The following is a 55,526-nucleotide window of genomic DNA, read 5'->3' as shown; positions in this document are numbered from 1 at the left end:
GAGATGAGGTCGCCGCACGTGGCGGGCCAGCAGCCCGTCCACCGGCCCCGCGATGAGAGAGATCACCCAGAGCGCCGCCGCGGCCAGCACGATGGCCGGGCCGCTCGGCAGGTCGGCATGGTAGGAGGCGAGCAGGCCGGCGAGCGTCGCCACCAGGGCCAGGCCCACGGCGGCCATCACCAGCCCGCCGACCTCGCGCGCCCAATGCCGCGCCGCGATGGCCGGCAGCATCATGAGCCCCACCGCCATCAGGCTCCCCACCGCCTGGAAGGCCGCGACGAGGTTGATCACCACCAGCGCCAGCAGTCCCAGATGCCACACGCTGCCGCGCACGCCGACGGCCTGGGCGAAGGAGGGGTCGAAGCATTCCAGGATCAGCGGGCGCCAGGCGAAGGCGAGGAAGAGCAGCGTCGCGGTGGCCGCCCCGCCCATCAGCAGCAGTGCTGCGTCATCCACCCCGAGCACCGAGCCAAAGAGCAGCTGGGTCAGCTCCACCGCCGAGCCGCGCCAGGAAATGAGCGCCACGCCGGCTGCCAGGGCCGTGAGGTAGAGCCCGGCCAGCGCCGCGTCCTCCCGCCCGCCGGTGGCCCGGGCCAGCGCGCCGGAGCCGAGCGCGACGACGAGCCCGGCGACCAGCCCGCCGAGGGCCAGAGCCGGCATCCACAGCCCGGCCAGGACGAAGCCCAGCGCCACGCCCGGAAGAATGCCATGGGCCAGCACGTCGCCGGTCAGGCTCATGCGGCGCAGCATCAGGAAGACGCCGAGCGGCGGCGCGGAGACGCTGAGCACCAGGCAGCCCACCAAAGCGCGGCGCAGGAAGCCGAATTCCGCGAAGGGCGCGAGGAAGGTGTCCCAGATCATGGCGTGCTGGCGGGGCGGCTCAGGCCGCGCAGGCCTCGGCGCCTTCCGTCCAGGCTTCCGACATCATCCGCGCGCGCAGCCGGTTCTCGGCCGAGAGGGCGATCTCGGTCGGCCCGCAGGCGATGCCCTCGCGCGCTAGGACCAGCGTCTCGGGGAATTCGCGGCGCACGAGGTCGAGGTCGTGCAGCACTGCCAGGATGCTGCGCCCCTCGCCATGCCAGCGCCGCATCACGGCCAGCAGGTCGCTCGCCGTGCGGGCATCCAGCGCGTTGAAGGGCTCGTCGAGCAGGATGATCGGCGCGTCCTGCAGCAGCAGCCGCGCGAAGAGCAGCCGCTGGAACTGACCGGAGGAGAGGCTGCCCACGGGGCGCCGGGCGAAGCCGCCCAGGCCGACGGCCTCCAGCGCGGTCTCGACCCGCTCGGGCCTCGGCGTCGCGCGGAAGCTGCCGCTCTCGCCCCAGAGGCCGAAAAGCACGGCATCCCGGCAGGTCAGCGGAAAGCTGCGGTCCAGGGCGGCCTGCTGCGGCAGCAGGGCGATCTGGCCCGGCGTCACGCCCTCGATCCGGCCGGATGACGGCGCCTGCAGCCCCGCGATCGCGCGCAGCAGCGAGGATTTGCCCGCCCCGTTCGGCCCGACCACCGCCATCATCGCCCCCGGCTTCAGCGCGAAGGAGAGGTGGTGCACGGCCGGGCGACGCCCATGTGTGACCGTGAGATCGCGGATCCGCAGCTCGGCCGGGGCCTGAGACAAAGGGGCCAGATGGAGAGAATTTTGGAGGGAATTCATGCCGTCAGCGCCCAGGCAATCGCCGACCACACCGCCGCCAGCAAGGCGGCAGCCAGAGCGACCCGCGACAAGCTGCTGCTCGCCAGGTCGAGAGGATGGGTCCAGGACGACATGATGTTATCCCATAACATGGGCGCCCACGGGTCGCCAAGCAAGGCGAGCCCGCGATAGAATGGGCCCCATGCCTTCTCCCGACGACGCGCTCCGGTCGGCCTTGGCGCGCCACCGCGCCATCGCGACCTTCCTGTTGGTGGTTATGGCCGGGCTTACGATCCTGGCCTATCGCCTGCCCCCCAACTTCTGGACCGACCTGCTGGCCGCCTCCGCCAAGGCCGGCGTGGTGGGCGGCCTGGCCGACTGGTTCGCGGTGACGGCGCTGTTCCGCCGCCCGCTCGGCCTGCCGATCCCCCACACCGCCATCATCCCGCGCCAGAAGGAGCGGCTGGGCCAGGGGCTCGGGCGCTTCGTCGCCAATCAGGTCTTCACCGAGGCCGAGCTGCGCCGGGTGATCGCGCGGCTCGACATCGCCGGGATCCTGGCGGGCTTCCTCGCCGATCCCAAGGCCTCGCGCCCCGCCGCCCAGGCTCTGGCCGCCGCGGTGCCGCGGTTGCTGCGCACGCTGGAGGATGGCCGCGCGCTGCGCCTCTCGGCCCGGCTGCTGCCGCGGCTCGCGGGCGGCCCCGGCGCCGCGCAGGTGGTGGCGCGCATGCTGCGGGCGCTGATGGCGGGCGGGCAGCACCAGGCGGTCTTCGACATCGCGCTGGCCCAGCTCAAGGTCGTGCTGGCGGGCAAGCAGGAGGAGCTGCGCGAGGCCATCAAGCGCCGCGTGCGCGAGCAGGGCGGCAAGCTCATGGGCTGGGCGGCCGGCGCTTATGTCGCGGACAAGGTGCTCGCCGTGCTCAACGCCGAGCTGGAGAAGGTCGAGCCTGGCGAATCCGATCTGCGACTCGCCTTCGAGACCTGGATCGAGACCGAGATCGCGCGGCTGGAGAACGAGCCCGAACGCGCCGCCGCGATGGGCGGCGCCATCCGCAAGGCCCTCGCCCACCCCGCCGTCGCCGAATGGCTGCACGACGTCTGGGCCCGGCTGTGCAACGTCATCCTGATGGACGCCGCGGATCCCCAGGGCCGCACCATCGCCTTCCTCCAGACGGCGCTGGTCAATACCGGCACCTTCCTCGCCGAGGACGAGGCCGCGCGCGCCCGGCTGAACGGCACCATCGAGGCCGCCTTCGCGACGCTGCTGCCCTCCGCCCAGACGCGCCTCGCCGCCTTCATCGCAGACGTCGTGAAGAGCTGGGACACGGCCGAGGTCACGGAGAAGATCGAGCTGCGGGTCGGCAAGGACCTGCAATATGTGCGTATCAACGGAACCCTGGTGGGGTTCCTGGCCGGCGGCGGACTCTACCTGCTGATCTTCTGGCTGGCCGATGGAAGAGTGATCCACTGATGCTGACGCCGCTGAATTCCTTCGACGAACTGACCCTCGGCCAGGACTTCGCCTTCGGCTCTTTCGCGCTGAGCCAGGAAGAGATCATCGACTACGCCAGCAAATACGATCCGCAATACTTCCACATGGATCCCGAGGCGGCGAAGTCCGCGCCGCTCTTCGGCGGGCTGGTGGCGAGCGGGCTGCACACCATGGGCGCCTGCTTCGGGCTGATCATGGGCAGTGGGCTCTGGCGCGCCATCAGCCTCGGCGGCAGCCAGATCGACACCAAATGGCCCGCGCCGCTGCGCCCGGACGAGACGGTGGCCGTGACGGGGGTGGTGGAAACGCTGACGCCGTCGCGATCCAAGCCGCAGCTCGGCGTGGTGACGATGCGCTACGCCGGCACGCGCATCGCCGACCAGAAGCCCGTCATCGAGATGCTGGCGACGCATTTCCTCCGGCGCTGACGCGCCGCCGGTCAGTCCATCGACAGGTTGAGCGCCCGCACGAGCGGCACCCAGCGGGCCCGGTCCCGATCCATATAGCCGTCGACGGCCGCCCCATCCCTCGGCGAGAGAATGAGGAGGCCGGTCGGCTCGAAGCGGGCGCGCAGCTCGCCTTGGGCGAGGATCCGGTTCGTCGCCTCCCGCAGCCTTTCGACGACAGGGGCCGGCGTCGCCCGCGGCAGGGCCAGCCCATACCAGCCCAGCGCCTGAAAGCCGGGAAAGCCGCTTTCCGCCACCGTCGGGACGTCCGGCAGCACGGAGACGCGCGCCTCCGAGGTGACGGCCAAGGGGACGACGCGGCCGGCCTGGATATTGGGCACGGCGCCGGAAATGACCTCGGACATCATCTGCACGTCGCCGCCGATGACCGAGAGCATGGCCGCCGCGCTGCCCGGATAGGGCACGTGCACCAGCTGGATGCCCGCGGCCTTGGCGAACATCTCGCCGGCCAGGTGCAGGGAGGTGGCGATGCCGGAGGAGGAGAAGTTCACCCGGCCCGGATGGCTGCGGGCATAGCCCACCAGCTCCGCCAGGCTGCGCGCGGGGAACTGCGTGTTCACGACGAAGACGACCGGCACCTCCGCCATGATGGAGACCATGGTGAAGTCCCGCACCGGATCGTAGGGCAGGTTCCGCTGGAGGCTCGGATTCAGGACGAAGGTCGTCCCGGTGCCGAGCAGCATCGTGTGGCCGTCGGGCCGGGCCGTGGCGACGGCCTGCGCCCCGATCGCGGTGCCGGCGCCGCCGCGATTCTCCACGATGACCGGCTGCCCGAACTCCCGGGAAAGCTGTTCCGCGAAGGCGCGACCGAGGAGGTCGTTCGTCGCGCCCGGCGGATAGGGCACCACCAGGCGCAGCGGGCGATCCGGATATTGCGCGGAGGCCTGGAAGGGCAGGACGAGCGCGCAGGCGGCGGCGAGCGCGTGGACGAGGGAATGTAGGCGCATGAAGGCGTCTCTCTCCGAGATCGGTTCTTGGTCTTGGAATGCCGGGCAGGCCTGGATCAGGCGGCGGCGGCCTGGTCCAGCTCGGCCGCGCCGGCCTTCAGCATGGGGATCAGCTCGCGGCCGAACTCGGTGGTATCGGCCACCGGATCGAAGCCGCGGATCAGGAAGGAGCCGACGCCCAGCTCGTAGTATTTGAGCATCGCATCCGCCACCTGCCGGGGCGTTCCCACGAGGCAGGAGGTGTTGCCCTTGGCGCCGGTCGCCTTGGCGATGGGGAGCCAGAGACGTTCGTCATGCACGTCGCCGCGCGCGGCGATGGCGAGCATCCGCTCCGCCGATTTGTCCTGGGCATGCCGCGGCAGGCCGGCATTCTCGAGGTCCTGCAGCATCTTGCGGGCCTTGTCCCAGGCCTGCCCCTCGGTCGGCGCGATGATCGGGCGGAAGGAGATGTTGAAGCCCGGGGCGCGGCCGAATTTTGCCGCGCGCTTACGGAAATCCGCCATGCGCTCGGCGGTCTCCTTCAGCGGCTCGCCGTAGAGGGCATAGGAGTCGCAATGCTCGGCGCCCATCTCGATGGCCGCCTCGGAGGAGCCGCCGAAGAACAGCTTGGGATAGGGCTGCTGCAGCGGCTTCACCGCGCTCCACGCGCCGTTGAACCTGTAATAGCGGCCCGCATGGTCGAAGGGCGTGCCCGACGTCCAGAGCTTGCGCATGACGCCCAGATACTCGGCGGCCCGCGCGTAGCGGTCGTCCTTCGACAGGAAATCGCCTTCGCTTTCCTGCTCCTTATCGGTCACGCCGGCGATGATGTGCATCGACAGGCGGCCATTGGAGAGATGGTCGAAGGTCGCCGCCGCGCGCGCGGCCAGGGTCGGCGAGACGATGCCGGGGCGGTGGGCGATGAGATAGGACAGCGTCTTCGTATGGGCCGCGGCATAGGAGGCGACGTTGAAGCCCTCGGCCGAGGACGAGTAATACCCGACCAGGACCTGATCGAACCCCGCCTTCTCGTGGGTCTGGGCGAATTCCGCCAGGAAGGAAGGCGATACGCCGCCGGCAATGACGTGCAGGGTCGTTCCCTTCGGGGGCTCGACCCCGATCATTCCGATAACTCTGACCGACATGCGGGCGCTTCCTCTTTATTTTTATGCGCCGGAGCAGATCCGGCGATTTCGCCCCTTGGACCGGGCGCATGGCTTTCTGGACGGCGCATCCTTGTCCGAACAATCACCTCGGACAAACGAATATTTTAGATGGGTTTCAGATCGAATTTTTCGATACGATGACCAGCCCAGCGAGGTCTCCGGTCATCCGATGAACATCAAGCAGCTTGAAGCCTTCATCGCGATCGCCCGGCACGGCAGCTTCGTGGAGGCCGCCGAACGGCTCAACCTGACGCAGTCGACCGTTTCCGCCCGGATCAAGGAGCTCGAGCAGGACCTCGCCGTCGCCCTCTTCGACCGGAGCCGGCGCCAGATCCAACTGACGCCGAAGGGCCGCGAACTGCTGGACTATGCGGATCGGGTCATCGCGCTGCAGCGGGAGATCAAGCGCCGCATCGGCTCCCCGGAGGCGCTGGCCGGCGTGGTGCGCATCGGCGTGGCGGAATTGATCGCCGTCACCTGGCTGCCGCGCTTCACCGCGATGGTGCGCGAGCGCTATCCCGCCGTCATCCTGCAATTCGAGGTGGCGATGAACCCCTCCATGGTCAACGGCGTGCGCTCCGGCGACCTCGACATCGCCCTCATCATCGCGCCGGAGCGGCAGCCCGAGCTGCAGATGCGCGACCTGGGAGCCGTCGCCTTCGCCTGGATGGCCGGCGCCAGCTTCGAACTGCCGGAGCGCGCGATCACGGTCGAGGACCTGCGGCGCTGGCCGATCATCTACCAGAGCGCCGATTCCTTCATGAACCAGCTGATGAACTCGATCCTCTACCCCGGGGGCAAAAGCCGCCGGAGCGGAACCTCCTGCAACAGCCTGGCGGCGCGCATCTCCCTCACCACCGCCGGCCTCGGCGTCAGCCTCATGCCCCGGATGACCCTTGAACGGGACATCGCGGAAGGGCGCCTTCGCGTCCTGCCCATGGAGCCGCGCCACGTGGAGGTGCGCTACAGCGCGGTCTGCGCGGTGTCGGACAGCGCGCCGGGCTTCAACCTGCTCATGGACCTGGCGGTGGCGGCCAGTTCCTTTCAGGGCGCGGCGGGGGCTTTCGCGGAAGCACCCGACGGCCGCGCATAAAAAAAGGCGGGCCCGGTTGCCCGGGCCCGCCCTTCACGGCGCGTCGGCGATCAGCCGGCGGCCTTCATGATCTCGTCGGCCACGTTGCGCGGCACGGGATCGTAGTGGCGGAACTGCATGGAGAAGGACGCACGGCCCTTCGTCATGCCGCGCAGGTTGGAGATGTAGCCGAACATCTCCTTCAGCGGCACGTGGGCGCGGACGATGACCGAGGTGCCGGCCATGTCCTGGTTCTGGATCACGCCGCGGCGGCGGTTGAGATCGCCCACCACGTCGCCGACGTGGTCCTGCGGGGTGGTCACTTCCACGTCCATGATCGGCTCGAGGATGACCGGGCCGGCCTTCTTCATGCCTTCACGGAAGCAGGCCTTGCCGGCGATTTCGAAGGCCAGGGCCGACGAGTCGACGTCATGGTACTTGCCGTCCACCAGCGAGAACTTGAAGTCCACCGTGGGGAAGCCGGCGAGCACGCCCGTATCGGCCTGCACCTTGATGCCCTTGTCGACGGCCGGGATGTATTCCTTCGGCACCGAACCACCGACGACCGCGTTCACGAACTCGATGCCCGCATTCCGCTCGCGCGGCTCGAAGACGATCTTCACCTCGGCGTACTGGCCCGAACCGCCCGACTGCTTCTTGTGGGTATAGGTCTCGGTGTGGCTCTTCGTGATCGTCTCACGATAGGCCACCTGCGGCGCGCCGATGTTGCAATCCACGCCGTATTCGCGGCGCAGACGGTCCACGATGATCTCGAGGTGCAGCTCGCCCATGCCCGACAGAATGACCTGGCCGGTCTCCTGGTCGGTCTTCACGCGCAGCGAGGGATCCTCGCCGGCGAGCTTGCCGAGGCCGATCGTCATCTTCTCGACGGCCTCCTTGGTCTTGGGCTCAACGGCGATGTCGATGACGGGCACCGGGAAGGCCATGCGCTCGAGCACCACCGGGTCTTCCTGGCTGGCCAGCGTGTCACCCGTGCCGGTGTCCTTCAGGCCCACGAAGGCGGCGATGTCGCCGGCGATGACCTCCTTGATCTCCTCACGCTTGTCGGCGTGCATCTGGAACATGCGGCCGATGCGCTCCTTGTGGCCCTTGGTCGTGTTCATGACCATGTCGCCCTGGCGGAGAATGCCCGAGTAGACGCGCACGAAGGTGAGGTTGCCGTACTTGTCGTTGATGATCTTGAACGCCAGGCCGGCGAAGGGGCCGTCCGGACGGACGGGGATGATGCGGCGCTCGGCCGACTCGTCCTGGCCCTCATCGGGGGCGACCTTGATGCCTTCGACGTCCATGGGGCTCGGCAGGTAGTCGACCACCGCGTCGAGCAGGGGCTGCACGCCCTTGTTCTTGAAGGACGAGCCGCAGAGGACCGGGCGGAACTCGCCGGTCAGCGTGCCCTTCTTGATGGCGCGCTTCAGCAGCTCGACCGAGACGTCGCCGTCCTCGAGGTAGCGCTCCATCGCCTCGTCGTCGGCGGAGACGACGGTGTCGAGCAGCTTCTCGCGGTATTCGGCGGCCTTGTCGGCGAGGTCAGCGGGGATATCGACGACGTTGTACTTCGCGCCGAGCTCGTCGCCTTCCCAGATCAGGGCCTTCATCTCGACCAGGTCGACGATGCCCTTGAGGTTGTCCTCGATCCCGACCGGAATCTGCAGGGCCACCCACTTGATGCCGAGCTTCTCCGTCAGCGTGTCGCAGGCCTTGTAGAAATCGGCGCCCGTGCGGTCCAGCTTGTTGACGTAGATGATGCGCGGCACGTTGTAGCGGTCGGCCAGGCGCCAGTTGGTCTCGGACTGCGGCTGAACGCCGGCGACGCCCTCGATCACGAAGATCGCGCCGTCGAGCACGCGCAGCGAGCGGTTCACCTCGATGTTGAAATCGATATGGCCGGGGGTGTCGATGACGTTGATGCGGTGGTCTTTCCACTCCGCCGTCACGGCCGCCGAAGTGATCGTGATGCCGCGCTCACGCTCCTGCGCCATATAGTCGGTCGTGGTGTTGCCGTCGTGGACCTCGCCGATCCGGTGGCTCTTGCCGGTGTAGTAGAGGATGCGCTCGGTCGTGGTCGTCTTGCCCGCGTCAATATGCGCGGTGATGCCGATGTTGCGAATCTTCTCGAGCGGTGTGTGAGCCACGTTAGGCCTCCATGCGGCAAGGCAGGAACAGCACCCCACGGCGCTGCCTGCCCTATCTCTTACGGTCAGGATATGTCCAGTGGGCGGGGAGATGCCCTCTCCGGGCGGAATATGCAAGCCGGTAGAGAAGGAAGCGCCCCGCGTCAGGCGCGGGGCGGGTGTTCCATATGCCAGTCCACCCCGGCCTCGCCCGTCACGACGAAGCCCATCCGCTCCCAGAAGGCGCGGGCCGGCGCCCCCTTCAGGGCCTCCAGCCGCGCCGGCAGCTCCGGCGCCCGGGCCAGGAGCGCGGCGACGACGGCCCGGCCAAGTCCGAGGCCCTGGGCCGTGGGCTCCAGATAAAGGCTCGTGATTTCAAGATGATCGGGATGGCGCAGCAGCTGGGCGCAGCCTCGGGTCTCGCTGCCCTGGCGAATGAGGCAGAGACCGCCCTTGTCGAAGGTGGCCCGCAGCCGGCGCTCGCGCCGCGCCGGGTCGAACCGTCCGACCCGTTCCAGATCCGCGCGCAGCACGCGAATCGAAAGATCGAGCAAATAAGGGAGATCGGCCTCCGTCGCGGGGACGAAGGCCGGCTCCATGGTCTTACTTCAGGCCCGCGCAGAACTTCTGGATGCGCGTGCAGGCTTCCACCAGCAGCTCGTCGCTCGTGGCGTAGCTGATGCGGAAGTGGCCGGGGAACATGAAGGCCGAGCCGTGCACGGCGGCCACGCCCTCTTCGTCGAGCAGCGCGATGACGAAATCCTCGTCCGTCTCGATCTTCTTGCCGCCGGCGCTGGTCTTGCCGAGGCAGCCGGCCACCGAGGGGAAGACGTAGAAGGCGCCCTCGGGGTTGAGGCAATGGAGCCCGTCAGCCTTGTTCAGCAGGCCGACCACGAGGTCGCGGCGGCGCTCATAGACCACGCGCATCGCCTCGACGCTGTCCTGCGGGCCGTTCAGCGCGGCCACGGCGGCGGCCTGGCTGATCGAGCTGGTGGCGCTGGTGGACTGGCTCTGCAGCTTGTCCATCGCCTTGGCCAGGACCAGCGGGGCGCCGGCGAAGCCGATGCGCCAGCCGGTCATCGCGAAGGCCTTGGAGCAGCCGTTCATGGTCACCGTGCGGTCGTAGAGCTTGGGCTCCACGGCGGCGATGGTCGAGCTCTGGAAGCCGCCATAGACCAGCTTCTCATAGATGTCGTCGGTGAAGATCCAGACGTTGGGGTGGCGCAGCAGCACCTCGGCCAGGGCCTTCAGCTCGGCCTTGGAATAGGCGGCGCCCGTGGGGTTCGAGGGGTTGTTGAGGATCAGCCACTTGGTCTTGGGCGTGATCGCGGCCTCGAGCTGCTCGGGCGTCAGCTTGAAGCCCTGGTTCTGCCCGGCGGCCACGATGACCGGCTTGCCGCCGGCCAGGGCCACGATGTCCGGATAGGAGACCCAGCAGGGGGCGGGGATGATCGCCTCGTCGCCGTCGTTCAGGGTGGCGAGCATGGCGTTGAAGATCACCTGCTTGCCGCCCGTGGAGACGATGATCTGCTCGGGCTTGTAGTCGAGGCCGTGCTCGCGCTTGAAGTAGCCGGCGGCGGCCTTGCGCAGCGCGGGCGTGCCCGAGACGTCGGTGTAGCGCGTGTCGCCCGCCTGGATGGCGGCGATGGCCGCGTCCTTGATGTGCTGCGGCGTCTCGAAGTCGGGCTCGCCGGCCGAGAGGCCGATCACGTCTTTGCCCGCCGCCTTCAGCTCGCGCGCCTTCGTGGAAATGGCGATGGTCTGGGAGGCGGAGATGCGGTTGAGACGTTCGGCGATCAGGTTCATGACGGTTCCTACGGACGACGCGGGAATTTCGCGGCGGCGGACCGTAATCCCGGCGACCCCGGCGTTCAACCCGCTGGGCGGCGCAACACCCATGCAATCGTGCTGATTCCCCCCGCCACGGCCAGGAAGACCACCGCCAGGGCATTGGCCTCGGGCGTCATTCCCAGGCGCAGCTGGGAGAAGAGATAGACCGGCAGGGTGGTGGCCCCGGGCCCCGAGACGAAGCTCGCCAGCACCACGTCGTCCAGCGACAGGGTGAAGGCCAGCAGCCAGCCGGCGCCGAGGCTTGGGAGAATCAGCGGCAAAGTGACCGTGCGGAAGACGGCCCAGGGCGTCGCGCCGAGGTCGGCGGCGGCCTCCTCCAGGACGGGGTCCAGCGCCGCCAGCCGGGCCTGCGCCAGCACCGCCACATAGGCCATGCCCAGCGAGGAATGGGCCAGCCAGACCGTGACCGCCCCGCGCTGCTCCGGCCATCCCGTCAGCGCCTGGAGGCCGACGAAGAACAGCAGCAGGGCCAGGCCCGTCACCACCTCCGGCAGGACCAGCGGCGCGCCGGCCAGGACGCCGAAGATCGAGCGTCCGGCGAAGGGGCCGTGGCGGGCCAGCACCCAGCCCAAGGCGAGGCCCAGCAGCGTCGCCAGGCTGGCCGAGGCGGCGGCGATGCGCAGCGAGAGCCAGGCGGCCTCCACCATGCGCTCGTTCCGCGCCAAGGCGGCGAACCAGCGCAGGGAGAAGCCGCCCCATTCGAAGGGCACGCGGCTGTCGGAGAAGGCATAGCCCGCCAGGAGCAGGACCGGCGCCCAGAGGAAGCCCAGGCCGAGGACGAGGACGATGCGCTTCACTTCAGCACCGAAAGCCGCTGGTAGAGCGCGACCGGGACCACCAGCAGCGCCAGCAGCGCCGTGGACAGCGCGGCGGCCGCGGGCCAGTCGCGCGTCTGGAAGAACTCGCCCCAGATGGCGCGGCCCATGAGCATGGCGTCCGGCGCGCCGAGCATCTCGGGGATCACCACCTCGCCCGCCGCCGGGATGAAGACCAGCAGGAAGGCCGCCGCCGCCGCCGGCGCCGCGAGAGGCAGCGTCACCGTCCGGAAGACGGTCATGGACCGCGCGCCCAGATTGGCGGCCGCCGCCTCGAGGGCGAGGTCGCGCCGGGCCAGCGTCGCCACCAGGGGCAGCACGGCGAAGGGCAGGTAGGAATGCACCATGCCGAGCAGCAGCGCGCCATCGCTGTAGAGCAGCGGCAGGGGCTCGGCGATCAGGCCGAGGCGCAGCAGCACGCCGTTGATCCAGCCGCCGTCGCGCAGCAGCCCGACCCAGGCGGTCAGGCGCAGCACGAAGCCGGTCCAGAAGGGCAGCAGGACGAGGGCCAGCAGCAGCGCCTGTCGCTCCGGCCGCGCGCTGGCGATGCCCATCGCCATGGCAAAGCCCAGCACGAGGCAGAGCGAGGCCGTCATTGCCGCCAGGCGCAGCGAGCGCAGCAGCGTGTCGAGATAGAAGCCGTCGGCGAAGAGGAGTCCCCAGGCCTCGAGGCTGCCCTGCCAGCCCTCGCGGCCGAGCGGCGGGATCACGGGCGGCACGCCGGCATCGGGCGTGCCGAAGCCCATCCCGAAGACGATCAGCAGGGGCGCGGCGACGAGCAGCAGCAAAGCGAGCCAGGCGAGCGCGCGCGTCATGCGGCGAGCGGCGCGAGGGCGGCGGCATCCCAGGCGAGGACGATCGTCGCGCCCGCCTCGGGCAGGGCCTCGCCGGCCGGCAGCACGACGCGCAGCAGCGGGCCGCCCGCGACCTGGGCGAGGATCAGCGCATCGCCGCCCCGGAAAGCTACGTCGGTGACGGTGGCGCGCGCGCCATTCGCCTCGGGCAGCGCGGCGGCGAGGCGGATGCGCTCGGGCCGCAGCGCATAGGCGGGCGCGGGGATCTCGGCGCGCAGCGGCAGCGCGCCGGCCTCCAGCACATTCGCCGCCCCCAGGAAGCGCGCGACGGAGCGCGTCGCCGGCCGCTCGTAGAGCTCGCGCGGGGCCGCGACCTGGGCGATGCGCCCCTGCTCCAGAACGGCGACGCGATCGGCCAGAGCGAGAGCCTCCGCCTGGTCATGCGTCACCATCACGAAGCTCGCGCCCAGGCGCCGTTGGAGCGCGCGCAGCTCCAGGCCCGTGCGCTCGCGCAGGCCGGAATCCAGCGCCGCCAGCGGTTCGTCGAGCAGGATCAGCGGCGGGCGGCGGGCCAGGGCGCGGGCCAGGGCCACGCGCTGCTGCTGGCCGCCGGAGAGCTGGCGCGGCCGGCGCGCCTCCAGCCCTTCGAGGCCGAGCAGCGCCACCAGCTCCGCCACGCGGGCGGCGATGGCGGCCCTCCCCTCGCCCGCCCGGCGCAGGCCATAGGCGATGTTGTCGGCCACGCTGAGATGAGGAAACAGCGCGTAGGACTGGAACATCATCGCGACCGCGCGGGCCGGCGGCGGGTCGCGCGTGATGTCGGCGCCGCGCAGCATCACGCGGCCGGCATCGGGCGTCTCGAAGCCGGCGACGATGCGCAGCAGCGTGGATTTTCCCGAGCCCGAGCCGCCGAGCAGGGCGAAGAACTCGCCCGCCCCGATCTCCAGCGAGAGCGCGTCCAGGGCCGTCACGGCCCCGAAACGCCGGGTCACGCCTTCCAGCGCGAGGAGCGTCACCGCCCGGCCTTGAAGCGAGCCCAGAGCCTGGCCCTGGCGCGCTCGCCCGCCTGGGCCGGCGTGCCGGCGACGAAGCCGCGCGAGAGCGCGCCGGCATCGGGGAAGATGCTCGCATCGTTCCGGATCTCGGGCGGCAACAGCGCGCGCGAGGCCGGCACCGCGTTGGGGTAGCGCGTCTGGCGCGTGACGCCGGCCATCACTTCGGGTTGGAGCATGAAGTTGATGAAGGCATGCGCGGCGTCCGGATTGGGCGCGTCCGCGGGGATCGCCAGCATGTCGAAGGAGAGCTGCGCGCCCTCGGCCGGCATCACATAGGTCACCTCATGGCCCCGCCGCGCCTCGCGCGCCCGGGCGGCCGCCTGGATCACGTCGCCCGAATAGGAGAAGGCCAGGCAGATCTCGCCCTGGGCCAGCGCGTCGATGATCGCCGGCGGCGAGGGGATGGAGCGCAGGAAGGGACGGATCGCCAGCAGGGCCGCCTGCGCCCGGTCGAGATCGGCCTGGGCCGTGCTGTCGGGGTCCGCGCCGACATGCCGCAGCACGGAGGGCAGCACGTCGATCGCACTGTCCATGACCGCGATGCCGCAGCGCGCGACGCGGCGCGCATGCTCGGGGTTGAGCAGCAGCTGCAGGCTGTCCAGCGGCGCGTCGGGCGCGACCTCGCGGATGCGCGCGGCGTTCATCCCCAGGCCGGTGGTGCCCCAGAGATAGATGACGCCGTGGCGATTGCCGGGATCCACCCCCGCCACGCGCGCCATCATCGCGGCGTCGAGGTTCGACGCATTCGGAATCCGCGCCATGTCGAGCGGCCGGAGCGCGCCCGCCCGCACCAGGCGGTTGAAGGCGGGCTCGCTGGTCGGCACCACGATGTCGTAGCCCGAACGGCCGGCGGAGAGCTTGCCCTCCAGCGTCTCCAGCGTGTCGTAGACGTCGTAGCGGATGCGGATGCCCGTCTCGCGCTGGAAGCGCTCGATCGCATAGGGATCGATGTAGTCCGCCCAGTTGTAGATGTTCAGCACCGGCTGTTGCGCCGAGGCCAAGGGAGGGATGGCGAGCAGCAGCGCGAGGCTCAGCAGCAGGCGGCGCATGGGCGATCTCCAGAAGCGCGGGCCTCCGGCTATGCGGCAGGACGCGCCGTTTCACAATATCGCTTTCGCCTCCTGCAATTTTCTTGACGTTCTCTTTTTGTTCACATAGAACGACGAGGCCAAGGGGCGAATTGCGTCCAATCCTTCCCCCTTCAGGCCCCCATCCCCGATCAGTCCCTTCCCCGTTCCGCCCGCATCCCGCGCGGCCCAGGAGACGCACGCCCATGTCCTTCATCGCGACGGATCTCATGCCGCTGATCCAGACCGCCCGCTTCAACCTCTGGCACTATCGCAGCGCGGACCTCAAGGCGGCGATCGTGACCCCCGGCTATTTCGCCCCTGCCGCCGGCCGCCTCCAGGCCGGCGACGTGATGATCGTGCAGTCCTCCGATTCCATGGCCATCCTGCCGGTGCGCAGCAATGTCGGCATCGGCCCGGGCGTCACGCTCGACGGCGCGGTCACGCCCATCGCCCTCACCCGCACCGTCGCCCAGACCCTGCGCATGGTGCAGGCCGCGGGCGCGGTGGTCGCGACCATCATCCTCGCGCCGCTGGTGGCCGGCATCATCATGGGCTCGGCCATCCCCGTCCACGCGCAGGTGGTCGGCCCGATCGCCTCGGTGGTCGTCACGCTGCGCAATGCGCAGAACCAGGTGATCCCGCCCGCCCGGACCGTGCCGGTCGACCAGGGCTACGTGACCACGACGCTGCCGACGCCGGCCGTGGGCAATGGATGGCGCATCCAGGTCGAGGACAACGAGGACCGCGGCATCGTCGTGACCTCGCGCAGCTTCAACATCCTGCCCGACCTGCATCTCATGCTGGCCGAGGACGGGCCGAAGCTGCTGCAGGAGGACGGCGCCGCCATCGCGCAGGACTGATCGCTCCGCCGCCCGCCGCCCTCGACACCCTACCCCAACGGACGGAGCCCATGCCCGATCTGAAGATCAGCGAACTGCCCGCCGCGACCGCGGTGGCAGACAGCGACCTCACGCCCTTCGTGCAGGTCTCCCCCTCCCCCGCCACCAAGCGCGTCAGCCTCTCGCAGCTCCGTCGCGCGGTGCTCGCCGACCGGGGCGTGGAAGTGCGGGACTTCGGCGCCCTCGGCGACGGCACCACCAATGACGCGCCGGCCATCCAGGCGGCGATCGCCGCGCTCGGCGCGGCGGGCGGCACGGTCCATTTCGGCGCCCGAAACTACCGGCTGAACTCGGCCATCACGATCAGCGGCAACGCCGTCCGGCTCCGGGGCGCGGGCTTCGCGGAAGGCGGCAATCCCGGCGACGGCACCTGGTTCACGGTGAACTCGACCGCCTTCACCCCCATCACCTTCACCGGCACCGCCTCGCGCGGCTCGGGCGTCCACGACATCGCCATCCGCCAGAATCACACCGCCGCGCAGAACGCCGCCTGGGCGCCGACGGCCTATGATTATTTCTTCAAGGTCGTCGACTGCTACGGCGGCGTGGATTTCGACAACATCCTGCTCTCGGGCATCAACAAGGGCATCTATTCGCGCAACTCCGGCCGCACGGACCTGCGGCGGATCCGCGGCCAGGTCTTCACCACCGGCGTCGAGATCGACGAGTGCTACGATACCTGCCGGCTGATGAACGTCCATTTCTGGCCCTATTGGTCCGCCAACGACCATGTGATGCGTTGGCAGCAGGCCAATGGCGACGCCCTGGTCTTTCGCAGGGTGGACGGCGTCTTCGTCGATCAGTCCTTCGCGCTCGGCTACCGCTCGATGTTCCGCTTCACTTCCTCGGCGGCCGGCTTCACGCGGAAATTCTCCATCGGCCAGGCCTATGCGGATTTCGTGAAACACGGCGTGTGGATCGATGCCAACGGCACCGACGGCCAGATCGACGCGCTGACGACGCAGGGCGAGATCTTCAACGCCGCCGGCGCGCCGCTCGCGGGCAGCATCGGCCTCTATGTGAACGCGCAATCCACCCGCGTGCAGATCGGCACGCTTCGCGTCGACGACGTCGAGGACAATGCGATCCGCGTCGAGCAGTCCGGCAACCGCCTCGATATTGGCGCGCTGCGCTGCGTGAACTTCAACCAGCGCAACAACGGTGCAGCGGCCATCCACCTGGCTCATGCCGCCACGGGCGTGGCCAATCGCGTGAACCTCGCCGGCGCGCCGCTGCTGGAGACCGCCACGCCCGGCCTGCTTTCCAACGCCGGCAGCAACGGCTCGACCGGGATCCAGGCTCCGGCCGGCGAGGCCGCGCGGCCGGGGCTTTCGGTGGGCGAGGCGGCGACCGGCCTGTTCCGGCCGGCGGCCGCGACGCTCTCCGCCGCCGCCAACGGCGTCGAGCTCCTGCGCGCCGCCAGCGGCACGATCAGCCTCGGCGCCGCGCCGAGCGCCCATGGCCTCGAGGTGACGACGCCCGCCAATGCGGTGAACCGCATCGAGATCCGCGGCGCCGCGACGGGCAGCCCCTCCCTGGTCGGGTGGATCGCCACGGGGGCGGATGCGAATATCGCCGCCGTCGTCGGCCAGCCGAAGGGAACCGGCCCTCTCCAGGCCCAGTTCGCCGACGCCACCCCGGCCGGAGGCAATGCCCGCGGCGTCAACGCCACGGATTGGCAAACCGCCCGGACAGCGGCCACGCAGGTCGCCAGCGGCGCCACCTCGACCGTCGGCGGCGGCGGCGGGAACCTCGCTTCCGGGACGGAAAGCACCATAGCCGGCGGCGTCAGCGGCACCGCGACGGGCACGCGGAGCACGATCGGAGGGGGTGTCGCCAATACCGCGGGGGGCGCCAACGCGACCGTGTCCGGCGGCTCCACGAACTCGGCCGACGGCCTCAATTGCTGGATCCCCGGGGGGCAGCGGTCCGTATCGCGAGGGCTGCTGGGCCGAGGCTGCTGGGCCAATGGCCAGTTCTCCACCCTGGGCGACGCCCAGTCCGGCGAGTTCATCCTGCGCAATCTCACGACGGACGCCACGGCCACGCGGCTGACGGCGGATCAGGCGGCGGCAGGCACGACGAACACGCTCAATCTTCCGAACTCGGGCAGCTACCAGCTTCGCCTGCTCGTGGTGGCCCGGCAGGCCTCGGGGAGCGCCGGCACGGCGGGCGACAGCGCCGGCTGGGAGCTGACCGCGCTGATCCGGCGCGGCGCCAATGCCGCGGCCACGATCCTGGTCGGCTCCTCCGGCTCCGCCGTCGCGCCCATCCATGCCGACAGCGCGGCGGCCGGCTGGCGACTGGGCCTGGCCGCCGACACGACGAATGGCGGCCTGGCCGTCACCGCCACGGGCGAGGCCAGCAAGTCCATCCGGTGGGTGGCCCGCGTGCTCTCCATCGAAACCACCGCCTGATCGCCCCGAAGGAGCAAGACATGGCCTTCCTGAAAGCCGTCGAGATCAACGAGACCGGCATCACCGCCGATTACTGGCGGCTGACGCATATCCAGTTCGACCGCGTGGCCGGCGTCGTGGAGGCGCAGCTGCACGGCTATCGCGACGAGGCCGCGCGGCGCGCCGGCAAGGCGCCGCTCCAGCGCATGGGCTTCCGCTTCGAGCAGACCGCCCTGGACGATCCGCGCCGCCTCGAGATCGACGACCTCTATCGGGCGATCCGCGCCCAGCCCGCCGGCATCGGCGCCGATGGCGAGGCGCTTCCCGCGCTCTTCGCCGCCGCCGCCGACATCTGACCCCCGCAGAAGGAAATCACCGATGAGCTCCATCACCGATTACGCCAAGAACGTCCTCGCGCGCGCCGTCTGCGGCCGCACGCCCGTGCTGCCGAGCGCAGTCTATCTCGCGCTCGGCACCGGCGGCAGCAACCCGACCGGCATCTCCGGCGAGCCCGTGGGCAGCGGCTATGCGCGCCAGCGCGTGACCTTCACCGGAACGGGCGTGCAGCAGAATGCCGAGGCGGTGCGCTTCACCTTCACGGCCGCGATGGGCACCTATTCGCATGTGGGCCTGTTCGACGCGGCCTCCAGCGGCAATGCCCTCACCTGGTCCGCCCTGAGCGCGCCGGTCGCGATCTCGGGCCCCGGCACGGTCACGATCAGCCCGGGCGGCATGACCATGACCGGCGACTGAGCCGGCCCGGGATTCTTTTCGTTGCCTCGGGGGGACGCCGGCCGGACCGTCAGCGGCGGTTCGCGCCAGCGCCCCATTTGATCAGCGAGATGGCCGGGAAAACCCAGAAAAATCCAGCAATGAAATAATATACAACTTGGATTGCCCAATGTTGATTCACAAAGAAGTCACCAATCTTGACGACAATGGCGATATAAATAAAAAATCCGACGATGCCGATCAGCATCGCGCTCTTGCCGCGTGACATGGGAGTGAAAGAACCTTCTCGGATTTCTTCGCCGTTTCGGCGGGAGGCAAGCTTGCGGGATACTGATCGGCAAGGCTAGTTTCGGCCCGCGATCCACGCGTCGGCGCCTCCGCGCCGCTCGCTCCATGCGAAGAAAGCCGTGACCGAGCAAGAACTCAAGTCCCACATCCGTGGCATCCCCGATTTCCCCAAGCCGGGGATCCTGTTTTACGACATCTCGACGCTGCTGCGGCACGGTCCGGCCTGGAAGGCCGCGATGGCCGCGATGGCCGCGCGCGTCACGCCCCACAAGCCCGACCTGCTGGCCGGCATCGAGAGCCGCGGCTTCCTGCTGGCGGCGCCACTGGCGCTGGAGCTCGGCCTCGGCTTCATCATGCTGCGCAAGCCGCGCAAGCTGCCCGGCCCCACCGTGGGCTACGACTACGCGCTCGAATACGGCACCGACCGGATCGAGATGCAGGCGGATGCGGTGCAGCCAGGCCAGCGCGTCGTGCTGCTGGACGACCTGCTCGCCACCGGCGGGACGATGGCGGCCGGCCTCGCTTTGCTGCAGCAGGCGGGCGCCGTCGTGCCGGCGGTGGCCGCGCTGATCGAGCTGACCTTCCTCGAAGGCCGCAAGAAGCTGAGCGTCCCGGTCGAGACGCTGCTCGCCTACGACGACTGATCGCCGCGTTGCGGGAGTGGCGCGGCGCGCCACTCCGCGCACCGGTTGACCGGCTAAAGCGTCTTCAGCTCCGCCGCGATCGCCTCCAGCTCCGCAAGCACCTGAGCCAACGCATTTTCTTCCGGCGGATCGCCCGGCGCCGGCTCCGGCTCGCCCTCGCTCAACAGGCGCTGCACGCCCTTGATCGTGTAGCCCTGCGTATAGAGAAGATCGGAAATGCGCTTGAGCAGAGCGAGGTCTTCGGGCCGGTAGTACCTGCGCCCGCCGCCGCGCTTAAGTGGCTTGAGTTGCGGGAACTTCGTCTCCCAGAAGCGCAGAACGTGCTGCGGCACGTTCAACTGGTCCGCCGCCTCGCTGATGGTCCGGAAGGCCTGCGCGGATTTGCGTGGCCGGGACCGATCCTCTAGATCGGGCAGCCCACTCACGCGCCGTCGGCCTTCAGGTCCTCGGCACTCACGGTCTCGCCGTTGATCCGGGCCTTGAGCACCTGGCTGGGCCGAAAGGTCAGCACGCGCCGCGGAAGGATAGGAACTTCCACGCCGGTCTTGGGATTGCGGCCGATCCGCTGTCCCTTCTGGCGAATCAGAAAGGTACCGAAGCCCGAGATCTTCACGGACTCGCCCGTTTCCAGCACGCCGGACACACGCTCCAGCACCGCCTCGAGCAAGGCGGCGGACTCGTTCCGGGACAATCCGACAGCCGCATAGATGGCCTCGGCAAGTCCCGAGCGCGTCAAGGTCTCCATGGCGTTGGTCTACCCTGCAAGTGCTTGAAGAGGCAGGAAAGCCGGGAAGAGCCCCTCACGTCAACCATGTTTTTCGATCCTGGCGGCGCGCTCAGCGCCCCAGCGGGGTCCGCCCAGAGGGGTCCGCTCGGGGGAGATTGCCCCCTTCATCGAAAATTCACCCGGGGAGTGCCAGCAAGCGGCAGGCCCCAGGAAGGAGTCACGACCACCATGCGCCCGCTCCACCGGACCCTCGCGGCCCTCAGTCTCTCCCTGGCCGCCATCCTGATCGCCCCTCCGGCCCGCGCCGCCGCCCCCGCCTGCCCCGATATCCTGCTCGGCGACAGCCTGGCCGTCGGCATGGGCCCCTATGCCCAGGCGCTCGGCTTCGAGGTGATCGCCCAGGGCGGCGCGGGCATCAGCTGGCTGCGCACCCAGGCGCCGCGCTGCGCCCGCCGGCTGGTCCTGGTCTTCGGCACCAACGACCTGCGCGGCATGAGCGCCGCCGAGGCCGAGGCCTACCCTTCCCGCATCGCCGAGGTCATGGCGAAATGGGACGCCGAGCAGGTGATCTGGGCCACGCCCGGCTGCTTCTCGCAGGACCATGCGATGGAGCGCAGCAGCGTCGCGCTGGACCGCGTGCTCGCCCAGGTCCGGCACCAAGCCTCGGACCTGTTGCGCGATCTTCCGGCGATCAATTCCGGCCGCCAGTCGCGCTGCAGCTTCCCCTCGCGCGACGGCATCCACCCCGCCACCGGCATGGCCTATCAGGCCTGGTGGACCAAGCTGGCCGAATTCCTCGGCCGCCATCCCCTCGCCGGCGCCTGATTCACCGCCCGGTAGCGAGCCTCTGGCGGATCGCATCCAGGGCCTGCGGGATGCCGAGGGCCGAAAGCGCATCGTTCCACGCATCCGCGACGGCGATGAGCGTCTCGGTCCCCGGCGCGACCGGCAGGCCGTAGGCCGCATCCACGATCGCGGCCGAGCGCCCCGCCAGCAGGATCAGCCAGACGATCGCGACCACGACCAGTGCCCCGCGCCAGGGGAGGGTCGCGGTTGCAGGCGAGAAGTCGTCCGGAACGCCGCGGCGGGGCGCGGTGCCGGGAGGGTTCAGCCAGGGTTGCTGCATCCGCGCCTCCTCAGAACTGGAAATAGATGAAGGGCGCCACGCCCTCGGGCCCGGCCAGCAGGATCGCCAGCAGGGCAAGGCCCAGGGCAAGGCCGAGCGCGGCCGGCGGCAGCGCGCGCAGCCGCGCCTCGATGCGCTCGCGCAGGTCGGGCGGCAGGAAGTGGATGGCGAGTCCCAGGGCGGCCAGCGCCGCGAGACGCCAGGTGACGGCCTCGCTGGGCAGTCCCTCGCCCAGCCCGGCGACCAGCGCCGCCACGGTTCCCAGATCCGGCGCGCGGAACAGCACGAAGGCCAGCATCACCACATGGAAGGTGATGAGCCAGCGCAGCAGGATCGCGCCCTTCGTGACCGGGCGCGCGCGGCCGCCCAAAGCGCGCTCAACCGCCAGCGCCACGCCGTGGATCGCGCCCCAGATCAGGAAGGTCCAGTTGGCGCCGTGCCAGATGCCGCCGAGCACCATGGTCGCCATCAGGTTGAAGCGCGTGCGCGCCTCGCTCCCCCGGCTGCCGCCCAGCGCGCGGATATAGAGATAGTCGCGCAGCCAGGTGGAGAGGGAGATGTGCCAGCGCCGCCAGAACTCGGAGAGCGAGACGGCCCGGAAGGGCTGGTCGAAATTCTTCGGGAAATGGAAGCCGAGCAGCGCCGCGAAGCCGATCGCCATGTCGGAATAGGCGGAGAAATCGCAGAAGATCTGGATGGTGTAGCCGTAGCAGGCCAGGACGATGTCCCAGGCGCCGTAGGCCGTCGGATCGCGGAAGACCGGATCGACGATGCCGGTCGCCAGCTCGTTGGCGACGACCATCTTCTTGAACAGCCCGCCCAGGATGAGGATCGCGGCCATCGCCACCGGGATGCGGGTGCGGTCCGGCAGGCTGCGCAGCTGCGGCAGGAAATGCGCGGCGCGCACGATGGGACCCGCCGCCAGATGCGGGAAGAAGGTCAGATAGACCAGCACGTTCAATGGGTTGGCCTCGACCTCGGCTTCACCCGAATGGACGTCGACCATGTAGGAGATGGCCTGGAAGCAGTAGAAGGAGATGCCGACGGGCAGCACCACCGCGAGGACGGGCGCGTCGAAACCAAGCTTCGCCACGATCTCCTGCAGGAAGAAATTCGCGTATTTGAAGTAGAACAGCCAGGCGAGCGTACCGGCCACGCCGATCCAGAGCGCGGGGCGCGATCGTCGCCGCGCCGCCGTCAGCCCCACCCCCCAGGTCCAGAGCCCGACGGCGATCAGCGCCGCGCAGAACTCCACGCTCCAGAAGGCGTAGAAGACGAGGTTGGCCGCCAGCAGGAACCAGCGGTCGAGCGCGGGCCGGACGCGCAGCAGCGTCCAATGCCCCAGGAAGACGGCCGCGAAGAAGAGCGCGAAGACGCCGGTCGGGAAAAGCACCGGTCAGGCGTTGCTGCGGCGCGGGCCCAGGCCCGTGCCACGCAGGATATGGGTGTGCAGCTTCTCGGCCGTGAGGCGGTAACCGTCGGGCGTGAAATGCACAAAGTCGGCGCGCATCAGCGGCGCATCGCCGCCGGCCAGGGCCTGAAGGCGGCAGGGGCTCTGCGTGACCTCGGCGCTCCAGTCGAAGAAGGCGATGTTCTCGCTCTGCGCCACCGCGCGCTGGGCGGCCCGCACGCGCGAGAGGGCGACCAGCGGCGTGGCGGCGGCGCAGCCCGTCGGCTGGCGCTGCGCGACCATGTGGCGGCCGCGACGGATCGGCGGCAGCCGCACCGGGCGGCCCGCATCGGGCACGCCCATCAGCAGGATACCGCTGCGCGGGAGGATCTGGCGCAGGCGCTGGATGTGGCGCGTGAGGGCCGCGGCATAGCCGGCCTCGTCGAATTCGGGATCGGTCGCCTCGTTGGTGCCGAATTCCAGGATGAGCAGCGCCGGCGGCCGCGCCGTCAGCTCGCGCCGCAGGATCTCGGGGTCGCGGTTGTCCAGGGTGGAGAGCGTGGCGCCGTTAATCCCGAAGGCCTCCACCAGCACGCCGCGGCCGCGCCGGTCCAGGCCCCAGCCGAGCAGCTCCACCTGGCCGTCGCCGACCAACTCGATCGCGATCTCGCGGCTGCCCGAGGGCACGTCGAGGAACATCGGGCGGAATTCGGGGCGGGCGGATTTCAGCGTCGCCGGGCCGATCCAGTTGCCATCCACCCGCAGGCGGAAGCTGCCGGCCTCAGGGCCCGCCATCAGCGAGAGATGGACCCGGTCGAAGCCCTCGAGTTCGTCGGAGCGCAGGGTGATGGTATCGCCCGCGCCCGAGCCGCTCAGCCGATAGCCGGTGAGACCGAAGGGGCCAGGCGAGGTGGAGCGCAGCGCGTTGCGCGCGGTCCATTCTCCGCTCTGGCCGATGGTGACGGCCGAGGGGTTGAAGTAGCGCTGCGACTTGCCCGGCGAGAGCCGCCCCACCCCCACCGCGCCGAAGCGCGACTGGAAGAGGCCGCGCAGGTGCTCGACCATCACCGGGCCGGCCGCGTGGCTGTCGCCGATCATCATCACGAGGGCGCGGGCATCGCGGTCGCCGCGCTGGATACCGCGCAGGGCGGCCCCGAGAGGCGCGAAGGGATCCCCGCCCCGGCTGACCGGCAGCAGGTCATTGAAGACGGGATCGGGCGCGGCCTGCGCGACGAAGATGGGATCCTGCCACGGCGGAAGATCCTCCGCGCCGCGCGGTGCGGAAGCGCCGCCCTGGCAGCCGGCGAGGCCGGCGCTGAGGAGCGAGATAAAACCTCGACGATTCAGCATTTCATAAGGCTCGGGACTTCATCACAGCCATGCCCGTGATATAGCTGGCTCCAGTTCATCTGTCCCCTCTCGGAGTGTACGGCGTGGCCGTCGGTTTCGATGACTTCCTGATGATTCGCCGACGTTTGGTCCTCAGCGCCATGACTTTGGGCAGCCTCGCCTTGCTCCCCCCGGCCGGAGTCGCCCGCGCGCAGCCCGCGCCCCCCGGGCCGGTGAAAATCCTCTTCTGCGGCGATTCCCTGGCGCAGGGCATGTTCCTCTCGCTGAACGGCGTGCTGCGCCGGCGCGCCGGGCTGCGCGCCGTCAACGGCACGCTGCACGCGACCGGCGTCACCCGCAGCGACGAGCACGACTGGCCGACCGCGGCGCGCGACCTGGTGGCGCGCAACCATCCCGACCTCGTGATCTTCTGGATCGGCGCGAACGACTTCCGCCCCCTCGTCGTGCGCGAGCAGCGCATCCGATTCGCCTTCGGCACCCAGGGTTTCGCCGAGGGCTATGCCCGCCGCGTGACCGAGATGGTGACGCCGGCCTTGGCCTCGGGCGCCAAGGTGGTCTGGTTCGGCCTGCCCAATATGCGCGGCGCGCAGATCGCCGAGGCGGCGCGGCAGCTCAACGAGATCCAGCAGAACGCCGTGGTCTCGGCCGGCGGCGTCTTCATCCCCACCTGGGACGCGACGAGCGACGCGGAGGGCCGCTTCCTGCCCAGCGTCCCGCTGGATCGCGGCGCTCGCGTCTTCCGCGCCGAGGACGGCGTGCACTTCACCGACTGGGGCTACCGGCGCATCGCCGCGCTCTTCTTCGACGACGTGGATCACTACTTCCCGGAGATGGCCCAGAGCCTGGGTCGCCTCGGCGACGGCTGATCCCTCAGCCGAAGGTGCGCAGCAGGTCGTCGATCTGGTCGTCCGTCAGCCGCCGGGCCGCCTGGCCGCGCAGCATCAGGTCCAGTTTAGCCGCCTCCTCCAGCTCCTCCGCGGCATAGACCGCATCGAGCAGCGTCCTGCCGCTGACCACCGGCCCGTGATTGGCCAGCAGCATCGCGCGGGCCTCCTTCGCCGCCTGGTGGATGTCGTTCTCCATGGCCGCATCGCCGGGGCGATAATAGCGGATGACCGGCAGGGTCCGCCCGACGCGCATGACGAAATAGGGCGTGAGCGAAGCGATCGGCATCGCCTCGCCCGGCGCGGCCAGGCAGCCGATGGCCGTCGCGCAGGTGGAATGCAGATGCACTACAGCACCGGCCTCGGGCCGCGCGGTCAGCACGGCGCGATGCAGGAAGACCTCCTTGGAGGGCTTGTCGCCGCCGATATGGTTCCAGTCCGCATCCAGCCGGCTGATGCGCGCCGCCTGCAACCGGCCCAGGCTGGAATTGGTGGGGGTGATCAGATAGCCGTCGCCCAGCCGGACGCTGATATTGCCGGCGCTGCCGACCGAGTAGCCCCGGGCGAAAAGGCTGGCGCCGAGCTCCACGAGCTGCGCGCGCAATTCGGTCTCGGTCATGATGTCGCTCCTCGCAAAAAAATGGGGGCGCCATGACGGCGCCCCCCGTATCGGGTCTTTGGAAGGTCAGCCGAAGATGGCGTTGGCGATCAGCAGGGTGACGAGGCAGGTCGCCCAGGCGATCGTGGTCGGAATAGACCAGACCAGCATCTGATGCTTGGCGCTCTTCACGCCGAGGATGCGGTTGATGACCCAGAAGTAGCTGTCGTTGAAATAGCCGAAGACCATCGAACCGATGGCCGCCGCCTGAGCGGCGAAGACCATGTTCACGCCCGGGATCTGCGCCAGGATGGGGGCGGAGATCGAGGCGGCGGTGATCATGGCGACCGTGCCGCTGCCCTGGATGAGCCGCACCAGCGTCGCGATGACGAAGGGGATCAGCACGGCCGGCAGCGGAAGCGTCGAGACCCACTGGCCGATATAGGTGCCGGTGCCGCTGTCGCGCAGCACGGCGCCCAGCGCGCCGCCGGCGCCGGTGACCAGCATGATGATGCCGGCCGCCTCGACGCCCTTCTCCATCTCGGCGATGCTGCCCTCGCGGCTCAGCTTACCGGCCAGGCCATAGACGGCGATGATCACGCCGATCCCGACCGCGATCACCGGATTGCCGATGAAGGCGCTGACCTGCACCAGCGGGTGGGCCGCCATGCCCCGGTCGCCGCTGGCGGTAACGATGCCGGCGACGACGGTGTTGATGAAGATCAGCACGATCGGCACGAGGATCGGCATCATGGACAGCCACAGCGGCGGCAGGTCCTTTTCGCGCGCGGCGGCCTCTTCCTTGAACTGGGCGAAGGCTTCCTTGTTGGTGAAGGTCTCGCCGGTGTCGCGTTCGATCATCGCCTCGATGCGCGGGCCCATGACACGGGCATAGAGCACGACGGCGAAGGTTGCCGGGATGGTCAGCACCACGCCCCAGAAGATCATCAGGCCGATATCGACGTTGAAGATGCCGGCCGCGCCCCAGCGGGCCGGGGGTCGGCGGCACCGCGTGATGGGTCAGCATCAGGCCGCCGGCCAGGGCGATGCCCAGGGTGAGCACCGAGCGCCCCGTCTTGCGCGACAACGCACGCACCAGCGGGTTGAGGATGACGAAGGCGCTGTCGCAGAAGATCGGGATGGAGACGATGTAGCCGGTGGCCATCATCGCCCATTCCTCCTTCTTCTCGCCCAGCCAGCGGACCAGGGTGACGGCGAGGCGCTCGGCCGCGCCCGAGATCTCGAGGATGCGCCCCATCATCACGCCGAAGCCGATGACCAGGCCGATGGTGGAAAGAGTGGAGCCAAAGCCCGTGGTGATCGACTTCACCACGCCATCGGGCGCCATGCCGGCGGAAAGCCCGGCGATGGACGCGGCGATGACCAGCGCCACGATGGCGTGGATCTTGGTGCGCAGCACGAGGAAAATGAGCAAGGCGATTCCGAAGGCCAGGCCCACAATGGCCCCCGGCCCAACCGCGGTGGCGGCAGCGTTCATCAAACTATCCAATCTTGTCGTGGCAAATCATCGCCGGCTGCGGTGCCCGGCGGGTCAGTTGTCAGTGGGTGAATTCGTCCTTGTACTGGCGCACCGCGGCGTCGAAGTCGGCATCGCGGACGAAGCCCATCGCCAGCGGCCTGGACACGTCGAAATCGCCCGGCCAGGAGCAGACGATGTCGATCACGCGCTGCTCCGGCAGCTCGGTCACCAGGGCGCGCGGGCCAGCGCCGCCGATGCGCTCCAGGCTCGCCAGCATCTCCGCCACGGTGACGCAGAGGCCGGGCAGGTTCATCGTGCGCCAGACGCCGATGGCCGCGCCGTCGACCGCGATGGCGTGCACGAGATTGGCCACCGCCGCATCGGGCGAGGACAGCCACATCCGGGTCGAAAGCGGCACCGGGCAGGTCGCGGCAATACCGTTCAGCGGCTCGCGGATGATGCCCCGAGGCGAAGGACGAGGCAGCGGAATTGGGCTTGCCCGGGCGCACCGAGATGGTCGGCAGGCGGCAGACGCGCCCGTCCACGAAGCCCTTGCGCGAATAGTCATTGACCAGGAACTCGCCGATCGCCTTCTGCGCGCCATAGGTCGAGGCCGGCTGCAGGCCGAGGCTCTCGGGCACCACATCGGGCATCGGCCCGCCATAGACGGCAAGCGAGCTGGTGAAGATGAAGCGCGGGCAGCTGCCGGCGGCGCGGGCTGCCTCCAGCAAAGCGCGGGTGCCGTCGACATTGACCCTCATGGCCAGGTCGAAATCCTGCTCCGAACCGCCGCTGAGCACCGCCGCCAGATGATAGACGCCCACCGTGTCGGGACCGATGATCGACTTCGCGAAAGCCGCATCCGCGATGTCGCCGACGATGGAGGCGACGCGCGGATCCTGCACGGGGCATTCGCCCAGATCGACCGAGACGATGCCCTCGAAGGCCGGCACCCCGTCCTTGCCGCCGCCATGGGCGAGCAGCGCGCGGATGACGCGGCTGCCGAGGAATCCGGCGCCGCCGGTGACGATGATCTTCATGCCGTGATGCTTCCCATATTCTTCGCGTTGACGGTTCCGGCCTCGGCGGGGACGAGGTGCAGCGCGATGCCACGCTCCTCGATCGCCAGGCGCACGCCATCCGGCAGGCCGGAATCGGTGATGATGGCGGAAAGGCTTTCCATCGGGATCGCGTTGAAGGTGCCGATCAGCCCGTATTTGCTGCTGTCGGTCACCAGCACGCTGCGCGCCGCGCTCTGCGCGATGGCCCGCTTGACCGCGACCTTGTTCGCCGCCGGGGTGGAGACGCCGCGCAGGCCAAAGGAGGAGGTGGAGACGAAGGCGATGTCGAAGTTGAAGCGGCGGATCGCCTCGGCCGCGGCGTCGCCGACGCAGGACTGGTTCTCGCGCTCCACCTCGCCGCCGGTGTGATGGAGCCGGCAGCGGGAGTCGCGCGTGAGGAAGGCGGCGATGACGAAGTCGTTGGTGACGACGGCGATATCGCTGCGCCCGGCCAAGGCGCGGGCGATCTCCAGCGTGGTGGTGCCGGCGTCGAGATAGACGACGGCATTGGGCGGCACCATCTCCGCCGCGCGGCGCCCGATCGCGACCTTCTGCGCATGCGCCATCACCGATTTGGTGACGTGCGAGGGCTCGAAGGAGATCCGTTCGGGCAGGCTGATGCCGCCGGCCACCGTGGTCACCCGCCCCTCGCGCTCGAGCTGCTGGATGTCGCGGCGCACGGTCATGTGCGACACGGCCAGCAGCTCGGTCAGCTCGGCGATGCTGAGCACGCCGCGATCCGCGAGGGCGCGCGACGATCAGGGTCTGACGCTCGGCGGGGATCATGGCCGGCTCAGCGCGCCTTGTAGGGGGCGAACCAGCCCAGCCCGGCCGTCGTCTCGCCGCGCGGGTTGTATTCGCAGCCGATCCAGCCCTCGTAGCCGGCGGCGTCCAGCACGGCGAAGAGATGCGGGTAGTTCAGCTCACCCTCGTCGGGCTCGTGCCGCTCGGGGACCGAGGCGATCTGAACATGGGCGAACCTGCCGCCCATCTTGCCGATCAGCTTGGTGAGGTCGCCGTCCATGATCTGCGCGTGGTAGAGGTCCAGCTGCACCGAGACATTCGGCCGGCCCACGCGCTCGACCAGGGCCACGGCCTCCAGCTGATGGGCGATGAAATAGCCGGGCATGTTGCGGCTGTTGATCGGCTCGACCAGCAGGGTGATGCCGTGCGGCGCCAGGGCATCGGCGGCGAAGCGGAAGTTCTCGACGAAGGTCGCCTCGCAGGCCGCGCGGTCCATCCCGGCGGTGAGGCCGGACATGGCGTGCAGCGTCCTGCAGCCCAGCGCCCTGGCATAGGTGATGGCGATGGCGACGTTGTCGCGGAATTCCTGCTCTCGGCCGGGGATGGCGGCCATGCCGCGCTCGCCCGCATTCCAGTCGCCCGGGCGGCATGTTGAACAGCGCCTGGGACGAGGCCGGCCTCGCGCAGCTTGCCGGCGACGACCTCGGGCGGGTGCTCATAGGGGAAGAGGAATTCGACGGCGCCGAAGCCCGCCTTCGCGGCCGCGGCGAAGCGGTCCAGGAAGGGCAGCTCGGTGAACATCATCGACAGGTTGGCGGCGAATTTGGGCATGTTGATTCTCCTCAGGCCGCGAGATTCTGCGCGTCGAAGAAGAAGCGCTCCTGGCCGAAATTGCCGGATTTGAGCGCCAGCGACAGCGGCTTGCCGACCGCCCGCACCCAGGGCACGCCCGGCGCGATCTGCGGCCCGATGTGGAAGCCGCCGATGCCCAGCGACTGCGTCACGATGCCAGAGGTCTCGCCGCCGGCCACGATGAACTGATCGAAGCCCTCCGCCTGAAGCAGCTGCGCGAGCCGGCCGAAGGTGGCTTCCACCGCCGCGCTGGCGGCCACGCCTCCGAATGCCTGCTGCATCTCCTTGAGACCCTCGGGCGTGGTGGTCGCATAGACCATGGGCGCGAGGCCCTCCGCGGACTGCGCGCGAACCCAGCCGGCGAGCTCGGCGGCATAGCCGGCATCGGCGATGCAGCGCTCGACCGAGATCACCGACGAGGGCGCGGCCTCGCGATAGGCCGCGACCTGCGCATTGGTCATCTGCGAGCAGGAGCCCGAGAGCACCACCGCGCGGCCCCTGGCCGGCTTGCCCTCGCGCGCGGCGGCGGCGGCATCGCCGTCCCTGCCCCAGGCGCGCGCCATGCCGTCGGCCAGGCCCGAGCCGCCGGTCACCAGCGTCATGCCGGCGACCGCCTGGCCCATCACCACCAGATGCGCGTCGTTCAGCGCGTCCAGCACGGCGTAGCGCAAGCCCTGGGCCTTCAGCGCCTCGAGCGCCGCGCGCACGGCATCGGGGCCCTGGTCCATGACCGAGCTGGGAACATTGCCGGTCCTGCCCCTGGGACTGGGCGTCCATCAGGCGCATCAGATTGGCGTCGGTCATCGGCGTGACCGGGGTGGTGGCGCATGCCGGATTCATCCAGCGGCACGCCATTCACGAAGAGATAGCCGTTGTAGATCGTGCGGCCATTCACCGGCAGCACGGGGCAGATGACCGTGAAGTCCTCGTCCAGCGCGGCCAGCAGCGCGTCGGTCACGGGGCCGATATTGCCCTGGGGCGTGCTGTCGAAGGTCGAGCAGTATTTGAAGAAGAATTGCGGGCAGTCGCGCGCACGCAGCCAGTCCAGGGCGGCGAGGCTCTGCGACACGGCCTCGTCCACCGCGCAGGACCGGGTCTTGAGGCTGATCACCACGGCATCGACGTCGATGGCCAGATCGGCCGGCGGCACGCCGTTGAGCTGCACGGTGCGCAGGCCGTTGGCGACCAGGAAGCCGGCGATGTCGGTGGCGCCCGTGAAGTCGTCGGCGATGACGCCCAGGCGGAGGGAGTTCGGACCGAGGCTCGCGCTCACTTCTTCACGCCCGGAAGCTCGATGCCCGCGAAGGTCTTGATGACCGCGGCATCGTCCCTCGCGGCCGAAGCCGGCATTGCTGGCATTGGCGAACATCGTATAGGCCGTGCTGGCGAGCGGCAGCGGGAAGCCGAGCGACAGCGCGGTCTCGGCCACCAGGCGCAGGTCCTTCACGAAGATGTCGACGGCCGAATGCGGCGTGTAGTCGCCATCGACCACATGCTTCATGCGGTTCTCGAACATCCAGCTGTTGCCGGCGGCGTTGGTCACCACCTCGTACATGGTGTCGAGGGGAATGCCGGCGCGGGCCGCCAGCGCCATCGCCTCGGCCCCGGCCGCGATATGCACGCCGGCCAGGAGCTGGTGGACGATCTTCACCGTGGCGCCCAGGCCGATCTCCTCGCCGATGCGATAGACCTTGCCGGCGACGGCATCGAGAACGGGCGACAGCCGGTCGAAGGCCGCAGGAGCGCCCGAGGCCATGACGGTCATCTGCCCTGCCGCCGCCTTCACCGCGCCGCCCGAGACGGGCGCGTCCAGCACCAGCAGCCCGAAGGGCTCCAGCCCGGCGGCGATGGATTTCGCATCGGCGGCCGAGATGGTGGCCGAGACCATGACGCCCGTGCCGGGGCGCAGCTTCGCCGCGAGACCGTTCTCGCCGAAGAGCACCGCCTTGCACTGGGCCGCATTGACCACCAGCAGCAGCACGGCGTCGAGCTCACCGGCGAAGGCCGCGGCGTCCGGACCGCAGGCGGCGGCGGCCGGCATCCTTGAGCGACTGGCAGGCCGAGGGGGTGAGATCGGTACCGTAGGTTGTGAGCCCGGCGGCGATGCAGGACCGCGCGGCCCCCATCCCCATGGAGCCCAGACCCACCACGCAGACGCTGTAGTCGTTCTTTGTCATGATGCTCTTGATGTGAAGATTTGATCGGATAACCCGGCTTACCCGTGCTTAGGCCGTCTTTTTCGCAATGAAAAGGCAGACGATGCACATAATTTCACATAAATGCATCATGAAGCATAAATAGACCGCCACGCATTGCGCGGCGGCGAGGGCAAGCTTGCGGAGATCGGGGGGAGCGCGTCGAACGGCAGGCGCGATGGCGTATCAGGGCCCTCGGCCCCGGATTTCTGGAATTCGAGTCAGTCCTGCGCCGGCGGGGCGCTCCAGAAGGGGCCCCAGGCCCCTCGCCTCAGAAGCGGACCAGCGCCGCGCCCCAGGTCAGCCCGCCGCCGATCGCCTCGAGCAGCACGAGGTCGCCCGGGCGGATCCGCCCGTCGCCCACGGCTTCCGCCAGGGCCAGCGGCACCGAGGCCGCCGAGGTATTGGCGTGCCGGTCCACCGTCTTCACCACGCGGTCCGGCGCCAGCCCCAGCTTGCGGCCCATCGCGTCGATGATGCGGATATTCGCCTGGTGCGGCACCAGCCAGTTCACCTCGGCCTTGTCTATGCCGTTCGCGGTCAGCGCCTCGTCCACCGCGGCGGAAAGCTTGTTCACGGCCTGGCGGAAGACGAGGTTGCCCGCCATCTTCAGCGGCCCGGTCGTGCCCTCGACATAGAGGATGCCCGACTGGCGGCCATCCGCATGCAGATGCGTGGACAGCACGCCGCGATCGCCCGGCCCGTCCTCGGCCCGCAGAACCACCGCGCCCCGCGCCGTCGCCGAAGAGCACGCAGGTGGAGCGGTCGGTCCAGTCGAGGATGCGCGAATAGACCTCGCTGCCCGACGACCAGCATGCAGCGGGCCTGGCCCGCGCGGATCATCGCATCGGCGATCGAGAGCGCGTAGATGAAGCCCGTGCAGGCCGCCGAGACGTCGAAGGCGAAGCCCCGCGTCATGCCGATGGCGGCCTGGATATGCGCGCCCGTCGAGGGGAAGGCGTTTGTCCGGCGTGGAAGTCGCGCAGACGATGCCGTCCACCTCGGAGGCGTCGATGCCCGCCTGGGCCAGCGCGCGGCGCGAGGCCCTCCGCGCCCAGCGAGGTCGCGCTGTCATCCGGGCCGGCGAGATGGCGCTGGCGGATGCCGCTGCGCTCGCGGATCCATTCGTCGCTGGTGTCCAGCCCGTACTTCGCCGCCAGCGCATCGTTGTCGAGCACGTTGGAAGGCAGATAACCGCCGCAGCCGGCGATCACGGAACGAAGGGCCAAGGCGGGTCAGTCCTGCTGGGCGGCGATCGAGGGCGCTGCATCGGGAAGGACGACGGGCGCGGGGGGTCGCTGCGAGGCGAGAGAGGCTCTCGCGGATGGTGGCGGTGAAGCCGTGGGTCACCATGTCCATGGCGACGTCGACCGCGTGGGCGAAGCCGGTGGCGTCGGTGCCGCCATGCGACTTCACGACGACGCCGTTGAGCCCGAGCAGGATGGCGCCGTTGTAGCGGCGGGGGGTCCATCCATTCGCGCAGCCGCTCCATCGCCGGGCGGGCGAGCAGATAGCCCATCCGCGCGGGGATCGAGGAGGTGAAGGCCTGCTTGAGCAGCGTGCTCATCAGCTTGTAGACGCCCTCGCCGGTCTTGAGCGCGACATTGCCGGTGAAGCCGTCCGTCACGACGACGTCGACCGTGCCGGTCGAGATGTCGTGGCCTTCGACGAAGCCGTGGAAATTCAGTCCGGCATGGCTCGAGCGCAGCGTCTCGGCGGCCTCGCGGACGCGGTCGTCGCCCTTCAGCTCCTCGGAGCCGACATTGAGCAGACCGATGGTGGGACTCGGCAGGCCGAGCACGGCGCGTGCGAAGGCATCGCCCATGATGGCGAATTCGATCAGGTTGCGCGCATCGCATTGCACATTGGCGCCGAGGTCGAGCATGACCACGTCGCCGCGCAGCGAGGGCGCGATGGCGGCAAGCGCGGGCCGGCTGATCTCCGGCATGGTCTTGATGACGATCTTGGCCAGCGCCATCAGCGCGCCGGTATTGCCGGCCGAGACGACGCCCGCGGCCTCGCCCTGCGCCACGGCGTCGATCGCCAGGCGCATGGAAGACTTCCGGCCCTGGCGCAGCGCCTGGGTCGGTTTCATATCGCCGGGAATGGCGTCGGGCGCATGGCGGATGACGCAGGCCTTCGCGGCGCGCGGCCGGCTGGCCAGCGCCGCGCGCAGACGCGCCTCGTCCCCCACGAGCAGGAACTGCGCCTGGGGGTGCCGCTCGGCAGCAAGCTCCAGCCCGTCGAGCACGCAATCCGGCGCGTGATCCCCACCCATCGCGTCGATGGCCAGGGAAAAGCGCCGAAGGCCCCCTTCGGCGGGCGCCGCGATATTCACCGACGGTTGCTCACCACTTCGGGCGCCCCGCTGCGTGTCGCTCAGAGGCGAACCACGCCCTTCAGCGCGTCGGCAGCCGCAACCTCACGACCATCGTAATGGCCGCAGGCGGAGCAGACGTGATGCGGGCGCTTGAGCTCACCGCAGTTGGAGCACTCCAGATGTGCTTCCTTGGCGACCGCGTCGTGGCTGCGGCGCATGCCCATACGGGAGGGCGAGACTTTTTTCTTAGGGACGGCCATTGAGCCAGCCTTTCAACACGGTCAGAGGGGCGATTGCCCAAGCGGGAGCCACCGCGGCGGTCATGCAGCGGCAGGGAGGCGGCGATTAGCACCCAACCTCCCCAGGGCGCAACAGTCAGGGGCGCTTGAGCTTCAACAGGGCTGCAAAGGGGCCATGCGCTTCCTGTTCGCCGACGAGCTGCGAGAGCTCGGCGCCGGGGGCGCGGGGATATGGATCGATGGCCAGCGAGAGCTGCTGGGCCAAGGCCTCGCCGAGATCGGCCGCGCCCTGCTCGGATTCGATGTCGTCGGGATCGTCCTCGCCGTCGGAGGGCTCCATGCCCGTGGGCAGCAGGCGCCAGGCGACCGCCTCGCTCACCGACTGGCGCACGGGCGCCAGGGTGACCCCGCACTCCTGCTCCAGCTCCGCCGTCAGCTGTCCGGTGACGAGGATCGCGCGCTCCACGTCGGGCACAAGGCGCAGCTCGGCGGAGAAGGCATGGAGGGCCAGGAGGCCCAGCCGGCGGGCCAGGGCCTCGCGCTCGGCCGGGTTCGCCGCCAGGCGAAGGCCCTGCCCGCCGGAGGGCACCTGGGCGAGGATCACGCTGTGGCTGAATTCGGGGGTCATGCGAAATGCACCTTTCCGGCGAGCATGGCGGCGACCGGCTGGCCGGCCAGGACGGCATCGGCCTGCATCACGTGGCGGGCCAGGGTCGCGGGCGCCCCTTCGGGCGCGGCTTCCTTCACCCAGACGTTGCGCTCCAGCGCGGCGGCGAGGTTTTCGACATCACCGGCGGCCAGGGCCTCGGCATAGGCCTGCGCCCGGCCATGGAAGCCTTCCCAGAGCATCTTCACCCGCTTGCCGACGGTCATGTCGCCAATGCCCATCTCGCGCAGGTTCACGTCCATATCGGCGAACATGGCGTCGAAGACGGCCTGGGCGAGCTGGTCGGCGGTCTTGTCGCCCTCGGCGCGCAGGCGGCGGATGAGCAGGGCGGCGTGGAGCGAGACCAGCTCGAATCGGCCCGCCGAGGTGTCGGGCACGCCGATCCGGGCGTAGAAATGGGGCTCGCGGGCCGCCGCCACGGCCGCGCCGTAAAGGACGAAGCCGGTCCTCTCATGGCGAGGGCGGCGTAGGAGGCCGAAAAGGCCCATGATGGGAAGCTTCCTGCTAGGGCGGCCGAAGCGCGCATTGACCGCAACGGCCGGGTGTCGTTAATCCCGGCACATGGCCCGACAAATCGCCTTGGTCAACATCCGAAATCCCCTGCTGGCCGCGCTGCTCCTGGCCGCGCCGGCGCTGGCCGGCTGCAGCTATCTGCCGCCCGCGCCCGAGCGGCCGCGCAACGTCTTCGCGACCCCGATCGTGCCGCGCGGCCATGCCGTCTCGGAAGAGCTGGTCCAGCAGATTACCCCGGGCGTGACGACGCGCACGGACGTGCAGGCGCTGCTCGGCAGCCCCAGCCAGACCAGCACCTTCACCGACGACAACTGGTATTACTTCAGCAGCACCACGCGCCTGCGCCCCGCCCAGACGCTGGCCGTGCGCGACCAGCGCGTGCTGGCGATCACCTTCAACGCGCAGGGCACCGTCTCGGGCGTGCGCGAAATCGGCCAGGCCGACATGCCGAGCGTGAGCTTCGTGACGCGCGAGACGCCGACGCCGGGCAACGAGCGCAGCATCCTGCAGTCGCTCTTCGGCAATGTCGGCCGCCTCAATGCCGGCCCCACCGGCGCGGGCGGCGACATCGTCCCGACCGGTGGCCCGACCCCGAATACGGGCCGGTAACGCAGCCCCTTCCGGCGAAAGGGTTGATTTCCGCCGCTTTTGCGTCAAACTGGAGGTTTCCCCCCGCATTCTGTGAGGGGAATGACTCCAGAGGAGCGCTGAAGCGTGATCCCCGCCCTGATGCCGACCTACAACCGTGCCGATCTCGCCTTTGAGCGGGGTGACGGTGCCTATGTGTGGACGGAAGACGGTCGACGATTCCTCGACTTCGGCTCCGGCATCGCCACCAGCTCGCTCGGCCATGCGCATCCGCATCTGGTGAAGACCATCGCCGATCAGGTGGCGAAGGTCATGCATGTGAGCAACCTCTACCGCGTGCCCCAGGCGGAGAAGCTGGCCGCGCGGCATGTGGCCAACTCCTTCGCGGACAGCGTGTTCTTCGCCAATTCGGGCGCCGAGGCGAATGAGGGCATGGTCAAGGCCGTGCGCAAGTATCACGCCGAGAACGGCCATCCGGAGAAGTTCCGCATCATCTGCTTCGAGGGCGCCTTCCACGGCCGCACCCTCGCCATGCTGAGCGCGACCGGCAACGAGAAGTACCTCGCCGGCTTCGGCCCGGCGGTCGAGGGCTTCGACCATGTGCCCTTCGGCAACATGAACGCGTTGCGCGACGCCATCACGCCCGCGACGGGCGGCATCATGATCGAGCCGATCCAGGGCGAGGGCGGCGTCCGCCCGGCGGACCTCCGCTTCCTGCGCGAACTCCGCGCGGTCTGCGACGAGTTCGGGCTGCTGCTCGCGCTCGACGAGGTGCAGACCGGCATGGGTCGCTCGGGCAAGCTCTGGGCGCATCAGTGGGCCGGCATCGAGCCGGACGTCATGAGCTCGGCCAAGGGCATCGGCGGCGGCTTCCCGCTTGGCGCCGTCCTGGCCAAGGAGAAGGTCGCCAAGCACCTTAAGCCCGGCACGCACGGCACCACCTATGGCGGCAGCCCGCTGGCCTGCTCGGCCGGCAATGCCGTGCTCGACGTGGTGCTGGCGGACGGCTTCCTAGCCCAGGTGGACCGCGTGGCGCGCTACCTCTGGACGGGGCTGGAGGCGCTGGCCGCCCGCCATCCGCGTGTCGCCGAGGGCGTGCAGGGCGCGGGGCTGCTCGTCGGTCTCAAGCTGCGTCCCGAGGTTTCGAACGGCGACATGCAGACCGCCTGCGTGGCCGAGGGTCTGCTCACCGTCGCCGCGGGGATGAACGTGCTGCGGGTCGCCCCGCCGCTCATCATCACCGAGACGCAGGTCGACGAGGCCCTGGCCATGATGGACCGCGCCTGCGTGAAGCTCACGCCGGCCAAGACGCCGGCCCTGGCCAAGTGAGCGCCGTGCTCAAGCCCATCGAGGGAAGTGGCGCGCCGCGCCACTTCCTGGAACTGATGGACCACGACGCCTCGACCCTGCGACGCATGCTCGACCTGGGTTCCCGCGCCAAGCGCGGGGATCTGGCGGGCAAGCCGCTCGCCGGCAAGCACATCGCCATGATCTTCGAGAAGCCCTCGACGCGCACGCGCGTCAGCTTCGAAGTCGGCATCCGCCAGCTCGGCGGAGACGTCGTGACGCTGTCCAGCAAGGACACCCAGCTGGGCCGCGGCGAGACGCCGGCCGATACGGCGCGCGTGCTGTCCCGCTACGTGGATGCGATCATCTTGCGCACCGACCGCGTCTCCAAGATGCGCGAGCTGGCGGAATACGCGACGGTGCCGGTCATCAACGGCCTCACCGACGTGTCGCATCCCTGCCAGCTCATGGCCGACGTGATGACCTTCGAGGAGCATCGCGGCCCCATCGCCGGGCAGACGGTCGCCTGGACGGGCGACGGCAACAACGTCGCCCAGAGCTTCATCCAGGCCGCGGCGCGCTTCGACTTCACGCTCAACATCGCGACCCCGCCGGAGCTGGCGCCGGATCCCGGCCTGATCGGTTGGGCTCGCAGCCAGGGCGCGCGCGTGGTGCTGACTAACAGCCCGCAGGACGCCGTGGCGGGAGCGCGCTGCGTCGTGACCGACACCTGGGTCTCGATGAGCGACGACAAGACCAGCGCGCGCCAGCGCCACAACATGCTGGCACCGTATCAGGTGAACAAGGCGCTGCTCGGCCACGCCGCGCCGGACGCCATCGTGATGCACTGCCTGCCGGCGCATCGCGGCGAGGAGATCACCGACGAGGTGATGGACGGGCCGCAGAGCGTGGTCTTCGACGAGGCCGAGAACCGGCTGCATGCGCAGAAGGGCGTGCTGCTCTGGGCGCTCGGGCTGGCTTAGGCGAAGAGACGGACCACAGCCGGCCACGCAACTCGGCGCCCGTCACCAAGCGGTCGCCGAGCGGGGTGGGTCGGATGGATCAGCCTGCCAGAAAGGCTGGATCGAAGATGTTGGAGAGGCCTGTCTGCTCCATCGTCGTCAGGCAGTCGGGCTCTCCCAGCGCCGCGCTGAGCAGGGCATCGGATCCCTCGGGCAGCACCAGTCCCAGCGCGGCGAGATCGGCCGCCATGCCTTCCCCATTCATCATATATCGGTTCGAGGCGCGCAGTTCGGGGACGCCGCGCATCTTCGCCAGCAGAATGCGGCCGGTCATGGGTTCCGTGCTGTGCGACAGAAGCGCCACTCCGCATTGCACGCCGCCGATCACGGCGGCCGGCAGGCCTGGCAGAGCAAAGCTCATGAAGAGCGGCAGCCCGGTGGCGATTTCGCGCAGCGGAAGGCTCAGGGTTCGGCCGGCGATCGCCGCTTCGCCTCGGTAGAACGAGGCGCCGATGGGCAGATCCTCGTGATACTCGGCCAGTAGCGAGGCGCTTCGGGTGCGGCTCAGCCGCATCGAACCGCGCAGGATGCGCCCCCTGAAATGCGGCGACCACGCCATGGAATAGGCCGCGTAGAGGCCGGTGATCTCGCTTTCCAGGGTGCCGGTCGACCTGGCGTCGGCGCGCGCCAAAGGTCTTGCGCCGAGGCGGGCCTGCAGCTCGCCCTCGAACTCTTCGAGGCTGGAGCCGGCAATCCAGGCGCCATCCCGGGCGAGGCCCAGCACCTTGGCCCAGTCTTCGTAAACCTCGGTGAAGCGCGGCTCGGCCTTGCCCTGCATCCACTTCCTCGATCGCTGCGGATCGAAATAGGTCGTGGGATTGACCGCGCGGAAGCGTCCGCACAGGTCCTTGTGACTGCTGCACCCCAATACCTGGCTCGTCAGTGACAGCTTGGCGGCGATCTCGACCGGTGAAGGCATTATTTCATCGAACCCCATGAAGGCTCACATGACATCCGCTGCGCGGACCCCAGCCGACGGTGCGTGCTGCCCGATGACCGGCGGGAGAATGCTCCCATTCGGCAATGGTTGGAATTCCCATGGCATTCCCCGGGCTTCCACGCATTCCAGGCGTCACTGGGCGCACCGCGGGGCAAGGTGATCCTCCAAAACTTGCTGGTGAATGGCGCAGATGTCCGACTGGTTTCGCAAACAGCCCAAAATCGGCACCGCGCGCCTGCCCAGGGCACCCATGCCGCCCATGCCAGCCGCGCCCGCGACGGCGGCCCCCGCCCTGCCGGCCGCCCCTGCCCCAGGTGGCTGGGCTCGCTCCAGCACGCCGACCCAGCTTCCGGCGAACATGCAGGCCATATCCGCCAGGGTGGTGATGCACCATTTCGCCCGCAGCGAGGTGCGCCATCTCGACAAGCGCGAGGCCCAGCTGCACGCCCAGGTCGTCGCCAAGCTGCACACCATGCCCGAATTCGCCAACATGCCGGACGCGCAGATCGCCGACGTCATCAAGAACATGGCGCGCTCGATGCAGTCGGCGGCCCTGACCATCAACTTCCCGACGGTCGGCTGGTTCGACCGCCCGAACCACTACCGCGTCTACAAGCAGATGTATGAGCGCGGCGACGAGATGGCGACCGCCGATGACGGCACGCGCGAGCGGATCGTCAAGGGCAACTCGTCCAACAAAGCCGGCCAGCGCGATGCGGTCGATACCAGGGTCTCCTTCGCACCCAACGTCAACACGCCTGGCATGGCGGGGGTGAAGCGCTTCATGCAGACCGGCGGCGGCGAAATCCGTAGCGGGACCAACGTCACTGTCCCCAATGCCCAGTTCAACTCGAAGGCCCGGCAGGTCTTCGCCGCACTCAACTATGGCCGGCGGCCCAGCGGCGCCACCACGGCCTACGGCCCGCACTATTTCGTCCTGAAGGAGAGGTTCAAGGCGAACGCGATCTACTACATGGGTGACACCTTCACCCCGGGCATGGATCACAACAGCCGGATCACCTACGGCTTCCTACCGGCGCTGCTCCTGTACGCCAGCAAGGACGCGCTGCAGGACATCATCAACAGCACCTATCGCAGCATGACGCTGAGGGACATGGAACTCGCCGACCGGATGGTGGAGGCGCATATCTACGACCGCATCATATTCAGCGAGGCCGTCGAGGAGATGGTCATCAATCGCGCGCGGTTCGAACTGGACATCAAGGGCCAGATCTTCCTGAACGATCGCGCCGACCTCACCGTGGAGCAGGGGGTGAACAACGCCAAGATCTTCGCCAACGTCAACAACATCAAGCTGCGCTGGCGCGACAACTGACCTCAGTCGATGCTGAGGTTCAGCCTTCTCACCATGTCCCGCTCGTAGAGCACCCGCTCCTGCGCGAAGGACAGGTATTCCGGCGGCCCCAGATATTCGTTCGGCATTTCCCATCGCCGCACGATCGCCTGGCACAGCTCGTCGTCCAGCGCCTTCTTCAGCGAGCGGTGCAGGATATTCACCACCTCCGGCTCCATCCCCTTCGGCCCGACGATGCCGTAGGGCGAGGTGACGCTCATGCCGAAGCCCAGCTCCAGCAGGGTGGGTGCGTTGGGCGCGGAGCCCAGCCGCGTCGGCGTCCAGGCCGAGAGCAGCCGGAACTCGCCGCTCTCCACCTGCGGCCGCCAGCTCTGCGCATCCGCGACCACGTCGATCTGGCGGCCGAGCAGCATGGTCACGCCCTCCTGCGAGCCGCGCGTCGGGATGTGCTCCATCCGCCCGCCGCGACGGGTGAGGATGTCCTCCATGGCGAGGTGGTTCGTCGTCGCGATGCCGGAGGTGGAATAGGTCAGCGTGCCCGGCTTCTCCCGCGCCTCGTTCATGAGGTCGTCGAAGGTCTGCCAGCGGCTGTCGGCACGGACCGCGGTGCCGAAAACGAAGCCCGTGAGCTGCATGATGTAGGAAAAATCCGTCACCGGATCCCAGGTCGGCTGCCGGGTCAGGAAGGGATGGCGCAGGATCGAGAGGTGATGATGCGCCAGCGTGTAGCCGTCCGGCCGCGCCTGCTGGGTCAGGTAGAAGGCCGCGCGGGTGCCGCGCGCGCCCGGCATGTTCTCCACGACGAAGTTCTGGCCGAGGTCCCGCCCGGCGATTTCGAACATTTGCCGGTGCAGCGCATCCAGGCTGCCGCCCGGCGGCCAGGGGATCAGGAACCGAATGGGCCGGTTGGGATAGCGCCCCTGCGCCAAAGCCGGCATCGCCAAGGAGGCAGCGAGAGGTAACGCGGCCAGCAGAGTGCGTCTTTTCATTGTGAAGTCTCCCTGTAGCCGACGCGCCTCACTCCATGCGGATGCCGAGCCTCGTCACGATCTCCCGCTCATAGGCCGCGCGCTGGACGATGAAGTCCTGGTATTGCTCGGTGTTGAGATAGGCGAGCGGCATGTCGAACTGGCCGCGCACGCGCGTGTTCTCGGGGCTCATCAGCGCGTCGCGCATCACGTCGTGCAGCACGCGCACCACGCCCGGATCCATCCGCGGCGGCCCGCTGACGCCATAGGGCGAGGTGACGACCATGTCGTAGCCGAGATCCCTCAGCGTCGGCACATTGGGGAAGCGCGGCGCGCGCTCGGCGGACCAGACGCAGAGCAGCCGCATCTGCCCGGCCTCGACATTGCCGGCCCAGACGCTGCTGTCGGCGATCATGCTCACGCTGCCGCTCAGCACCCCGGTCACGCCCTCATTGGCGCCGCGGAAGGGAACGTGCGTGATCTCCACGCGCTCCCGCGCCATCAGGTCCTCCATGGCGAGATGGTTGGAGGTGGCGATGCCCGAGGTCGCGAAGCTCAGCTTGCCCGGATTGGCGCGGGCATAGGCGATCATCTCCGGGAAGGTCTGGAAGGGGCTGTCGGCCTTCACGGCCACGCCGAAGAGCCAGCCGGTCATGCCGATGATGTTCGTGAAATCGGTCGTCGTGTCCCATTGCGGCGTGCGGACCAGAAAGGGCCGCCGGACCACGGAGAGGTGCATCTGGCCCAGCGTATAGCCGTCCGGCCGGGCCTCGCGGGCCAGGTAGACCGCATGCAGCGTGCCGCCCGCGCCGCCGCGATTCTCGATGATCACCGGCTGGCCGAGGACGCGCGTCGCCAGCTCGCCGATGCTGCGCAGCTGCGCGTCCGCGCTGCCGCCGGCGGGCCAGGGAATGATAAGGCGGATGGGCCGCTCGGGGTAGCGGGCCTGCGCGCCGGCGAGGGACGGGGCCGCGAGCAGCGGCAAGGCGAGAAGCGAACGGCGGTTCATGATCGGGTCCTTCATCACCCATCCATCCGGATGCCGAGCCGCGTCACGATCTCGCGTTCATAAGCGGCGCGCCGGAGGATGAAGTCCTGGTATTGCTCGGTGTCGAGATAGGCGACCGGCATGTCGAACTGGCCGCGCACGCGGGTGTTCTCGGGGCTCATCAGCGCGTCGCGCATCACGTCGTGCAGCACGCGCACCACGCCGGGGTCCATCCGCGCCGGCCCGCTGATGCCATAGGGCGAGGTGACGACCATGTCGTAGCCCAGCTCCTTCAGCGTCGGCACGGTGGGGAAGCGGGCCACGCGGTTTTCCGTCCAGACGCAGAGCGCGCGCATGGCGCCGGCCTCGACCTGCGGGGCCCAGGTGCTGCTGTCGGCGATCATGCTCACGGTGCCGCTGAGCACTGCCGTCACGCCCTCGCTGGAGCCGCGGAAGGGCACATGGGTGAACTCCACCCGCTCGCGCGCGGCGATGTCCTCCATGGCGAGGTGATTCGTGGTCGCGATGCCCGAGGTGGCGAAGCTCAGCCGGCCGGGATTGGCGCGGGCATGGGCGATCAGCTCCGCGAAGGTCTGGAAAGGGCTGTCGGCCTTCACGGCCACGCCGTAGAGCCAGCCGGTCAGGCCGATGATGTGGGTGAAGTCGGTCGTCGCATCCCATTGCGGCGTGCGGACCAGATAGGGCCGCCGGACCACGGAGAGATGCATCTGGCCGATGGTATAGCCGTCCGGCCGCGCCTCGCGCGCCAGGGTGACGGCGTGCAGCGTGCCCCCTGCCCCGGCCCGGTTCTCGGCCACCACCGTCTGGCCGAGCGCACGGCTCGCCAGATCGGCCAGGTTGCGCAGCTGCGCGTCGGAGCTGCTGCCCGGCGTCCAGGGGATGATGAGGCGGATCGGCCGGTCAGGATAGCGCGCCTGGGCGCCGGCCAGACGCGGCGCGGCGAGCAGGCCTGCGCCCATCAGGACGGATTTGCGGCGCGAAAGCGGCCCCATGGACATGTCTCCCCTCATGCGGCGTATCTGACGGCGCCGTCATGATCGGATCAGGCCATGGAACCCGTCGCCATGCCAAGCGTTTTCGCCGCCGTCGCTCAGCCTTCGACGAGGCAGGTCAAAGTGGTCGCGGCGATGAGCTGCGCCTGGGTGTAATGGGTCTGCGTCCGCGACAATTCGCGCCGGGCGACCTGCCCCCGGTCGAGAAGGGTGGCGAGGCCGGGCGGTCCCAGCAGGAGCAGGGCAGGCAGGAGGAAATGTCGCATGCCCCTGGCCTTCTTCGAGGCCAGGAGCATGCCAAATGAGGAAGGCTCCGGACAAGCCGACCGTCCCCAGGCTTGCGCCGCACCTCGCCCCGCGTCAGTTTGCGCCCGTTTTCGTAAAGGATTTTCGATGTCCGCCACCGTCTCCAACCTGGCTGGCCCTGACAGCTTCGACGTCATCGTCATCGGCGCCGGCCCTGGGGGCTATGTCTGCGCCATCCGCGCCGCGCAGCTCGGCATGAAGGTGGCCTGCGTGGAGAAGCGCGTGACGCTCGGCGGCACCTGCCTGAACATCGGCTGCATCCCCTCCAAGGCGCTGCTGCACTCCACCGAGCATTTCGAGGAGGCCAAGCACAAGCTGGAGACGCATGGCGTGATCGTGGGCGAGGTCAGCTACGACCTCGGCAAGATGATGGGCCACAAGACCAAGACGGTGGACGCCAATGTGAAGGGCGTCGAATTCCTCTTCAAGAAGAACAAGATCACCTGGCTCAAGGGCACGGGCAGCATCGCGGCCCCCGGCAAGGTGTCGGTGGACGGCAAGGAATACGCCGCCAAGCACATCGTCATCGCCACGGGCAGCGAGAGCGTGCCGCTGAACGGCGTCGAGGTGGACGAGAAGAAGATCGTCACCTCCACCGGCGCGCTGGAGCTGGAGAAGGTGCCGGAGCACCTGGTGGTCATCGGCGGCGGCGTCATCGGCCTGGAGCTCGGCTCGGTGTGGCAGCGCCTCGGCGCGAAGGTCACGGTCGTGGAGTTCATGGATCGCCTCGCGCCGGGCCTCGACCTCGAGATCGGCAAGCAGTTCGAGCGCGCCATGACCAAGCAGGGCATGAAGCTCAAGCTCAAGACCAAGGTGACGGGCGCCAAGGTCACCGGCGAGGGCGTGGAGCTGACCGTGGCCCCGGCCGCCGGCGGCGAGGAGGAGAAGATCTCCGCCGACATCGTGCTGCTGGCCATCGGCCGCCGCCCCTATCTCGCCAGCCTCGGGCTGGAAACGGCGGGCGTGAAGCTGGACGAGCGCGGCCGCGTGCAGGTGGACGCGCATTTCGCGACCAACGTGCCGGGCATCTACGCGATCGGCGACTGCATCACGGGCGCGATGCTCGCGCACAAGGCCGAGGACGAAGGCATGGCGCTCGCCGAGATGATCGCGGGCCAGAAGCCGCACATCAACTACAACGCCATCCCCTCGGTCATCTACACTTGGCCCGAGGTCGCGACGGTCGGCGAGACCGAGGAGCAGATCAAGGCCAAGGGCGTGGCCTATAAGGTCGGCAAGTTCCCCTTCACCGCCAATGGCCGCGCGCGCGCCATGGGCGAGACGGACGGGCTGGTGAAGATCATCGCCGATGCCAAGACGGACCTGGTGCTGGGCGCGCATATCATCGGGCCGGATGCCGGCACGCTGATCGCGGAGCTGGCCATGGCCATCGAGTTCGGCGCGAGCAGCGAGGATGTGGCGCGCACCTGCCACGCCCATCCCACGCTGAACGAGGCGGTGAAGGAAGCCGCGCTCGCCGTCGAAGGGCGCGCCATCCACATCTGAGGGCGCGGGGCCTCGGTTCGGTCATACCGCGCCGGGGCCGTGTTTCCCGTGCCCGTTACGGCGGGTTCCGACCCGCCCTGCAGGCGGCGATCGCCCGGGATGCGGCGGCTACTCCCACGCGGCTGATCCGAAAGAGCAGCACGTCCCGCCACCAGACCTCGTGCGCGCCCGGACGGGCCAGCGTTTCGGGCTGGAAGGGCGTCTCGAACACCGCGACGAAGGTGCCGGAGCCCGCCTCGGTGACACGCAGGGCCGTCACCTGCCCGCCGGCGCGGTATTCCAGGCTCTGGGGCGGGCCACCCATGAGGAACTGCTGGCCGTCGGTCATCTGCCGCGCGGTGATGCCGCTGGGCGCGTCGGCGGCCAGGGCGAAGTAGAACCAGATCTCCTGGCCTCCTTCCGTCGAGGTGACGCTGGCCCGGCAGTAGCCCTGGAACGGCGCCCAGACCGACCATTGGCCAAAGCGGCGGTGCGCTTGGTCCGCCCCTTGCGCGGTGGCCAGTACCGGCGTCGCCAGGAGCAGACCCGCCAGAATCCACCCGATGGGCCTCATCGACTCTTCCCTCGCCCTGTCCCCGTATTTGGCCCCCGCATCGTGGCCCCGCATTCAATCCCGGGACAAATACTTTTCGGCCCGGCCGATCGGTTGCCCCCTATTCCACGCTCAGCCTGGCCCGGCGCACGATCGTCCCCCAGCGTTCCCTTTCGGTGACCAGGAATCGCGCGAAATCGTCCGGCGTCGGACTGGTCTCGATCTCCACGCCGTTCTCGACCATCCGTGCGCGGACACCGGCATCCTCGAGCGCCCCGTTCATCGCCGCATGCAGGCGCGCGATGACCTCCTGCGGCGCGCCGGCCGGTGCCAGGAGCCCGTACCAGGTGGCGCTGTCGATGTCGGGGAAGCCCTGCTCCACCGAGGTGCTGAGATCCGGCAGGATCGACGCGCGCTGACGGCCCGCGACGGCCAGCGCCCGCAGCCGCCCCGAGGCGAGAAAGGGCAGGAAGGGCGCGGCGGCATTGGTGATCATCTGCACCCGGCCGGCGACGACATCGGTCAGGGCCGGCGCGGTGCCGCGGTAGTGGACGAACTCGATCGGGAATTCGAGGGTGAGCGCGATCATCGCCCCCAGCGCATGCGCCGTGGTGCCCGCACCCGGCGTGCCGAAGGTGATGGGCCCATGGGCGCGCGCGAAATCGCGCAGCTCGGCGAGGTTGCGCGCGGGCAGCTGCGGGTTCACCGCGATGACATTGGGCCCGGCGCCAAGCAGCCCGATCGCGGCGAAGCCATTCGCCACGTCATAGGGCACGCGCGGCACGGTGAGGCTCGAGATCACGAAGCTGCCGCTGCCGGCCAGCAGCACCGTATAGCCATCGGCCGGCGCCTTCGCGACGAGGTCGTTGCCCAGCAGCCCCCCTGCCCCGCCGCGATTTTCGATCACGAGCGGATGGCCGAGCCGCGCGCCCATCGCCTCGGCCAGGATGCGGCCCACGATGTCGTTGCTGCCGCCGGCCGTGAAGGGGATGACGAGGCGGATGGAACGCGTCGGGAAGGAGGCCGTCTGTGCCTGAGTTTGGGCCTGGGCCACGGCGGGCGTGGCCAGCAATGCGAGCGCGATGCGTCGCCTGATCATCTTGGATATCCCTCGGTTTTGCCGAAGGATGATCCCGGTTCTCAGGCCCTGTCCAGCAGCCTCAGTTGCGCTTTTCCTGCGCGTTGCGCAGCAAAGCGAGGCCGCGATAGAGGCCGTGCACCATCTTGCTGTAGGGCAGCACCAGGAAGAGGGCGAGCACGAAGCCCAGATGGATCGCGAGCATCACGCCCATCGCGCCCGTATGCCGTACGATCAGCAGCAGCAGCCCCGTGATACCCACGGTGAAGAGCAGGCCGAGCATTGCGTATTCGCCGCCCAGCAGCCGCTTGGCGACGGGGCCGGGATCGGTCACCGTCTTCACCCAGAGTAGCCCGGCCGTGCCGATGCACAGCATCACGCCGCCCCAGGTGCCGAACTGCACCGGCAGGCTGAGGAAGGCATGCGGCGACTTCCAGCCGAAGACGTGATGATAGACCGCCCCCACCGTCGTGGCCGCGAAGCACAGCATGAAGCCGTAGAACATCGTCTGGTGGAAGATGCGCCGCGTCTGCGCGAAGCTGTCGTCGATGTCGTTGCAGCCATGGCCGCCACCGCCGAGATTGCGCAGCGTGAGGATGTCCACCGCCGCCGTCGCGACCGGTTGGGGCGTGATCGGCTTCTGCCCCGCGCCGGGGGCGGTGCCGCGCCAGTAGCGCACCCCCGCCGATCGTCATCGCGAGCACCGAATAGCCGAAGGTCAGCCCCGCCAGCCCCGCCATCAGCCAGTAGGGCACCACGCGGAAGAAGGCGCCCGTGCCGGTCTGCGCGGTGTAGAGGATCGAGGGATCCTGCAGGCCCATGGTCAGCAGCAGCACCAGCGTCACTGCCAGCACGGCCATCAGCGAGACGATGGTGCCGTTGCGCTCGAAGGCGCGGCCCATCGGCGCGGGCCACGCGTATTGCGCGTAGGATTCCGCGCGCAGGATCGCGAAGGTCTCGGGGATGTTCACGCCGAAGGGATGCGGCGGCGCGTATTGGCACGCGTGATAGCAACCCTTGCAGGAATGGCAGAGGTTCGCGAGATGCGTGAGGTCGCCCACGGCGAATTCCCGCCGCAGCGTCATCGCCGGGAAGACGGCGCAATAGCCCTCGCAATAGCGGCAGGCATTGCAGATCTCCATCTGCCGCCGCGCTTCGACGATGGCCCCCGATTCTGTTGTTGGGTATTCAGTTGCGGACATATTTCGCGGCCCCCTCGCCGGCCAGCCGTCCGAAGACGGTTCCGATGGTCATGCCGAAGCCGGCCAGATAGCCCTGCCCCAGGATATTGCCGGCCATGATCTCGCCGGACGCGAAGAGATTTCCGCTCGGCTTGCCATCCGCCATCAGCACCTGCGCACGCTCGTTCACCTTCACGCCCAGGAAGGTGAAGGTGATGCCCGGCGCGAGCGGATGCCCATAGAACGGCGCCTTGTCGATGCGGCGCGCCCAGTGGGTCTTCTCGATCTCGAGCCCGTCGGTGCGGCAGTCGTCCAGCTTGTTGCCGTGGAAGGTCCCGGGCTGAACCGCGGCATTGTACTCGTCCACCACGGCCTGAAGCTTCGTCGCGTCCAGGCCCAGCTTCTGCGCGAGCTCGCCGATGCTGTCGGCCTTCATCGGCGGGAAGACGCTGGGGAGGTAGTTGTGCAGCGCCTTGCTGTCGGTGATGGCGAAGGCGCGCTGGTCGGGCTGCTGCGCGATCAGCCGGCCCCAGATGGCATAGCGCTTGGGCCAGACATCCTCGCCCTCGTCGTAGAAGCGCTCGACGTCCTTGTTCACGACGATGGAGAAGGGCACGCAGTCGAGCCGCATGGCCAGCCCGCCATCCACCATCGGCGCGCGCGCGTCATTGGCGACGGCGTGGAACTGGGTGGGGTCGCCCACCTCATGGACGCCGCTGGCCAGCAGGTCCTTCAGCACCGTGCCCTGGGCATAGGGCGTGCCGCGGATCTGGAAGTTGTCGGCCGCGTCGCCCCAATACTGGCGCAGCCATTCGCGATTGGCCTGGAAGCCGCCCGCCGAGGCCACGATCGCCTTGAAGCGGATGCGCTGGGGAAAGCCGCGCCAGCTCACGATGGCCTCGGTCGCGAAGCCGTCCTGCACCGCGATGTGCTGCACCTCGGTGTCGTAGAGGATGGTGATGCCGAGCTTCTCCGCCGTGCGGTACATCGCGTTCACCAGCGCCTTGCCGCCGCCGAGGAAGAAGGCGTTGGTGCGCGAGAGCGACAGCGTGCCCGAGAGGCTCGGCTGGAAGACCACGCCGCAATCGGCGAGGAAGCCGGGCGCGTGCTGGCTCGCGCGGATGGTCATGCGCGCGAGGTCCTCATTGGTCCGCCCGCCGGTCACCCGCAGCAGGTCGTCCCAGTATTCCTCCTCGAGATAGCTCTCGGTGAGCACGCCCGTGGGCTTGGGATGCAGCGCGCGCAGGTTGCGCGTGTGGCGGCTGTTGCCGCCGCGCATCGGCTTGGGCGCATGCTCGGCGACGACGACGCTTGCCCCGGCCTGAGCGGCCGTGATGGCGGCGCAGAGCGCGGCATTGCCGCCGCCCACCACCAGCACGTCATAGGTGCGGGCGAAATCCATCCGCTCTTGTCCATTCCTCGATACCGAACGGTTGTATCCGGCTGTATCCGAACATGTCCAGATGGGTTAGTTTCCCCCCATGGAAGGCAATGCCCAATTCGGCCGCGCACAGGATGCCTATCAGCGGGTGCGCGAGGCCATTCGCGACGGCACCCTGCCCCCCGGCGTCCGCCTCACCGAAACCGATCTCGCCGCCCGCTTCGGCGTCTCGCGCACGCCCATCCGCCAGGCCATCGCCCGGCTAGAGGCCGAGGGCCTGCTCACCCACGAGCCCCGGCGCGGCCTTTCCGTCACCCGGCCGGACCACAGCCAGGTCGTCGAGCTCTATGTGATGCGCGAGATCCTGGAGGGCGCCGCCGCGCGCCTCGCCGCCCAGCACGCCAGCGAGACCGAGATCGACGCCATGGAGGAGCTGGTGGCCGGCGAGGTCGCGCTTTTCGCGGACGCGCCGCGCCTGGCCGCGGTGAACCAGCGCCTGCATGGGCTGCTCTACCTGGCCGCGCACAATCGCTATCTGCTGCGCAGCCTGGAGCAGCTGGCCGCCACCATGGCGCTGCTGCCCTCGCTGCTGACGATCGGCGGCCGCGCGCAACAGGCGCATGGGGAGCATCTGACCCTGCTCGCCGCGCTGCGTGCCCGCGATGGCGAGGCCGCGGCCGAGGCGGCGAAGCTGCATGCCCGCGCGGCCCAGCGCCAACGCCTCGCCTGGCTCGCCGACCTCTCCGGCGTGCCGCTCGCCGCGCCGGGCGCCGGGCCGGCCTGAAACACGCCGCAGCGCCTTGCCCCGAGGGGCCAGGGACATTAGGTCCGCGACATCTTTGCCGGCCACGGCAGGGCCGATTCCCGAGCTGATGAGTTCCCAGGCGCGATGATGACGGATGATCAGAAAGACGAGGTGCTGCGCATCCGCCTCGACGCCTATTCGGACTGGGTCAGCGCCCTGCGCCAGGGCAAGGCGGTCCCCCCCCCGAGGCGTCCGGGAATGACCCCCTCGCCCGGCTCGGCCGGGAGCTCCAGCTCCTCTCCGAGACCATCAGCCGCCGCGAATCCGAGCTCTCCCGCCTCAACCAGGTGGTGCTGACGGCCGAGCGCGAGATCCTGGTGGAGGATGTGCTCGACAGCATCTTCCGCGGCTTCGTCGGCATCATTCCCTATGACCGGATCGGCTGCGCCTTCCTGTCCTCCGGCGGCACCCGGATGATGTCCTACTGGGCGCGCTCGAACATGGGGCCGATGGCCATCAACAAGGGCTATTCGCGCCCCCTGCTCGGCAGCAGCCTTCGCGAAGTGTTCCGGACGGGCGAGCCGCGCATCCTGAACGATCTGGAGCGCTATCTCGCCGAGCATCCGACGTCCAAGGCCACGCAGCGGATCGTCGCCGAGGGCGGGCGCTCCAGCCTCACCTGCCCGCTCTTCGTGGATGGCCGCCCGCTCGGCGTGCTCTTCTTCACGAGCCACCAGACGAATGTCTATCGCGACATCCACCAGGCCGTCTTCCAGCAGATCGCCGGACAGGTCGCGATCCTGATCAACAAGAGCAAACTGTTTCAGGAACTGGTCGAACGGAACCAGTTCCTGCTGCGCCAGGCCGAGCAGCTCCGGGAGGTCGCCAATCGCGACGCGCTGACCGGCGTGCTCAACCGCCGCGCCTTCCTGCTGGCGCTGGAGCAGCACCTGCAGGCCAGCGCCGCCACGGGCAAGACATTGGGCCTGGTCATGGCCGACATCGACCATTTCAAGAACGTCAACGACACCTATGGCCATGCCGCCGGCGACAAGGCGCTGCGCGGCTTCACCGACCGCATCGGCGCCCTGCTGCGCCCTGGCGACTATCTCGGCCGCTACGGCGGCGAGGAATTCCTGCTCCTCATCAGCGATATCTCCGCCGCCGATCTCCCGGCCATCGTCGAGCGCTTCCGCGCGGCCATCGCCGATGAGCCCTTCGATCTCGGCGAGGTGCGCCGCTCGCTGACCGTGAGCTTCGGCGTCGCCGTCGTCTCAGAGGGAGGGATGCGCGCCGAGGAGGTCATCGCCACCGCCGACCGCGCCCTCTACGAGGCCAAGGAAGCCGGCCGGAACCGTTCCGTCATCGCGATCGCCACGGGCTGATTGCACGGCGGCGCGCCGGCCCTAAGCTGCCCGCCGGTAGCAGGAGCGATCGATGCCCGACATCCTCGGTTGGCGGAAGAAGTTCGGCGTGCTGGGGCCCTCCACCAACACCGTGGTGCAGCCCGATTTCGACATGATGCGCCCCGCCGGCGTCACCACCCATTACAGCCGCATCTTCACCCCCGATGCCGATGCGGTCAGCAACGAGACCTTCCGCGCCGGCGTGGAGCTCATCGGCCGCAACACGCTCGACGCCGTGCGCAGCGTGATGACGGCCCGGCCCGACTATCTCGTGATGGGCATGAGCTCCGTGACCTTCTTCGACGGCCTGGCCGGCGCCGACCGCTTCGTGCGCGAGGTCGAGGCCGAAAGCGGCGTGAGGATCAGCGTCGGCTCGCATTCCAGCGCGGCGGCGCTCCACGCCTATGGCGGCATCCGGCGCATCGCGATCCTCTCGCCCTATTGGCCGAGCATGAACGCCGAGGTCGCGCGCTACTTCTCGGACATGGGTTTCTCCGTCGTGCGCGACCGCGCCCTGCAATGCGCGCGCTGGACGGCCATCGCGGAGGTCCCGCCCTCGCTGCTGGCGAAGGAACTGCGCGCCCTGGACGGCGACGACATCGACGCCATTCTCCAGGTCGGCACCAATCTCTCGATGGTGCGCCTCGCGGCGGCGGCCGAGCTGTTCCTCGGCAAGCCCGTCATCGCCATCAACACGGCCACCTGGTGGCACGCGCTGCGCGCCAACGGCATTCACGACAAGCTGGACGGCTTCGGCCGTCTCATGGCGGAGTTTTAGAAGATGCGTTTCGACGAGATCACCGCCCCCAGGCCGACCGCCGAATCCCTGGCCACCGAGGCGAAGCGCATCACAGTTCTCCTCGATGAAGGCGCGCGGGAAGACGCCATTGCCGAGTGGGATGCGTCGCGCCGCTCCACCGACAGCTGGAGCGCGCTCGTCCATCTGCGCTTCGCGCAGGACACGACGGATGCGCAGGCCAAGGCCGCGCGCGAATATGCCGATGCCCTGGCGCCCGTCGCGACCGGGCACGAGGCCGCCATCAAGAGGCGCCTCATCGACGATCCGGATCGCGCCGGCGTGGAGGCGCTCGTCAGCCCCTACGTGCTACGGCTCTGGCAGACCGACGTCACCACCTTCGATCCCGCCATCGCCGCGGATATGGAAGAGGAGTCGAAGCTCACCGCCCGCTACACCGAACTCCTCGCCTCGGCGAGCTTCGAGATCGACGGCGCGACGGTGAACCTCTCCGGCCTCACCCCCTATGCCGAGAGCAATGACCGCGAGATGCGCCATCGCGCGGAAGCCCTGCGCTGGGCCTTCTTCGAGAAGAACGGCGCGGAGCTGGATGCGATCTACGACGCGCTGGTGAAGCTGCGCCACGGCATGGCGCTGAAGCTCGGCGACAAGAGCTTCACGCCGCTCGCCTATCGCCGGATGCGCCGCACCGATTACGACGCCGCCGATGTCGCGCGCTATCGCGACCAGGTGGCCGAGCATGTCGTCCCCCTCATCGCGAAACTCCTGGAATCCCGCCGCGCCGAGTTCGGCTGGGACGAGTTGCGCTACTGGGACGAGGCGCTGATCGACCCTGCCGGCAACCCCAGGCCCATCGGCGACCACGACACCCTCGTCGCCGCCGCGCAGACGATGTTCGACCGGATGGACCCGCGCCTCGCCGCATTCTACCGGATGATGCAGGCCGGCGGCTTTCTCGATCTGAAGAACCGTCCCGGCAAGGCCGGCGGCGGCTTCTGCACGAGCTTTCCCAATGCCGGCGTGCCCTTCATCTTCGCCAACTTCAACGGCACGCATCACGACATCGGCGTCTTCACCCATGAGATGGGCCACGCCTTCCAGTGCTGGGAAAGCCGCAACCTCCCCGGCATCGACCAGCTCTGGCCGACCATGGAGGCCTGCGAGATCCACTCCATGAGCCTCGAATTCCTAACCCATCCGCAGATGGGCCTGCTCGTCGGCGACGATGCGGCGGACCGCTTCCGGCGGATGCACCTCATCTCCTCGCTCGCCTTCCTGCCCTATGGCGTCTGCGTCGATCACTTCCAGCATGAGGTCTTCGCCAACCCCGACGCCACGCCGGAAGAACGCCACGCGATCTGGAAGCGACTCGAGGCGCGCTACATGCCGTGGTCGGATTACGGCGACATCGGCTACCTGGCGAAGGGCGGGCGCTGGCAGGCCAAGCACCACATCTACAACAGCCCCTTCTACTAACATCGACTACACGCTGGCGCTGTGCTGCGCGCTGCAGTTCTGGGTGAAGTCGCTGCACGATCCCAAGGCCGCGCTCGACGCCTATGTCGCGCTGTGCGAGCGCGGCGGATCCGCGCCGTTCCAGGAATTGGTGAAGTCGGCGGGGCTGGTCTCGCCCTTCGCGCCAGGGGCGCTCGCCGAAGTGGTTCGGGAAGCGGAAGCTTTTCTTGGGAGCCCTCGTTGACAGATATTCAGGCGGACCACTAGCTTCCCTCCCATGAGTGGCCTTCACCTCCGCACCGCAAACCGACGCCGTCGCTGCTTCCCAGCGGCGGCTTCCGTGGCTGCGTGCAGACAGGCCCCTCCCCCGGTGAACCCCGCTTCCTAGCGGTCCACCTCCGAGGCGGCATCAGCCCGCATCTTCGAACCCCCGCAGCCCCAGGCTCCGGGGGTTTTTCTTTGCCTTCATTCCAGCAGCAGGACACCACCATGAGCATTCGCGTCGGCATTGTCGGGATCAGCGGTTTTGGCGGCGGCGAGGCGATGCGCCTGGTCGCGAGCCACCCGTCTTTCGAACTCATCTACGCTGCGGGCGAAGGCAGCGCCGGCAGCCGGTTGGGGGACCGCTTCCCCGGCCTGCCGGCCAAACTGGCCGGGCTGGTGATCGAGAAGTGGGACCCCGCGGCCCTGCCGAAGCTCGACGTCCTGTTCGCGTCGCTGCCCACGGGCGCATCGGCCGAGACGCTGGCGCGCGTCCCCAGGGAGGTGAAGATCGTCGATATCGGCGGCGACCACCGCTACGTCGAGGGTTGGGCCTATGGCCTGGCCGACGTCTGGCCAGCCGAGATTGAGGGCCGGACCCGCGTCGCCAACCCCGGCTGCTTCCCCGCGGCGACGCTGACCGCGCTGGCGCCGCTGCTGGCCGAAGGGCTGATCGAGCCCGGCAATATCGTGATCGACGCCAAGACCGGCATCTCCGGCGCCGGCCGGGGCGGCGCCGACAGCCGCTTCGGCTATGCCGAGAGCAACGAGAACCTGGTGCCCTACGGCCTGCTCCAGCACACCCACATGCCCGAGATGGCCAGGACCATCGAGCGGCTGAGCGGCGGCAGCGCGGCCGGGCTGGTGTTCACCCCGCACCTGGTGCCGATGACGCGCGGCGTGCTCGCCACCATCTACTGCCGCGGCCGCGCCACCACGTCGCAATGCCTGGACGCGGCGCGGCGCTTTTACGCCGGGCGGGCCTTCATCCGCGTGACCGACAAGCCGCCGCAGACCAAATGGGCGACCGGCTCGAACCTCGCCTTCGTCAGCTACGCGGCCGATCCGGGAGCGCAACCTGGTGATCGCGATGGGCGTGGTCGACAATCTCGGCAAGGGAGCGGCGGGCAGGCCATTCAGAATGCGAACCTGATCTGCGGCCTGCCGGAAACCGCTGGGCTGGAGGGCATGCCCGTCTGGCCATGACCCGTCTGGCTATGAGATG

General features: G+C 69.1%; 53 protein-coding genes and 8 pseudogenes (2 of these 61 only partly in view). 21 read left to right on the top strand and 40 right to left on the bottom strand.

What is annotated here, in order from left to right:
• A protein-coding gene (locus tag ACO057_RS05065; protein ID WP_421989267.1) for an MFS transporter crosses the window boundary here: on the top strand, positions 1–7 show its 3' end. Its footprint begins 1,244 nt before the window's first position; the window shows 7 of its 1,251 coding nt (coding positions 1,245–1,251); its start codon lies off the left edge, out of view; its stop codon occupies positions 5–7.
• Here ACO057_RS05065 and ACO057_RS05060 read toward each other — a convergent pair.
• Together ACO057_RS05060 and ACO057_RS05055 are read right to left on the bottom strand one after the other, a co-directional pair.
• On the bottom strand, positions 1–861 hold the 5' portion of the coding sequence (locus ACO057_RS05060) for a metal ABC transporter permease (RefSeq protein WP_421989265.1). Its footprint begins 9 nt before the window's first position; the window shows 861 of its 870 coding nt (coding positions 1–861); it begins with the start codon at positions 859–861; its stop codon lies beyond the left edge, outside the window. The genes ACO057_RS05065 and ACO057_RS05060 overlap by 16 nt on opposite strands.
• A gap of 19 nt (positions 862–880) precedes the next feature.
• Positions 881–1,612: a metal ABC transporter ATP-binding protein gene (locus ACO057_RS05055; protein WP_421989263.1), complete on the bottom strand. Its 732-nt coding sequence runs from the start codon at positions 1,610–1,612 to the stop codon at positions 881–883.
• Positions 1,613–1,829: 217 nt separating this feature from the next.
• Between ACO057_RS05055 and ACO057_RS05050 the strand changes: the two genes are divergently transcribed.
• Positions 1,830–3,098 carry a DUF445 domain-containing protein gene (locus tag ACO057_RS05050; protein ID WP_421989261.1) on the top strand — a complete coding sequence of 423 codons (1,269 nt, stop codon included), beginning with the start codon at positions 1,830–1,832 and terminating at the stop codon, positions 3,096–3,098.
• Entirely contained in the window at positions 3,098–3,547 is a 450-nt protein-coding gene (locus tag ACO057_RS05045) for a MaoC/PaaZ C-terminal domain-containing protein (RefSeq protein WP_421989259.1), read from the top strand. Before ACO057_RS05050 ends, ACO057_RS05045 begins: the two co-directional genes overlap by 1 nt.
• Before the next feature lie 11 nt (positions 3,548–3,558).
• Here ACO057_RS05045 and ACO057_RS05040 read toward each other — a convergent pair whose 3' ends face one another.
• Both ACO057_RS05040 and ACO057_RS05035 read right to left on the bottom strand, forming a co-directional pair.
• Complete coding sequence (locus tag ACO057_RS05040; RefSeq protein ID WP_421989257.1) at positions 3,559–4,533, bottom strand: Bug family tripartite tricarboxylate transporter substrate binding protein; 975 nt, start codon at positions 4,531–4,533, stop codon at positions 3,559–3,561.
• A gap of 56 nt (positions 4,534–4,589) precedes the next feature.
• Positions 4,590–5,657, bottom strand: a complete 1,068-nt coding sequence (locus tag ACO057_RS05035) for an LLM class flavin-dependent oxidoreductase (protein WP_421989256.1) — start codon at positions 5,655–5,657, stop codon at positions 4,590–4,592.
• A 190-nt stretch (positions 5,658–5,847) separates the two neighbouring features.
• Here ACO057_RS05035 and ACO057_RS05030 point away from each other — a divergent pair, with 190 nt between their 5' ends.
• Positions 5,848–6,771, top strand: a complete 924-nt coding sequence (locus ACO057_RS05030; protein ID WP_421989255.1) for a LysR family transcriptional regulator — start codon at positions 5,848–5,850, stop codon at positions 6,769–6,771.
• Between the two features lie 50 nt (positions 6,772–6,821).
• Here ACO057_RS05030 and fusA read toward each other — a convergent pair whose 3' ends face one another.
• From fusA to ACO057_RS04995, 7 genes are all read right to left on the bottom strand, one after another.
• A complete protein-coding gene (gene fusA, locus ACO057_RS05025) occupies positions 6,822–8,903 on the bottom strand; it encodes an elongation factor G (RefSeq protein WP_421989254.1) in 2,082 nt (693 codons plus the stop codon).
• 143 nt (positions 8,904–9,046) lie between these two features.
• A complete protein-coding gene (locus ACO057_RS05020) occupies positions 9,047–9,481 on the bottom strand; it encodes a GNAT family N-acetyltransferase (RefSeq protein WP_421989253.1) in 435 nt (144 codons plus the stop codon).
• A 4-nt stretch (positions 9,482–9,485) separates the two neighbouring features.
• Positions 9,486–10,688 (bottom strand): pyridoxal phosphate-dependent aminotransferase, encoded by a 1,203-nt coding sequence (locus ACO057_RS05015; RefSeq protein ID WP_421989252.1) that lies wholly within the window; start codon positions 10,686–10,688, stop codon positions 9,486–9,488.
• Positions 10,689–10,753: 65 nt separating this feature from the next.
• Positions 10,754–11,530, bottom strand: coding sequence for an ABC transporter permease subunit (locus ACO057_RS05010; RefSeq protein WP_421989251.1), 777 nt, complete (start codon positions 11,528–11,530; stop codon positions 10,754–10,756).
• Positions 11,527–12,363, bottom strand: a complete 837-nt coding sequence (locus ACO057_RS05005; protein ID WP_421989250.1) for an ABC transporter permease — start codon at positions 12,361–12,363, stop codon at positions 11,527–11,529. The genes ACO057_RS05010 and ACO057_RS05005 overlap by 4 nt, the downstream gene beginning before the upstream one ends.
• Positions 12,360–13,358 carry an ABC transporter ATP-binding protein gene (locus tag ACO057_RS05000; RefSeq protein WP_421989249.1) on the bottom strand — a complete coding sequence of 333 codons (999 nt, stop codon included), beginning with the start codon at positions 13,356–13,358 and terminating at the stop codon, positions 12,360–12,362. The genes ACO057_RS05005 and ACO057_RS05000 overlap by 4 nt, the downstream gene beginning before the upstream one ends.
• Positions 13,355–14,446 (bottom strand): extracellular solute-binding protein, encoded by a 1,092-nt coding sequence (locus ACO057_RS04995; RefSeq protein WP_421989248.1) that lies wholly within the window; start codon positions 14,444–14,446, stop codon positions 13,355–13,357. Before ACO057_RS04995 ends, ACO057_RS05000 begins: the two co-directional genes overlap by 4 nt.
• 224 nt (positions 14,447–14,670) lie before the next feature.
• Between ACO057_RS04995 and ACO057_RS04990 the strand changes: the two genes are divergently transcribed.
• The 4 genes from ACO057_RS04990 to ACO057_RS04975 are packed head-to-tail and all read left to right on the top strand — an operon-like array spanning position 14,671 to position 18,515.
• Positions 14,671–15,327: a hypothetical protein gene (locus tag ACO057_RS04990; protein ID WP_421989247.1), complete on the top strand. Its 657-nt coding sequence runs from the start codon at positions 14,671–14,673 to the stop codon at positions 15,325–15,327.
• 50 nt (positions 15,328–15,377) lie between these two features.
• Positions 15,378–17,783, top strand: coding sequence for a glycosyl hydrolase family 28-related protein (locus tag ACO057_RS04985; RefSeq protein ID WP_421989246.1), 2,406 nt, complete (start codon positions 15,378–15,380; stop codon positions 17,781–17,783).
• A 20-nt stretch (positions 17,784–17,803) separates the two neighbouring features.
• Complete coding sequence (locus tag ACO057_RS04980) at positions 17,804–18,118, top strand: hypothetical protein (RefSeq protein WP_421989245.1); 315 nt, start codon at positions 17,804–17,806, stop codon at positions 18,116–18,118.
• A 22-nt stretch (positions 18,119–18,140) separates the two neighbouring features.
• Positions 18,141–18,515, top strand: a complete 375-nt coding sequence (locus ACO057_RS04975) for a phage tail fiber protein (protein ID WP_421989244.1) — start codon at positions 18,141–18,143, stop codon at positions 18,513–18,515.
• Between the two features lie 49 nt (positions 18,516–18,564).
• Here the strand turns inward: ACO057_RS04975 and ACO057_RS04970 are convergent, their stop codons facing one another.
• Positions 18,565–18,762, bottom strand: a complete 198-nt coding sequence (locus tag ACO057_RS04970) for a DUF2842 domain-containing protein (RefSeq protein WP_421989243.1) — start codon at positions 18,760–18,762, stop codon at positions 18,565–18,567.
• A 139-nt stretch (positions 18,763–18,901) separates the two neighbouring features.
• On the opposite strand from ACO057_RS04970, the gene ACO057_RS04965 reads away from it, so the two are divergent.
• Complete coding sequence (locus ACO057_RS04965; RefSeq protein WP_421989242.1) at positions 18,902–19,426, top strand: adenine phosphoribosyltransferase; 525 nt, start codon at positions 18,902–18,904, stop codon at positions 19,424–19,426.
• Between the two features lie 157 nt (positions 19,427–19,583).
• Here the strand turns inward: ACO057_RS04965 and ACO057_RS04960 are convergent.
• Together ACO057_RS04960 and ACO057_RS04955 are read right to left on the bottom strand one after the other, a co-directional pair.
• Positions 19,584–19,809 (bottom strand): annotated as a pseudogene (locus ACO057_RS04960) (MerR family transcriptional regulator); the annotation flags it as partial.
• A gap of 38 nt (positions 19,810–19,847) precedes the next feature.
• On the bottom strand, positions 19,848–20,171 hold the full coding sequence (locus tag ACO057_RS04955; protein ID WP_421989241.1) for an integration host factor subunit alpha: 324 nt from the start codon (positions 20,169–20,171) through the stop codon (positions 19,848–19,850).
• A 210-nt stretch (positions 20,172–20,381) separates the two neighbouring features.
• On the opposite strand from ACO057_RS04955, the gene ACO057_RS04950 reads away from it, so the two are divergent.
• Positions 20,382–20,978 carry a hypothetical protein gene (locus ACO057_RS04950; protein ID WP_421989240.1) on the top strand — a complete coding sequence of 199 codons (597 nt, stop codon included), beginning with the start codon at positions 20,382–20,384 and terminating at the stop codon, positions 20,976–20,978.
• Between the two features lies 1 nt (position 20,979).
• Here the strand turns inward: ACO057_RS04950 and ACO057_RS04945 are convergent, their stop codons facing one another.
• Genes ACO057_RS04945 through ACO057_RS04935 form a run of 3 tightly spaced genes read right to left on the bottom strand, consistent with a single transcriptional unit; the run spans position 20,980 to position 24,019 of the window.
• Complete coding sequence (locus tag ACO057_RS04945; RefSeq protein ID WP_421989239.1) at positions 20,980–21,279, bottom strand: hypothetical protein; 300 nt, start codon at positions 21,277–21,279, stop codon at positions 20,980–20,982.
• A gap of 10 nt (positions 21,280–21,289) precedes the next feature.
• Positions 21,290–22,672, bottom strand: coding sequence for an MBOAT family O-acyltransferase (locus ACO057_RS04940; protein ID WP_421989238.1), 1,383 nt, complete (start codon positions 22,670–22,672; stop codon positions 21,290–21,292).
• 3 nt (positions 22,673–22,675) lie between these two features.
• Positions 22,676–24,019: a GDSL-type esterase/lipase family protein gene (locus ACO057_RS04935; protein ID WP_421989237.1), complete on the bottom strand. Its 1,344-nt coding sequence runs from the start codon at positions 24,017–24,019 to the stop codon at positions 22,676–22,678.
• Positions 24,020–24,129: 110 nt separating this feature from the next.
• Between ACO057_RS04935 and ACO057_RS04930 the strand changes: the two genes are divergently transcribed.
• Positions 24,130–24,885, top strand: coding sequence for a GDSL-type esterase/lipase family protein (locus ACO057_RS04930; protein ID WP_421989236.1), 756 nt, complete (start codon positions 24,130–24,132; stop codon positions 24,883–24,885).
• Positions 24,886–24,889: 4 nt separating this feature from the next.
• Here ACO057_RS04930 and ACO057_RS04925 read toward each other — a convergent pair whose 3' ends face one another.
• The 14 genes and pseudogenes from ACO057_RS04925 to ACO057_RS04860 all read right to left on the bottom strand — a co-directional run bounded on the left by ACO057_RS04925 (position 24,890) and on the right by ACO057_RS04860 (position 35,547).
• Positions 24,890–25,522 (bottom strand): aldolase, encoded by a 633-nt coding sequence (locus ACO057_RS04925; RefSeq protein WP_421989235.1) that lies wholly within the window; start codon positions 25,520–25,522, stop codon positions 24,890–24,892.
• A gap of 66 nt (positions 25,523–25,588) precedes the next feature.
• Positions 25,589–26,449: a GntP family permease gene (locus tag ACO057_RS04920; protein ID WP_421989234.1), complete on the bottom strand. Its 861-nt coding sequence runs from the start codon at positions 26,447–26,449 to the stop codon at positions 25,589–25,591.
• 109 nt (positions 26,450–26,558) lie between these two features.
• Positions 26,559–26,999, bottom strand: a pseudogene (locus ACO057_RS04915) (GntP family permease); the annotation flags it as partial.
• Positions 27,000–27,060: 61 nt separating this feature from the next.
• The gene (locus ACO057_RS04910) at positions 27,061–27,399 is read right to left on the bottom strand and encodes a hypothetical protein (RefSeq protein WP_421989358.1); all 339 of its coding nucleotides are present in this window, start codon (positions 27,397–27,399) and stop codon (positions 27,061–27,063) included.
• A 142-nt stretch (positions 27,400–27,541) separates the two neighbouring features.
• Positions 27,542–28,021: pseudogene (locus ACO057_RS04905) on the bottom strand (NAD-dependent epimerase/dehydratase family protein); the annotation flags it as partial.
• Positions 28,018–28,773 carry a DeoR family transcriptional regulator gene (locus ACO057_RS04900; protein WP_421989233.1) on the bottom strand — a complete coding sequence of 252 codons (756 nt, stop codon included), beginning with the start codon at positions 28,771–28,773 and terminating at the stop codon, positions 28,018–28,020. The pseudogene ACO057_RS04905 and the gene ACO057_RS04900, both read right to left, overlap by 4 nt.
• 62 nt (positions 28,774–28,835) lie before the next feature.
• Positions 28,836–29,399 carry a hydroxypyruvate isomerase family protein gene (locus tag ACO057_RS04895; protein ID WP_421989232.1) on the bottom strand — a complete coding sequence of 188 codons (564 nt, stop codon included), beginning with the start codon at positions 29,397–29,399 and terminating at the stop codon, positions 28,836–28,838.
• A gap of 229 nt (positions 29,400–29,628) precedes the next feature.
• A pseudogene (gene otnK, locus ACO057_RS04890) lies at positions 29,629–30,911 on the bottom strand (3-oxo-tetronate kinase).
• Positions 30,908–31,815 (bottom strand): annotated as a pseudogene (gene ltnD, locus ACO057_RS04885) (L-threonate dehydrogenase). The pseudogenes otnK and ltnD overlap by 4 nt, the downstream one beginning before the upstream one ends.
• 289 nt (positions 31,816–32,104) lie before the next feature.
• Positions 32,105–33,062 (bottom strand): annotated as a pseudogene (locus ACO057_RS04880) (beta-ketoacyl-ACP synthase III).
• Positions 33,063–33,102: 40 nt separating this feature from the next.
• Positions 33,103–34,111 (bottom strand): annotated as a pseudogene (plsX, locus tag ACO057_RS04875) (phosphate acyltransferase PlsX); the annotation flags it as partial.
• A 101-nt stretch (positions 34,112–34,212) separates the two neighbouring features.
• Positions 34,213–34,413 carry a 50S ribosomal protein L32 gene (gene rpmF / locus ACO057_RS04870; RefSeq protein WP_421989231.1) on the bottom strand — a complete coding sequence of 67 codons (201 nt, stop codon included), beginning with the start codon at positions 34,411–34,413 and terminating at the stop codon, positions 34,213–34,215.
• 115 nt (positions 34,414–34,528) lie between these two features.
• Positions 34,529–35,020, bottom strand: a complete 492-nt coding sequence (locus tag ACO057_RS04865) for a YceD family protein (protein ID WP_421989230.1) — start codon at positions 35,018–35,020, stop codon at positions 34,529–34,531.
• Entirely contained in the window at positions 35,017–35,547 is a 531-nt protein-coding gene (locus tag ACO057_RS04860) for a ubiquinol-cytochrome C chaperone family protein (protein WP_421989229.1), read from the bottom strand. Before ACO057_RS04860 ends, ACO057_RS04865 begins: the two co-directional genes overlap by 4 nt.
• A 73-nt stretch (positions 35,548–35,620) precedes the next feature.
• Between ACO057_RS04860 and ACO057_RS04855 the strand changes: the two genes are divergently transcribed.
• The 3 genes from ACO057_RS04855 (at position 35,621) to argF (ending at position 38,430) form a co-directional block, all read left to right on the top strand.
• On the top strand, positions 35,621–36,181 hold the full coding sequence (locus ACO057_RS04855) for an outer membrane protein assembly factor BamE (protein ID WP_421989228.1): 561 nt from the start codon (positions 35,621–35,623) through the stop codon (positions 36,179–36,181).
• Positions 36,182–36,286: 105 nt separating this feature from the next.
• A complete protein-coding gene (locus ACO057_RS04850) occupies positions 36,287–37,489 on the top strand; it encodes an aspartate aminotransferase family protein (protein WP_421989227.1) in 1,203 nt (400 codons plus the stop codon).
• The gene (gene argF / locus ACO057_RS04845; protein ID WP_421989226.1) at positions 37,486–38,430 is read left to right on the top strand and encodes an ornithine carbamoyltransferase; all 945 of its coding nucleotides are present in this window, start codon (positions 37,486–37,488) and stop codon (positions 38,428–38,430) included. Before ACO057_RS04850 ends, argF begins: the two co-directional genes overlap by 4 nt.
• A 79-nt stretch (positions 38,431–38,509) precedes the next feature.
• Here argF and ACO057_RS04840 read toward each other — a convergent pair whose 3' ends face one another.
• Positions 38,510–39,406: a hypothetical protein gene (locus ACO057_RS04840; protein WP_421989225.1), complete on the bottom strand. Its 897-nt coding sequence runs from the start codon at positions 39,404–39,406 to the stop codon at positions 38,510–38,512.
• A 193-nt stretch (positions 39,407–39,599) separates the two neighbouring features.
• Between ACO057_RS04840 and ACO057_RS04835 the strand changes: the two genes are divergently transcribed.
• On the top strand, positions 39,600–40,745 hold the full coding sequence (locus tag ACO057_RS04835) for a hypothetical protein (RefSeq protein ID WP_421989224.1): 1,146 nt from the start codon (positions 39,600–39,602) through the stop codon (positions 40,743–40,745).
• A 2-nt stretch (positions 40,746–40,747) separates the two neighbouring features.
• Here the strand turns inward: ACO057_RS04835 and ACO057_RS04830 are convergent, their stop codons facing one another.
• From ACO057_RS04830 to ACO057_RS04815, 4 genes are all read right to left on the bottom strand, one after another.
• Entirely contained in the window at positions 40,748–41,713 is a 966-nt protein-coding gene (locus ACO057_RS04830; RefSeq protein WP_421989223.1) for a tripartite tricarboxylate transporter substrate binding protein, read from the bottom strand.
• Between the two features lie 28 nt (positions 41,714–41,741).
• Complete coding sequence (locus ACO057_RS04825) at positions 41,742–42,701, bottom strand: tripartite tricarboxylate transporter substrate binding protein (RefSeq protein ID WP_421989222.1); 960 nt, start codon at positions 42,699–42,701, stop codon at positions 41,742–41,744.
• 14 nt (positions 42,702–42,715) lie between these two features.
• On the bottom strand, positions 42,716–43,699 hold the full coding sequence (locus ACO057_RS04820; RefSeq protein ID WP_421989221.1) for a tripartite tricarboxylate transporter substrate binding protein: 984 nt from the start codon (positions 43,697–43,699) through the stop codon (positions 42,716–42,718).
• Positions 43,700–43,791: 92 nt separating this feature from the next.
• Complete coding sequence (locus ACO057_RS04815; protein WP_421989220.1) at positions 43,792–43,959, bottom strand: hypothetical protein; 168 nt, start codon at positions 43,957–43,959, stop codon at positions 43,792–43,794.
• A 127-nt stretch (positions 43,960–44,086) separates the two neighbouring features.
• Here ACO057_RS04815 and lpdA point away from each other — a divergent pair, with 127 nt between their 5' ends.
• Positions 44,087–45,505 carry a dihydrolipoyl dehydrogenase gene (lpdA, locus tag ACO057_RS04810; protein ID WP_421989219.1) on the top strand — a complete coding sequence of 473 codons (1,419 nt, stop codon included), beginning with the start codon at positions 44,087–44,089 and terminating at the stop codon, positions 45,503–45,505.
• A gap of 55 nt (positions 45,506–45,560) precedes the next feature.
• Here the strand turns inward: lpdA and ACO057_RS04805 are convergent, their stop codons facing one another.
• The 4 genes from ACO057_RS04805 to tcuA all read right to left on the bottom strand — a co-directional run bounded on the left by ACO057_RS04805 (position 45,561) and on the right by tcuA (position 49,698).
• Entirely contained in the window at positions 45,561–46,058 is a 498-nt protein-coding gene (locus tag ACO057_RS04805; protein WP_421989218.1) for a hypothetical protein, read from the bottom strand.
• 100 nt (positions 46,059–46,158) lie between these two features.
• Positions 46,159–47,136, bottom strand: a complete 978-nt coding sequence (locus ACO057_RS04800) for a Bug family tripartite tricarboxylate transporter substrate binding protein (RefSeq protein ID WP_421989217.1) — start codon at positions 47,134–47,136, stop codon at positions 46,159–46,161.
• 61 nt (positions 47,137–47,197) lie between these two features.
• Positions 47,198–47,794 (bottom strand): hypothetical protein, encoded by a 597-nt coding sequence (locus ACO057_RS04795; RefSeq protein ID WP_421989216.1) that lies wholly within the window; start codon positions 47,792–47,794, stop codon positions 47,198–47,200.
• Between the two features lie 509 nt (positions 47,795–48,303).
• Complete coding sequence (tcuA, locus tag ACO057_RS04790; RefSeq protein ID WP_421989215.1) at positions 48,304–49,698, bottom strand: FAD-dependent tricarballylate dehydrogenase TcuA; 1,395 nt, start codon at positions 49,696–49,698, stop codon at positions 48,304–48,306.
• A gap of 79 nt (positions 49,699–49,777) precedes the next feature.
• Between tcuA and ACO057_RS04785 the strand changes: the two genes are divergently transcribed.
• The 5 genes and pseudogenes from ACO057_RS04785 to argC all read left to right on the top strand — a co-directional run bounded on the left by ACO057_RS04785 (position 49,778) and on the right by argC (position 55,507).
• Positions 49,778–50,461, top strand: a complete 684-nt coding sequence (locus ACO057_RS04785) for a GntR family transcriptional regulator (RefSeq protein ID WP_421989214.1) — start codon at positions 49,778–49,780, stop codon at positions 50,459–50,461.
• A 311-nt stretch (positions 50,462–50,772) separates the two neighbouring features.
• Positions 50,773–51,807 carry a sensor domain-containing diguanylate cyclase gene (locus ACO057_RS04780; RefSeq protein WP_421989213.1) on the top strand — a complete coding sequence of 345 codons (1,035 nt, stop codon included), beginning with the start codon at positions 50,773–50,775 and terminating at the stop codon, positions 51,805–51,807.
• Positions 51,808–51,859: 52 nt separating this feature from the next.
• Complete coding sequence (locus ACO057_RS04775) at positions 51,860–52,606, top strand: maleate cis-trans isomerase family protein (protein ID WP_421989212.1); 747 nt, start codon at positions 51,860–51,862, stop codon at positions 52,604–52,606.
• 3 nt (positions 52,607–52,609) lie between these two features.
• Positions 52,610–54,284, top strand: a pseudogene (locus tag ACO057_RS04770) (M3 family oligoendopeptidase).
• A gap of 245 nt (positions 54,285–54,529) precedes the next feature.
• Positions 54,530–55,507, top strand: a complete 978-nt coding sequence (gene argC, locus ACO057_RS04765; protein ID WP_421989211.1) for an N-acetyl-gamma-glutamyl-phosphate reductase — start codon at positions 54,530–54,532, stop codon at positions 55,505–55,507.
• Positions 55,508–55,526: the final 19 nt, after the last annotated feature.

The organism is Roseococcus sp. (genome assembly GCF_965227005.1).
Taxonomy (GTDB): domain Bacteria; phylum Pseudomonadota; class Alphaproteobacteria; order Acetobacterales; family Acetobacteraceae; genus Roseococcus.
This window is presented reverse-complemented; position numbering and strand designations above follow the sequence as displayed.

Coding starts and splice junctions, on each gene's coding strand:
- ACO057_RS05050 (WP_421989261.1), top strand. CDS start 1,830: ATGCCTTCTCCCGACGACGCGCTCCGGTCGGCCTTGGCGCGCCACCGC.
- ACO057_RS05045 (WP_421989259.1), top strand. CDS start 3,098: ATGCTGACGCCGCTGAATTCCTTCGACGAACTGACCCTCGGCCAGGAC.
- ACO057_RS05040 (WP_421989257.1), bottom strand. CDS start 4,533: ATGCGCCTACATTCCCTCGTCCACGCGCTCGCCGCCGCCTGCGCGCTC.
- ACO057_RS05035 (WP_421989256.1), bottom strand. CDS start 5,657: ATGTCGGTCAGAGTTATCGGAATGATCGGGGTCGAGCCCCCGAAGGGA.
- ACO057_RS05030 (WP_421989255.1), top strand. CDS start 5,848: ATGAACATCAAGCAGCTTGAAGCCTTCATCGCGATCGCCCGGCACGGC.
- ACO057_RS05020 (WP_421989253.1), bottom strand. CDS start 9,481: ATGGAGCCGGCCTTCGTCCCCGCGACGGAGGCCGATCTCCCTTATTTG.
- ACO057_RS05015 (WP_421989252.1), bottom strand. CDS start 10,688: ATGAACCTGATCGCCGAACGTCTCAACCGCATCTCCGCCTCCCAGACC.
- ACO057_RS05005 (WP_421989250.1), bottom strand. CDS start 12,363: ATGACGCGCGCGCTCGCCTGGCTCGCTTTGCTGCTGCTCGTCGCCGCG.
- ACO057_RS04995 (WP_421989248.1), bottom strand. CDS start 14,446: ATGCGCCGCCTGCTGCTGAGCCTCGCGCTGCTGCTCGCCATCCCTCCC.
- ACO057_RS04990 (WP_421989247.1), top strand. CDS start 14,671: ATGTCCTTCATCGCGACGGATCTCATGCCGCTGATCCAGACCGCCCGC.
- ACO057_RS04985 (WP_421989246.1), top strand. CDS start 15,378: ATGCCCGATCTGAAGATCAGCGAACTGCCCGCCGCGACCGCGGTGGCA.
- ACO057_RS04980 (WP_421989245.1), top strand. CDS start 17,804: ATGGCCTTCCTGAAAGCCGTCGAGATCAACGAGACCGGCATCACCGCC.
- ACO057_RS04975 (WP_421989244.1), top strand. CDS start 18,141: ATGAGCTCCATCACCGATTACGCCAAGAACGTCCTCGCGCGCGCCGTC.
- ACO057_RS04970 (WP_421989243.1), bottom strand. CDS start 18,762: ATGTCACGCGGCAAGAGCGCGATGCTGATCGGCATCGTCGGATTTTTT.
- ACO057_RS04955 (WP_421989241.1), bottom strand. CDS start 20,171: ATGGAGACCTTGACGCGCTCGGGACTTGCCGAGGCCATCTATGCGGCT.
- ACO057_RS04950 (WP_421989240.1), top strand. CDS start 20,382: ATGCGCCCGCTCCACCGGACCCTCGCGGCCCTCAGTCTCTCCCTGGCC.
- ACO057_RS04945 (WP_421989239.1), bottom strand. CDS start 21,279: ATGCAGCAACCCTGGCTGAACCCTCCCGGCACCGCGCCCCGCCGCGGC.
- ACO057_RS04935 (WP_421989237.1), bottom strand. CDS start 24,019: ATGCTGAATCGTCGAGGTTTTATCTCGCTCCTCAGCGCCGGCCTCGCC.
- ACO057_RS04930 (WP_421989236.1), top strand. CDS start 24,130: ATGATTCGCCGACGTTTGGTCCTCAGCGCCATGACTTTGGGCAGCCTC.
- ACO057_RS04925 (WP_421989235.1), bottom strand. CDS start 25,522: ATGACCGAGACCGAATTGCGCGCGCAGCTCGTGGAGCTCGGCGCCAGC.
- ACO057_RS04920 (WP_421989234.1), bottom strand. CDS start 26,449: ATGATCTTCTGGGGCGTGGTGCTGACCATCCCGGCAACCTTCGCCGTC.
- ACO057_RS04895 (WP_421989232.1), bottom strand. CDS start 29,399: ATGGCCGCCATCCCCGGCCGAGAGCAGGAATTCCGCGACAACGTCGCC.
- rpmF (WP_421989231.1), bottom strand. CDS start 34,413: ATGGCCGTCCCTAAGAAAAAAGTCTCGCCCTCCCGTATGGGCATGCGC.
- ACO057_RS04865 (WP_421989230.1), bottom strand. CDS start 35,020: ATGACCCCCGAATTCAGCCACAGCGTGATCCTCGCCCAGGTGCCCTCC.
- ACO057_RS04860 (WP_421989229.1), bottom strand. CDS start 35,547: ATGGGCCTTTTCGGCCTCCTACGCCGCCCTCGCCATGAGAGGACCGGC.
- ACO057_RS04855 (WP_421989228.1), top strand. CDS start 35,621: ATGGCCCGACAAATCGCCTTGGTCAACATCCGAAATCCCCTGCTGGCC.
- ACO057_RS04840 (WP_421989225.1), bottom strand. CDS start 39,406: ATGGGGTTCGATGAAATAATGCCTTCACCGGTCGAGATCGCCGCCAAG.
- ACO057_RS04835 (WP_421989224.1), top strand. CDS start 39,600: ATGTCCGACTGGTTTCGCAAACAGCCCAAAATCGGCACCGCGCGCCTG.
- ACO057_RS04830 (WP_421989223.1), bottom strand. CDS start 41,713: ATGAAAAGACGCACTCTGCTGGCCGCGTTACCTCTCGCTGCCTCCTTG.
- ACO057_RS04825 (WP_421989222.1), bottom strand. CDS start 42,701: ATGAACCGCCGTTCGCTTCTCGCCTTGCCGCTGCTCGCGGCCCCGTCC.
- ACO057_RS04820 (WP_421989221.1), bottom strand. CDS start 43,699: ATGTCCATGGGGCCGCTTTCGCGCCGCAAATCCGTCCTGATGGGCGCA.
- ACO057_RS04815 (WP_421989220.1), bottom strand. CDS start 43,959: ATGCGACATTTCCTCCTGCCTGCCCTGCTCCTGCTGGGACCGCCCGGC.
- lpdA (WP_421989219.1), top strand. CDS start 44,087: ATGTCCGCCACCGTCTCCAACCTGGCTGGCCCTGACAGCTTCGACGTC.
- ACO057_RS04805 (WP_421989218.1), bottom strand. CDS start 46,058: ATGAGGCCCATCGGGTGGATTCTGGCGGGTCTGCTCCTGGCGACGCCG.
- ACO057_RS04800 (WP_421989217.1), bottom strand. CDS start 47,136: ATGATCAGGCGACGCATCGCGCTCGCATTGCTGGCCACGCCCGCCGTG.
- tcuA (WP_421989215.1), bottom strand. CDS start 49,698: ATGGATTTCGCCCGCACCTATGACGTGCTGGTGGTGGGCGGCGGCAAT.
- ACO057_RS04785 (WP_421989214.1), top strand. CDS start 49,778: ATGGAAGGCAATGCCCAATTCGGCCGCGCACAGGATGCCTATCAGCGG.
- ACO057_RS04775 (WP_421989212.1), top strand. CDS start 51,860: ATGCCCGACATCCTCGGTTGGCGGAAGAAGTTCGGCGTGCTGGGGCCC.
- argC (WP_421989211.1), top strand. CDS start 54,530: ATGAGCATTCGCGTCGGCATTGTCGGGATCAGCGGTTTTGGCGGCGGC.